Annotated in this window: 64 protein-coding genes, 4 tRNA genes and 2 pseudogenes (2 of these 70 running past the window's edge); 52 read left to right on the top strand and 18 right to left on the bottom strand. The window is 39.0% G+C overall.

Annotation, left to right across the window (positions count from 1 at the left end):
- From GVV22_RS03750 to GVV22_RS03685, 13 genes and pseudogenes are all read left to right on the top strand, one after another.
- On the top strand, window positions 1–11 hold the end of the coding sequence (locus tag GVV22_RS03750; RefSeq protein ID WP_159648825.1) for a PLP-dependent aminotransferase family protein. 1342 nt of this gene lie to the left of the window's left edge; 11 of the gene's 1353 nt are visible here — the last part of the coding sequence; its start codon lies beyond the left edge, outside the window; the stop codon is at window positions 9–11.
- Window positions 12–114: 103 nt separating this feature from the next.
- Complete coding sequence (locus GVV22_RS03745) at window positions 115–933, top strand: MerR family transcriptional regulator (RefSeq protein ID WP_159648824.1); 819 nt, start codon at window positions 115–117, stop codon at window positions 931–933.
- A gap of 76 nt (window positions 934–1009) precedes the next feature.
- Window positions 1010–2038 carry a PTS transporter subunit IIC gene (locus GVV22_RS03740; RefSeq protein ID WP_159648823.1) on the top strand — a complete coding sequence of 343 codons (1029 nt, stop codon included), beginning with the start codon at window positions 1010–1012 and terminating at the stop codon, window positions 2036–2038.
- A gap of 12 nt (window positions 2039–2050) precedes the next feature.
- Window positions 2051–3034: a D-isomer specific 2-hydroxyacid dehydrogenase family protein gene (locus tag GVV22_RS03735; RefSeq protein WP_159648822.1), complete on the top strand. Its 984-nt coding sequence runs from the start codon at window positions 2051–2053 to the stop codon at window positions 3032–3034.
- Between the two features lie 71 nt (window positions 3035–3105).
- Window positions 3106–3675, top strand: coding sequence for an Imm64 family immunity protein (locus GVV22_RS03730; RefSeq protein ID WP_159648821.1), 570 nt, complete (start codon window positions 3106–3108; stop codon window positions 3673–3675).
- A gap of 107 nt (window positions 3676–3782) precedes the next feature.
- A complete protein-coding gene (locus GVV22_RS03725; RefSeq protein ID WP_159648820.1) occupies window positions 3783–4541 on the top strand; it encodes a hypothetical protein in 759 nt (252 codons plus the stop codon).
- An 81-nt stretch (window positions 4542–4622) separates the two neighbouring features.
- A complete protein-coding gene (locus GVV22_RS03720) occupies window positions 4623–5486 on the top strand; it encodes an HAD family hydrolase (protein ID WP_159648819.1) in 864 nt (287 codons plus the stop codon).
- An 18-nt stretch (window positions 5487–5504) separates the two neighbouring features.
- Window positions 5505–6431, top strand: coding sequence for a DUF3137 domain-containing protein (locus tag GVV22_RS03715; protein ID WP_159648818.1), 927 nt, complete (start codon window positions 5505–5507; stop codon window positions 6429–6431).
- A complete protein-coding gene (locus GVV22_RS03710) occupies window positions 6431–6958 on the top strand; it encodes a LemA family protein (RefSeq protein WP_159648817.1) in 528 nt (175 codons plus the stop codon). The genes GVV22_RS03715 and GVV22_RS03710 overlap by 1 nt, the downstream gene beginning before the upstream one ends.
- Window positions 6959–7091: 133 nt before the next feature.
- Window positions 7092–7753 (top strand): annotated as a pseudogene (locus GVV22_RS03700) (thiamine pyrophosphate-binding protein).
- Window positions 7704–8126: pseudogene (locus tag GVV22_RS03695) on the top strand (thiamine pyrophosphate-dependent enzyme). Before GVV22_RS03700 ends, GVV22_RS03695 begins: the two co-directional pseudogenes overlap by 50 nt.
- Before the next feature lie 91 nt (window positions 8127–8217).
- Window positions 8218–8718: an FUSC family protein gene (locus GVV22_RS03690; protein ID WP_159648814.1), complete on the top strand. Its 501-nt coding sequence runs from the start codon at window positions 8218–8220 to the stop codon at window positions 8716–8718.
- 143 nt (window positions 8719–8861) lie between these two features.
- A complete protein-coding gene (locus GVV22_RS03685; protein WP_159648813.1) occupies window positions 8862–9695 on the top strand; it encodes an undecaprenyl-diphosphate phosphatase in 834 nt (277 codons plus the stop codon).
- Between the two features lie 26 nt (window positions 9696–9721).
- On the opposite strand, the gene GVV22_RS03680 is transcribed toward GVV22_RS03685, so the two are convergent.
- Window positions 9722–10282 carry a CueP family metal-binding protein gene (locus GVV22_RS03680; protein ID WP_159648812.1) on the bottom strand — a complete coding sequence of 187 codons (561 nt, stop codon included), beginning with the start codon at window positions 10280–10282 and terminating at the stop codon, window positions 9722–9724.
- Window positions 10283–10484: 202 nt separating this feature from the next.
- Between GVV22_RS03680 and GVV22_RS03675 the strand changes: the two genes are divergently transcribed.
- Window positions 10485–11798, top strand: coding sequence for a uracil-xanthine permease family protein (locus GVV22_RS03675; protein ID WP_159648811.1), 1314 nt, complete (start codon window positions 10485–10487; stop codon window positions 11796–11798).
- Here GVV22_RS03675 and GVV22_RS03670 read toward each other — a convergent pair.
- Window positions 11795–12136, bottom strand: coding sequence for a hypothetical protein (locus GVV22_RS03670; protein WP_159648810.1), 342 nt, complete (start codon window positions 12134–12136; stop codon window positions 11795–11797). The two genes, GVV22_RS03675 and GVV22_RS03670, sit on opposite strands and share 4 nt — an antisense overlap.
- 132 nt (window positions 12137–12268) lie before the next feature.
- On the opposite strand from GVV22_RS03670, the gene GVV22_RS03665 reads away from it, so the two are divergent.
- The 3 genes from GVV22_RS03665 to hflX are packed head-to-tail and all read left to right on the top strand — an operon-like array spanning window position 12269 to window position 15684.
- Window positions 12269–12958: a response regulator transcription factor gene (locus tag GVV22_RS03665; protein WP_159648809.1), complete on the top strand. Its 690-nt coding sequence runs from the start codon at window positions 12269–12271 to the stop codon at window positions 12956–12958.
- Window positions 12948–14426: a sensor histidine kinase gene (locus GVV22_RS03660; RefSeq protein WP_159648808.1), complete on the top strand. Its 1479-nt coding sequence runs from the start codon at window positions 12948–12950 to the stop codon at window positions 14424–14426. The genes GVV22_RS03665 and GVV22_RS03660 overlap by 11 nt, the downstream gene beginning before the upstream one ends.
- Window positions 14416–15684 carry a GTPase HflX gene (hflX, locus tag GVV22_RS03655; RefSeq protein ID WP_236261918.1) on the top strand — a complete coding sequence of 423 codons (1269 nt, stop codon included), beginning with the start codon at window positions 14416–14418 and terminating at the stop codon, window positions 15682–15684. Before GVV22_RS03660 ends, hflX begins: the two co-directional genes overlap by 11 nt.
- A 29-nt stretch (window positions 15685–15713) precedes the next feature.
- Here hflX and GVV22_RS03650 read toward each other — a convergent pair whose 3' ends face one another.
- Window positions 15714–16499: a pseudouridine synthase gene (locus GVV22_RS03650; RefSeq protein ID WP_159648807.1), complete on the bottom strand. Its 786-nt coding sequence runs from the start codon at window positions 16497–16499 to the stop codon at window positions 15714–15716.
- Window position 16500: 1 nt separating this feature from the next.
- On the bottom strand, window positions 16501–17448 hold the full coding sequence (locus GVV22_RS03645; protein WP_159648806.1) for a TIGR01212 family radical SAM protein: 948 nt from the start codon (window positions 17446–17448) through the stop codon (window positions 16501–16503).
- Window positions 17449–17539: 91 nt separating this feature from the next.
- On the opposite strand from GVV22_RS03645, the gene GVV22_RS03640 reads away from it, so the two are divergent.
- Both GVV22_RS03640 and GVV22_RS03635 read left to right on the top strand, forming a co-directional pair.
- On the top strand, window positions 17540–18235 hold the full coding sequence (locus GVV22_RS03640) for an MgtC/SapB family protein (RefSeq protein ID WP_159648805.1): 696 nt from the start codon (window positions 17540–17542) through the stop codon (window positions 18233–18235).
- Window positions 18236–18244: 9 nt separating this feature from the next.
- Window positions 18245–18688, top strand: a complete 444-nt coding sequence (locus GVV22_RS03635; RefSeq protein WP_159648804.1) for a GNAT family N-acetyltransferase — start codon at window positions 18245–18247, stop codon at window positions 18686–18688.
- A gap of 10 nt (window positions 18689–18698) precedes the next feature.
- Here GVV22_RS03635 and GVV22_RS03630 read toward each other — a convergent pair whose 3' ends face one another.
- From GVV22_RS03630 to GVV22_RS03620, 3 genes are all read right to left on the bottom strand, one after another.
- Window positions 18699–20588 (bottom strand): alpha-glucosidase, encoded by a 1890-nt coding sequence (locus tag GVV22_RS03630; protein WP_159648803.1) that lies wholly within the window; start codon window positions 20586–20588, stop codon window positions 18699–18701.
- 80 nt (window positions 20589–20668) lie between these two features.
- On the bottom strand, window positions 20669–20944 hold the full coding sequence (locus tag GVV22_RS03625; RefSeq protein ID WP_159648802.1) for a GNAT family N-acetyltransferase: 276 nt from the start codon (window positions 20942–20944) through the stop codon (window positions 20669–20671).
- 1 nt (window position 20945) lies between these two features.
- The gene (locus GVV22_RS03620; protein ID WP_159648801.1) at window positions 20946–21185 is read right to left on the bottom strand and encodes a (4Fe-4S)-binding protein; all 240 of its coding nucleotides are present in this window, start codon (window positions 21183–21185) and stop codon (window positions 20946–20948) included.
- Between the two features lie 173 nt (window positions 21186–21358).
- On the opposite strand from GVV22_RS03620, the gene GVV22_RS03615 reads away from it, so the two are divergent.
- The 4 genes from GVV22_RS03615 (at window position 21359) to GVV22_RS03600 (ending at window position 23804) form a co-directional block, all read left to right on the top strand.
- Window positions 21359–22720: an FAD-binding oxidoreductase gene (locus GVV22_RS03615; RefSeq protein WP_159648800.1), complete on the top strand. Its 1362-nt coding sequence runs from the start codon at window positions 21359–21361 to the stop codon at window positions 22718–22720.
- Window positions 22721–22793: 73 nt separating this feature from the next.
- A complete protein-coding gene (locus tag GVV22_RS03610; RefSeq protein ID WP_159648799.1) occupies window positions 22794–23150 on the top strand; it encodes a TM2 domain-containing protein in 357 nt (118 codons plus the stop codon).
- A gap of 1 nt (window position 23151) precedes the next feature.
- A complete protein-coding gene (locus GVV22_RS03605; RefSeq protein ID WP_159648798.1) occupies window positions 23152–23505 on the top strand; it encodes a DUF2752 domain-containing protein in 354 nt (117 codons plus the stop codon).
- A 53-nt stretch (window positions 23506–23558) separates the two neighbouring features.
- Window positions 23559–23804, top strand: a complete 246-nt coding sequence (locus GVV22_RS03600; protein ID WP_159648797.1) for a hypothetical protein — start codon at window positions 23559–23561, stop codon at window positions 23802–23804.
- Between the two features lie 28 nt (window positions 23805–23832).
- Here the strand turns inward: GVV22_RS03600 and GVV22_RS03595 are convergent, their stop codons facing one another.
- The 3 genes from GVV22_RS03595 to GVV22_RS03585 form a co-directional block, all read right to left on the bottom strand.
- Window positions 23833–24855, bottom strand: coding sequence for a M42 family metallopeptidase (locus GVV22_RS03595; protein ID WP_159648796.1), 1023 nt, complete (start codon window positions 24853–24855; stop codon window positions 23833–23835).
- A gap of 74 nt (window positions 24856–24929) precedes the next feature.
- Window positions 24930–25340, bottom strand: coding sequence for a peptide-methionine (R)-S-oxide reductase MsrB (msrB, locus tag GVV22_RS03590; RefSeq protein WP_159648795.1), 411 nt, complete (start codon window positions 25338–25340; stop codon window positions 24930–24932).
- A complete protein-coding gene (locus tag GVV22_RS03585) occupies window positions 25324–25815 on the bottom strand; it encodes a methylated-DNA--[protein]-cysteine S-methyltransferase (RefSeq protein WP_159648794.1) in 492 nt (163 codons plus the stop codon). Before GVV22_RS03585 ends, msrB begins: the two co-directional genes overlap by 17 nt.
- Window positions 25816–25926: 111 nt before the next feature.
- Here GVV22_RS03585 and GVV22_RS03580 point away from each other — a divergent pair, with 111 nt between their 5' ends.
- Window positions 25927–26364: a Dps family protein gene (locus GVV22_RS03580; RefSeq protein ID WP_159648793.1), complete on the top strand. Its 438-nt coding sequence runs from the start codon at window positions 25927–25929 to the stop codon at window positions 26362–26364.
- 72 nt (window positions 26365–26436) lie between these two features.
- Here the strand turns inward: GVV22_RS03580 and GVV22_RS03575 are convergent, their stop codons facing one another.
- On the bottom strand, window positions 26437–27258 hold the full coding sequence (locus GVV22_RS03575) for a purine-nucleoside phosphorylase (RefSeq protein ID WP_159648792.1): 822 nt from the start codon (window positions 27256–27258) through the stop codon (window positions 26437–26439).
- 357 nt (window positions 27259–27615) lie between these two features.
- Here GVV22_RS03575 and GVV22_RS03570 point away from each other — a divergent pair, with 357 nt between their 5' ends.
- The 5 genes from GVV22_RS03570 (at window position 27616) to GVV22_RS03550 (ending at window position 31090) form a co-directional block, all read left to right on the top strand.
- Window positions 27616–28206, top strand: a complete 591-nt coding sequence (locus GVV22_RS03570; RefSeq protein ID WP_159648791.1) for a hypothetical protein — start codon at window positions 27616–27618, stop codon at window positions 28204–28206.
- Between the two features lie 10 nt (window positions 28207–28216).
- On the top strand, window positions 28217–29083 hold the full coding sequence (locus GVV22_RS03565) for a hypothetical protein (RefSeq protein ID WP_159648790.1): 867 nt from the start codon (window positions 28217–28219) through the stop codon (window positions 29081–29083).
- Window positions 29061–29618, top strand: a complete 558-nt coding sequence (locus GVV22_RS03560; RefSeq protein ID WP_159648789.1) for a signal peptidase I — start codon at window positions 29061–29063, stop codon at window positions 29616–29618. The genes GVV22_RS03565 and GVV22_RS03560 overlap by 23 nt, the downstream gene beginning before the upstream one ends.
- A 62-nt stretch (window positions 29619–29680) precedes the next feature.
- The gene (locus GVV22_RS03555; protein WP_159648788.1) at window positions 29681–30319 is read left to right on the top strand and encodes a hypothetical protein; all 639 of its coding nucleotides are present in this window, start codon (window positions 29681–29683) and stop codon (window positions 30317–30319) included.
- 12 nt (window positions 30320–30331) lie between these two features.
- A complete protein-coding gene (locus GVV22_RS03550; RefSeq protein ID WP_159648787.1) occupies window positions 30332–31090 on the top strand; it encodes a hypothetical protein in 759 nt (252 codons plus the stop codon).
- A gap of 38 nt (window positions 31091–31128) precedes the next feature.
- On the opposite strand, the gene GVV22_RS03545 is transcribed toward GVV22_RS03550, so the two are convergent.
- Window positions 31129–32004 carry an RluA family pseudouridine synthase gene (locus GVV22_RS03545; RefSeq protein WP_159648786.1) on the bottom strand — a complete coding sequence of 292 codons (876 nt, stop codon included), beginning with the start codon at window positions 32002–32004 and terminating at the stop codon, window positions 31129–31131.
- Window positions 32005–32547: 543 nt separating this feature from the next.
- Between GVV22_RS03545 and GVV22_RS03540 the strand changes: the two genes are divergently transcribed.
- The 3 genes from GVV22_RS03540 (at window position 32548) to GVV22_RS03530 (ending at window position 34023) form a co-directional block, all read left to right on the top strand.
- The gene (locus GVV22_RS03540) at window positions 32548–32748 is read left to right on the top strand and encodes a cold-shock protein (protein WP_159635679.1); all 201 of its coding nucleotides are present in this window, start codon (window positions 32548–32550) and stop codon (window positions 32746–32748) included.
- Window positions 32749–32857: 109 nt separating this feature from the next.
- Window positions 32858–33613, top strand: a complete 756-nt coding sequence (locus tag GVV22_RS03535; protein ID WP_159648785.1) for a hypothetical protein — start codon at window positions 32858–32860, stop codon at window positions 33611–33613.
- A complete protein-coding gene (locus GVV22_RS03530; protein WP_159648784.1) occupies window positions 33613–34023 on the top strand; it encodes a GNAT family N-acetyltransferase in 411 nt (136 codons plus the stop codon). Before GVV22_RS03535 ends, GVV22_RS03530 begins: the two co-directional genes overlap by 1 nt.
- Here the strand turns inward: GVV22_RS03530 and GVV22_RS03525 are convergent.
- Window positions 34013–34717, bottom strand: a complete 705-nt coding sequence (locus tag GVV22_RS03525) for a coenzyme F420-0:L-glutamate ligase (protein WP_159635670.1) — start codon at window positions 34715–34717, stop codon at window positions 34013–34015. The genes GVV22_RS03530 and GVV22_RS03525 overlap by 11 nt on opposite strands.
- A gap of 113 nt (window positions 34718–34830) precedes the next feature.
- On the opposite strand from GVV22_RS03525, the gene cls reads away from it, so the two are divergent.
- Both cls and GVV22_RS03515 read left to right on the top strand, forming a co-directional pair.
- Window positions 34831–36357, top strand: a complete 1527-nt coding sequence (gene cls / locus GVV22_RS03520; RefSeq protein ID WP_159648783.1) for a cardiolipin synthase — start codon at window positions 34831–34833, stop codon at window positions 36355–36357.
- A gap of 17 nt (window positions 36358–36374) precedes the next feature.
- Window positions 36375–37241, top strand: coding sequence for a patatin-like phospholipase family protein (locus GVV22_RS03515; RefSeq protein WP_159635664.1), 867 nt, complete (start codon window positions 36375–36377; stop codon window positions 37239–37241).
- On the opposite strand, the gene GVV22_RS03510 is transcribed toward GVV22_RS03515, so the two are convergent.
- The 3 genes from GVV22_RS03510 to GVV22_RS03500 are packed head-to-tail and all read right to left on the bottom strand — an operon-like array spanning window position 37223 to window position 39090.
- Complete coding sequence (locus GVV22_RS03510; protein WP_236261917.1) at window positions 37223–37882, bottom strand: RluA family pseudouridine synthase; 660 nt, start codon at window positions 37880–37882, stop codon at window positions 37223–37225. The two genes, GVV22_RS03515 and GVV22_RS03510, sit on opposite strands and share 19 nt — an antisense overlap.
- Entirely contained in the window at window positions 37863–38723 is an 861-nt protein-coding gene (locus tag GVV22_RS03505; RefSeq protein WP_159648782.1) for a class I SAM-dependent methyltransferase, read from the bottom strand. Before GVV22_RS03505 ends, GVV22_RS03510 begins: the two co-directional genes overlap by 20 nt.
- Window positions 38710–39090, bottom strand: a complete 381-nt coding sequence (locus GVV22_RS03500) for a hypothetical protein (protein ID WP_159648781.1) — start codon at window positions 39088–39090, stop codon at window positions 38710–38712. Before GVV22_RS03500 ends, GVV22_RS03505 begins: the two co-directional genes overlap by 14 nt.
- A 126-nt stretch (window positions 39091–39216) precedes the next feature.
- Between GVV22_RS03500 and GVV22_RS03495 the strand changes: the two genes are divergently transcribed.
- From GVV22_RS03495 to GVV22_RS03420, 16 genes are all read left to right on the top strand, one after another.
- Window positions 39217–41352, top strand: coding sequence for an ATP-dependent helicase (locus tag GVV22_RS03495; protein ID WP_159648780.1), 2136 nt, complete (start codon window positions 39217–39219; stop codon window positions 41350–41352).
- Window positions 41349–43331, top strand: coding sequence for an NAD-dependent DNA ligase LigA (gene ligA / locus GVV22_RS03490; RefSeq protein ID WP_159648779.1), 1983 nt, complete (start codon window positions 41349–41351; stop codon window positions 43329–43331). The genes GVV22_RS03495 and ligA overlap by 4 nt, the downstream gene beginning before the upstream one ends.
- Window positions 43328–44467 (top strand): CamS family sex pheromone protein, encoded by a 1140-nt coding sequence (locus GVV22_RS03485; RefSeq protein ID WP_159648778.1) that lies wholly within the window; start codon window positions 43328–43330, stop codon window positions 44465–44467. Before ligA ends, GVV22_RS03485 begins: the two co-directional genes overlap by 4 nt.
- An 8-nt stretch (window positions 44468–44475) precedes the next feature.
- Complete coding sequence (locus GVV22_RS03480; RefSeq protein WP_159648777.1) at window positions 44476–44772, top strand: Asp-tRNA(Asn)/Glu-tRNA(Gln) amidotransferase subunit GatC; 297 nt, start codon at window positions 44476–44478, stop codon at window positions 44770–44772.
- Window positions 44772–46106: an amidase family protein gene (locus GVV22_RS03475; RefSeq protein ID WP_159648776.1), complete on the top strand. Its 1335-nt coding sequence runs from the start codon at window positions 44772–44774 to the stop codon at window positions 46104–46106. The genes GVV22_RS03480 and GVV22_RS03475 overlap by 1 nt, the downstream gene beginning before the upstream one ends.
- A complete protein-coding gene (gatB, locus tag GVV22_RS03470) occupies window positions 46106–47524 on the top strand; it encodes an Asp-tRNA(Asn)/Glu-tRNA(Gln) amidotransferase subunit GatB (protein WP_159648775.1) in 1419 nt (472 codons plus the stop codon). Before GVV22_RS03475 ends, gatB begins: the two co-directional genes overlap by 1 nt.
- Window positions 47525–47563: 39 nt before the next feature.
- The gene (locus tag GVV22_RS03465) at window positions 47564–48241 is read left to right on the top strand and encodes a hypothetical protein (RefSeq protein ID WP_159648774.1); all 678 of its coding nucleotides are present in this window, start codon (window positions 47564–47566) and stop codon (window positions 48239–48241) included.
- A gap of 61 nt (window positions 48242–48302) precedes the next feature.
- The gene (locus tag GVV22_RS03460) at window positions 48303–49481 is read left to right on the top strand and encodes an O-antigen ligase family protein (protein ID WP_159648773.1); all 1179 of its coding nucleotides are present in this window, start codon (window positions 48303–48305) and stop codon (window positions 49479–49481) included.
- A 114-nt stretch (window positions 49482–49595) separates the two neighbouring features.
- A tRNA-Asn gene (locus tag GVV22_RS03455) sits at window positions 49596–49671 on the top strand.
- 6 nt (window positions 49672–49677) lie between these two features.
- Window positions 49678–49753 (top strand) — tRNA-Glu (locus GVV22_RS03450).
- Between the two features lie 266 nt (window positions 49754–50019).
- Window positions 50020–50095 (top strand) — tRNA-Asn (locus GVV22_RS03445).
- Window positions 50096–50211: 116 nt separating this feature from the next.
- Window positions 50212–50287 (top strand) — tRNA-Glu (locus tag GVV22_RS03440).
- 136 nt (window positions 50288–50423) lie between these two features.
- Window positions 50424–52223: an oligoendopeptidase F gene (pepF, locus tag GVV22_RS03435; RefSeq protein ID WP_159648772.1), complete on the top strand. Its 1800-nt coding sequence runs from the start codon at window positions 50424–50426 to the stop codon at window positions 52221–52223.
- Between the two features lie 117 nt (window positions 52224–52340).
- Window positions 52341–52739, top strand: coding sequence for a helix-turn-helix transcriptional regulator (locus GVV22_RS03430; RefSeq protein ID WP_159648771.1), 399 nt, complete (start codon window positions 52341–52343; stop codon window positions 52737–52739).
- Between the two features lie 2 nt (window positions 52740–52741).
- Entirely contained in the window at window positions 52742–53089 is a 348-nt protein-coding gene (locus GVV22_RS03425) for a hypothetical protein (RefSeq protein ID WP_159648770.1), read from the top strand.
- 133 nt (window positions 53090–53222) lie between these two features.
- Window positions 53223–53726 (top strand): hypothetical protein, encoded by a 504-nt coding sequence (locus GVV22_RS03420; protein WP_159648769.1) that lies wholly within the window; start codon window positions 53223–53225, stop codon window positions 53724–53726.
- Between the two features lie 35 nt (window positions 53727–53761).
- Here GVV22_RS03420 and GVV22_RS03415 read toward each other — a convergent pair whose 3' ends face one another.
- Together GVV22_RS03415 and GVV22_RS03410 are read right to left on the bottom strand one after the other, a co-directional pair.
- Window positions 53762–54157: a CoA-binding protein gene (locus GVV22_RS03415; protein WP_159648768.1), complete on the bottom strand. Its 396-nt coding sequence runs from the start codon at window positions 54155–54157 to the stop codon at window positions 53762–53764.
- Window positions 54158–54229: 72 nt separating this feature from the next.
- Window positions 54230–55195, bottom strand: coding sequence for a ring-cleaving dioxygenase (locus tag GVV22_RS03410; RefSeq protein WP_159648767.1), 966 nt, complete (start codon window positions 55193–55195; stop codon window positions 54230–54232).
- Window positions 55196–55488: 293 nt separating this feature from the next.
- Here GVV22_RS03410 and nrdI point away from each other — a divergent pair, with 293 nt between their 5' ends.
- The gene (nrdI, locus tag GVV22_RS03405) at window positions 55489–55854 is read left to right on the top strand and encodes a class Ib ribonucleoside-diphosphate reductase assembly flavoprotein NrdI (protein WP_159648766.1); all 366 of its coding nucleotides are present in this window, start codon (window positions 55489–55491) and stop codon (window positions 55852–55854) included.
- A protein-coding gene (gene nrdE, locus GVV22_RS03400) for a class 1b ribonucleoside-diphosphate reductase subunit alpha (protein ID WP_159648765.1) crosses the window boundary here: on the top strand, window positions 55851–56173 show its start. 1792 nt of this gene lie beyond the right edge of the window; the window shows 323 of its 2115 coding nt (coding positions 1–323); the start codon lies at window positions 55851–55853; its stop codon lies beyond the right edge, outside the window. Before nrdI ends, nrdE begins: the two co-directional genes overlap by 4 nt.

Genomic DNA, 56173 nt, shown 5'->3' with positions numbered 1-56173 from the left:
CCCCCAAATAGAAAGAAACGAAGCCATACCTATAAAAAAATTCAATCAGTGATTTTCACTGCCTACCGGCATGACCTGTTAAAATTAAGGTGTGAGCTCGATGAGGTATCGACTATGGAACGACTCTTTATGATTACCGAAGTTGCTCAACTTCACAGCATCAGTAAAAAAACATTGCTTTACTATGATCGTATTGGTTTGTTTGTCCCCAAACAAATTGACGAAGATACAGGATATCGCTACTATGTCCGCGAACAATTTCCGTATCTAAAACAAATAATTTACTTAAAAGACTTAGGATTTACGCTCATAGAGATTGGTGAGCTGCTTGAAAATCGAAATATGACAATGCTGATTACAGAACTGGAACGTCGATTACAAGAGGTTACCCTAGAAATGGAAGCATTACGCCGCAAAAAGGATGACCTTAGGTACCTCCTCGATTTCTATAAGCAGGCTGATTTAGTGGATGAAAGAGACTTGTATCGCCCCAATATTAAGTTTTTCAAAGATCGTGAGTTTGCAGTGGAGTATGCCAACCCTGAAGAAAAATCACTGGGAGTCATGCTAGCATACCGTCGAATTTTGAAAACTTTGAATACTTTGAATAAATTTTCACAAATGCCATATGGTACCGTTTCAGTACAGGATGATAATAATAAATCAGAAATGTACGCTAAAATTGGAGCGTTTATTGAGCTACCTGAAAGCATTGAGAATATTGATAAAATATACGCAGAAGGCGGTAAATATGCGTGTATGTACAAAAAAGGCGGCTACTTTGACGAAAAATCAGTTCAAATGTTATCCGACTGGTGTCTTGAAAATGGGTATCAACCGATCGGCAATTTCTATGATTTTAGCCTCATCGATTACACATTTGTGAATGCTGACGCAGAAATGATTCAAGAAATTCAAGTTCGAATTGTTTAAGAACGATTGTCCATGCCCTTAGGGAATGCCTTAACATTGTTTGTGAAGACAATAACAATTGTCGCCAGGAGGGCATATGGAAAAGGAAAGTTTTAAATCGTTTATCAATAAAGTATTGACAGGAATGAGCGTCGGGATCGTCGTTGCATTAATTCCTGGTGCGCTATTAGGGGAAGTAGCAAAAGCACTAAACTGGACTGAAGTTGTTAATATAACAACCATCGCAACACGTTTACTTGCTGTCATAATGGGACTCACGATTGCAATGCAATTCAAACTAACACCAATTCAATCAGCAACACTTGCAATTACAACGGCCATCGGATCAGGGGCCTTTGTATTCAAAGACGGCATGCTCGCATTAGTAGGAATCGGGGATGTCATTAACGCAGGAATCGTTGCAGGAATTGCTGTTTACGTTATGCAATTAATTGGAAGTCGCTTCAAGGCATATTCAATTCTCTTAATTCCTACAATCGTAACTGTAGGTGTTGGTGGACTTGGTTTATTTATGTTACCTTATGTTGCATCAGTTACAGGATTTGTAGGAGCAATGGTTAATAGCTTTACAAGCTTCACACCAATCGTTGCAGGAATTCTTATTTCAATTACATTCGCTGTTATGATTGTGTCACCACTCTCAACAGCAGGTGTTGCAATGGCAATTTCATTAACAGGTGTTGCCTCAGGAGCTGCAAACTTAGGAATTTGTGCTGCTGGATTTGGCCTTGCTGTTGCAGGCTTTAGTGTTAATGGATTTGGAACCAGCATTGCACACTTCTTAGGATCACCAAAAATGCAAATGGCAAACATGATTAAGAAACCAAAAATGATGTTACCTATTATTCTCAATGCCGCAGTCACAGGAGCTGTCGCGGGCTTATTGATGATTCAAGGTACACCTGCAAGTGCTGGATTTGGTATTAGTGGATTAATTGGGCCAATTAATCACTTAAATATTGTTGGCTATGGTATGGATCAATTATTGATTGCAGTTGTTGCATTCGTTGTTGTACCAGTTGCCATGAGCTATGTCTCGACCTATATTTTTGAAAAGAAACTAAAAATGGTTGAACCACAAGATTACTTTGTAGATTTCAAATAAGGAGATAAAAACATGAAAATTTTAGCCTACGCAGTCCGTCCCGATGAGATTGCTGCATTTCACCAATTTGAGGCATCGATGGGACTCGAAATAACATATATTAATGAACAATTAGGCATGAGTAATGTCGCACAAAGTGAAGGCTTTGAAGCAGTCACATTCTTAGGAAACTGTGATGCAAGCCGCCCTGTACTTGAAGCTTTAAAAGCAAATGGTGTTAAATTCTTAGCATCACGCAGCGCAGGATTCAACAATGTCGATATGGAAGCGCTCAAAGAACTCGGACTTCGCTTCTCAAATGCAACCTATTCGCCATACTGTGTTGCGGACTTTACCGTGATGCTTATCTTGATGTCGATTCGCAACATGAAAGCGATGATGCTTCGCGGTGCTGCACACGACCATTCCTTAGCAGGACTTCAAGGAAAAGAAATGCACAACTTAACATTTGGTGTTGTCGGAACAGGACGCATTGGTGCAGCAGTTGTTGAAAACTTAAGTGGCTTTAACGGCCGAATTTTGGCGTATGATGTCTATGAAAATGCATCAATTAAAGACAAAGTAAACTATGTACCATTAGAAACATTACTTCAAGAAGCAGATGTGATTACACTTCATACACCGCTACTCGACAGTACATACCATCTCATCAATAAAGAAACATTAGCAATGACAAAACCAGGTGTTGCAATTATTAACTGTGCACGTGCTGAACTCATTGATACGGATGCTTTAATTGAAAGTATTGAATCGGGTCATGTTGGTGCTTGTGGATTGGATGTCTTCCCAAATGAAATTGGAATAGTCCATACAGACTTACGAAATAAAACATACGCAAACCACCATCTTGCTATTCTTAACAGTCACAAGAATGTCATTGTAACACCGCACTCAGCATTCTATACAGATCAAGCGGTGTCTGATATGGTCGAAGTGGCGCTTGCATCTCTAAAATCATTCAATACAACAAACGAAAGTCCAAACGAAATTCGTTAAACTCCAAGTATTTTAATTGGGGATAAACTTAAAGCGTGATATAATGCTTTGAGTAGAAATGAGGATTGATGATGGATACATTTATTGGATTAGGAATTGTAATTGAAAATGATGATAACCTCATGATTGAAGTGGAAAATACGTTGGACCTATTAAATGAGTATGCCGACAATATTATGCTAACTTACCCGCACGATGGCGATACAAATGATTGGCGTACAGATTCTTTTGAAGGAAAACTGAATGCGATGATTGAAGGCTTATCGTACCGTACCGCTTATGCAGATATGGAACTTATTATGGGAAATGAGGTCTATGAGGCACGGCTATCAATGGCTAACGAAGGAACCGTGACGGTCTTGAAATTTGAAATAAACGATCGTGATGTGTTTCGTGATCGAACATTTGAAGACTTAGAGCGCGTCACGAAAATCTTTACAGAGTTTATCCGTACCATTGATCGCAATGTCCATCACAGTTATATTTTCTGTGACAACGAAGCTGATTTTTTGTACAAAAAAGAACGCCTAATCGAAGTTGGATACAATCCATATGCAATCATAAAAATGGGGGATCGAGATGTTGCTTATGCAGCGTGGTATCTCGATGGCTTCACAGAACGCAATCAATCGATACATTAACCCTTGAGTTATCAAGGGTTTTTTTATGGTGTCGTTAAGTGACATTTTTGTTCGCGTACGTCAACGCCAAGAAGCGTATACTAGTCATACAGGAGGTAATGTTCAATATGAAAAAAATAATGGCATTATTATTAGTCGGACTTGCACTTGCAGGATGCAGCGCAAAACCCGCAGACTTCAACAAAGTCGAAGTCTTCAACAAAGCTCTCGAGAATCATCGCTCCCACGAATTAATTGACGTAACAGCATCTACAGATTTTCAAATAAATCTTGGTGATGTCAAAGAAACGCTAACCGGATCTGCAACGTATGCAGGAAATAAAAATTTCAAAGGTGCTCAAGATTTACAATTCATTGCATCCTTTAAAATCGGTAAAAACGACATTAATATGGAATCAAAAATGTACGCTAAAGATGGGATTGGGTATATCGAAAGCCCAATGTCAGACGCTGTGAAGTTTAAGATTAACGATGTCGCTTCAAATGATGAGTTTGGTCAAATATCCAAACTGATGAACTTAACGGATTTGAACGAATTTAAGTTCACTGAAGCATCTCTCAATGGAATGATTGCAACTAAGACAGCTGATGGGTATGCCTTTACAGTAACAGGCATGGAAGCCGAAGTTGTGAAAGCAATGGAAGAAGCAATGAACACACCTGAAACAGAAGCGGTTAAAATCAAAGATGTTAAATTTGATATGACAATTTCTGATACATTTGAATTTAAAACATTAGATGTTGCGGTGACCGTCGAGTCTGAAGGCGAAACAGTGACCACAAATGTCAAGGTTGTTTATAACGGTTATGATGACGCTGTAAAATTAGATTTCCCAGACTTCGGAAAATTTAAACCAGTAGCATAAAGTAGACTCGCGAAAGCGAGTCTTTTTCAACAGTATCGAAAAATGTGAAAAAGTGATAAAATAAACCTAGAGAGGTGAACTATGAAACGAAAACCTGAAGATAGACCAGTTGTAGCCATTTGTTATGACTTTGATAAGACATTAACCCCTGATGATATGCAAGCCCAAGGCTTCATCCAGTCGATTGGGTATGATGTTAAGGATTTCTGGACTGAAGTGAACGAGATGGCCAAAACGTTCGAAATGGACACCAACTTGTCCTACATGTACAAAATGATGGAGGCATCACGAGGCAAACATATCTTTAATCGTGAGAGTCTGCTCGATTATGGGTCAAAAATTGAATTGTTTCCGGGAGTAGAACAATGGTTTGAACGTATAGATCAATACGGTGATCTTATGGGTATCGACGTTGAGCACTACATTATTTCTTCTGGATTAAAAGAAATGATTGAAGGTACAGTATTAGGCGAAAGAGGTGTGTTCAAACGCATCTATGCAAGTTCATTTTTTTACGATGAGAATGGAATCGCAGTATGGCCAGCCCAAGCAATAAATTATACGAATAAAACCCAGTTTTTATTTCGAATTGAAAAAGGCGTTTTGGATGTTAATGATGCTGAAGTAAACAGTTATTACAAACCCGGAGAGCATCGTATTCCATTTACGAATATGATTTATATTGGAGATAGCGATACGGATATTCCATGCATGCGTCTTGTTAATATGAATGGTGGCCACTCCGTAGGTGTCTATAATCCAACCACTAAAGACAAAGAGAAAGTCTTTCGAATGATTAATGAGCACCGTATTCGTTACTTTACAGCAGCGGATTACCGCGGTGGTCGAGAGTTAGATCTTTTGGTCAAAAGCATTATTAATAAAATAAGTATGGATGCTGTCCTCAATGTGTTACATTATGAAGACCAAGAAGAAGCAAAATAACGAAGACGAGGTCCGACTATGAATATCGATGAAATCAACAAGAAGCTAAAACCACTTCGTGATGACGTCACGCGAACAATACTTGTGGTAGTGGGGATTATGCTTTGTGTCACTATTTTTCTTTTTGCAGCAGCAAGTACCCTAGGCAAAGGCCCATTTGGCCGAAGTATGTCTTCGTTTACGATTCTTTCATTCATGGTATGGATGTTTGTGCTATTTGTGGTAGCGACATTCTTAATTAAACCTAAAATTCGGACCTATAAAGAAAACGTCAAAACATTGGTAAACAAATCAATGTTCGAATCGGCATTCAACCATGTCGTCTATGACGCGTTGCGCGGTTTTGATCGGGATGCAATGCGGGAGTTAGGCGTTATGGAAACAGGTAATCAGTATCATTCTAACGACTTTGTTCGAGCAGATTATGCAGGTGTGACGTTCGAACGTGCTGATGTACTTTCTCAAAATGTGACGAGCACAGGCAAGACAACAATCACGACGACGTATTTTCATGGACAGGTTATCAAATTTGATTTTCATAAAGAGACGAGTGGATATGTTCGAATTCGTGATGCAGGCTGGTTCAACAGATTTAGCGATGGCCCCAAAACAGAACGGTCTCGTAAAATTAAGTTTGAGGATGACCGTTTTAACGATCAATGGGCGACTTTTACCAATGATGAGCAGGAAGCATATCGTATTTTTACACCCCATTTTATGGAGAAAATAAATGCATTTCGTGCGCGGCTTGGACATGAACTTAGTATGGTCTTAAAAGATGGGGTTGTTTATTTAGGTATCTATTCATCAAGGGATGCAATGGAACCCAATGTTTTTTCAGAAATTGACGAGAGCTATCTTCAAGAGATACGCCATGAAATCGAATCAATTCAGTATATTATTGATACATTAACAGAAAATAAAGATTATTTTAGGGGGGCGTGATGAACATCTTAGGATTTGTGATACTTGTATTGGTGGGAGTATTCTTTTATAGCTTTAATGCGATTGTTTCACGCTCAAATCAAGTCTTGGAAGCGTCATCGGGCATTGATGTCGCGTTAGCAAAACGCTATAGCCTCATCCCTAACTTGGTAGAAACGGTAAAAGGCTATGCTTCCCACGAGCGTGCTATTTTTGAACAGGTTGCTGCCTTAAGAACGATGCCTGTAACCAATCGTGCCACATATGATCAAGATGTGTTTGCGGTTCAGTCACAATTGCTGGCCCTTGCTGAAAGCTATCCCGAGCTTAAAGCGGACCAACAATTCCTTAATCTTCAACGTGGGTTGACTGATGCAGAGGAGCATATTCAAGCGGCCCGCCGTTTATATAATCATAAAGTTGAAGTGCTTAATTCAACGATAGATACTTTTCCAGGTAATCTTGTGAATCACCTTGCGAAGCGCGAACGTGCCGCATTCTATGAAGCAGAATCACAACAACGAAATAATCCACACATAAACTGGTAAGACGCAATTGCGTCTTTTTTTTGCACCTTATATGAAGGTGTTATGGACATGTGTCATTTAAAAACACTCTATTTTGATACCCTACTTTTATCAGGAGGAACAAACTTATGAAAAAATTCAAGCAGCAGAAGCAATGGTACGGATACTAACAGAATGGGATGTTGATCACATTTACGGTATTCCCGGAAGTTCAACAAATTCATTAATGCGTGCCTTAAAAGTTTACGAAGACAAATTACAATATATTCAAGTTCGACATGAAGAAGTGGGTGCCTTTCCGCAAGTGTTGATGCGAAACGAACAGGGAAATTTGGTGTATGTTTTGGGTCACGTGGTCCAGGTCATACACACTTAATTAATGGTATGTACGATGCTAAGCTCGATCGTGTTCAGATGTTGGTTATCACCGGTTCCATGCATACTCGTAATTTAGGGACGGATTATTTCCAAGAGATGGATCCCGTATCGCTCTATTCCGATGGCTCTGTCTTTAATCGATTTGTTACTGAGGCAGAACAATGGCCCTTTGTAATTGATAACGCGATTCGGACAGCATATCGCGAAAATGGCGTCGCAATCATCCATGTTCCCGTTGATGTCGGTTACACAGAAATTGACGATAACTATATTTCAAGTGCCAATGCATTTGAAAAAGCATATCCCCAACATCGCGCGGTTGATATTGATAAAGCAGAACACTTAATTCAAGAAGCGAAGTGCCCAGAACCTATTATGAAAGCTGTGAATGAAACTGCGAATGATGATGCAAGAATACATGACCCAGTTAAAATATAACTTACCGATGGTAAATATCGTAATTTGTAATGAGTCGTATGGCTTCATATAAGTTGCCCAAGAAATGGAAAATAACGATACCCTTGGTGTTGACTTAACACCAATGGATTATGCCCAATTTGCGGAAGCATGTGGTGGTGCGGGTTATCATGTCGAAACATACAATGAACTTATGGATGCACTCACGAAGTCAAAAGGTACTCCAGTTCCGGTGATGATAGACGTAAAGGTTGCTAATGTACGACACTTCACGGCGCATGCTATTGTTCTGGATGAGTCTCTGTATTCGAAAGAAGAAGTAGCGGCATTTAAGGGAAAATATGAAGTGTTTGGGATGCCAGTGTTATGTGAAATACTTAAAGATTTGGAGTAGGATAGGGAAAGCGGGGAAACCTGCTTTTTTTGTCCAAAGGGCATTAAGTCAAAAATAGGTTGTGGTATACTAGTATTAACGAGGTACATCTATGAAAAAGTATATTCCAGGGCTCCGGATTGTGAAAACAACCATTGCAGTTTTTATCTGTTTAATCATTGCTTACATGGTTGGTTATGATACGCCCTTTTATGCAGCGATAGCCGCTGTATTGATAATGAAGACAACACCTGAGCATTCCGTTACGCATGGAATAAACCGTGTGAAAGGAACCGTTTTTGGAGGAACTTTGGGGGGGATTTTTCTGGTAACAACGTTTTACTTTGGCATACGTCCCAATACAATGGCGTATATTCTACTTGTAACATTGGTGCTTTTTGTAGATATGACAATGGCGAAAGTGCTGAATTTTAGCGAATATGCAACCTCCATGTCAGCGATTTTGGTGTTGTCAGTCCTCATGTCACACAACCAAAGTCTCGATGGCATGTTGATTTACATGGTGTCTCGTGTTGTGGAGACCGTGATAGGGATTATAGTTTCTTTAATTGTTAATAGCAAGATTCAGCCCAAGCAAGTGACACACAAATAAAACCCAGAATATCCATGTTTCAGTAAAAACATGACGTTGATACGGCGTCATGTTTTAAGTTTCCACGAAATTTCAAGTGAAGCAAGGAACTGATTCTAAATATATGGTAAAATAACAAAGTATGGAAATTACCAGGAGGCAATATGGAATATATTATCGAAATTTTAAAAGCCATCTTCTTGGGAATTGTGGAAGGTGTTACTGAATGGTTGCCAATCAGTAGTACCGGTCATATGATTCTCGTTGATGAATTTTTAAAATTAAACGTATCACCTGAGTTTATGAGTTTATTCTTGGTGGTAATTCAGTTGGGGGCAGTATTGGCTGTTGTATTAATTTACTGGCATAAGCTGAATCCGTTTAAATCTCAAAATGGAAAACTACACGTTGAACCAGAAATTATGTCAATGTGGATGAAAATTGTCTTTGCATGTTTACCTGCAGCAATTATTGGTATTTTATTTGATGATGTGTTTGAAGCACTCTTCTACAATCCTGTAATGGTTGCAATCATGCTCATTCTATTCGGAATTTTCTTCATTGTGGTGGAAAATCGCAATGTGGGTCGTAAACCTAAAGTTACGAAGATTTCACAGATTACGTACCAAACAGCAATGATTATTGGACTCTTCCAATTAATCGCAGCCGTCTTCCCAGGAACATCGCGTTCAGGGGCAACGATTGTTGGGGCATTGCTTATTGGCGTGTCACGTGTTGTCGCAGCTGAGTTTACATTCTTTATGTCAATTCCTGTCATGTTTGGTGCAAGTTTACTCAAGATTGTAAAAATAGGGTTTAACTTTACATTAATGGAGTACGTTATCCTCTTTACAGGTATGGCAACAGCTTTTATCGTCTCAGTGATCGTCATTAAACTTTTACTTGGATATATCAAAAAGAACGATTTCAAAGTCTTTGGATACTACCGCATTGTCTTGGGACTCATCGTACTCGCGTATTTCCTATTAATCAAATAAAAAGGCTCCTGATGGAGTCTTTTTTTTTATACTAACTTAAGTGTTGTGAGGCAGGTTCCGTCTGTATCTTGTGTTGTGAATGTGGTTGTAGCACTTTGGTCAAAATAGGTAACTGTGAGGGTTGCCTCAATATCACGAGGTAACCAGATACCGGCAAAACCGTTTGCCGCTGTCTCCACCGTATCATCGAAAAGCACCGTGCCATTATCTTGGGTTACTAGAACTTCGAATTCTCGTTTGGGAAGTTCACCTTGGCAACCTGTTGGAACATGGTTAAAGCAGGGATGTGTCTGCTCCACATAGGGCGCAAACGAGAGATAGAAGTCTTCGTTATCAAGATCAATATTGATGCCATCTTTATCGTTTTGGAGGCTTAAGGTTGAAGGAGAAATCTGTGCTTGTAAATCAGCAGGCTTATTGGGGTTGGATTCTAGGTAATTCACTAGTGATTGTGTATCCATAGATTCCAATTGATAGTTCGCTAAGAATTCAGCTTGGGTTGGTCTGTTTGATCCCCACAAGAACCACGCACCGACAAATACAAAAGTAAATGTCGTGATTGCAATAAGTATTTTTTTATATTTCATATCTAATTCCTCGTTTCAATTTAGTTAAGTGTATGGTATACTGACCATAGTATAGGTCCTTTAAGTCAAGACAGAGAGCTTGATAAGGTACGCAAATCTTCGCTTACAATTTTTTGTGAGGCTGGCTACCGATAACTTAAAGGCACTCTAGGGTGCCTTTTTATATGGAACCGTACACTACAAAGGAAAGAGGAAGATTTTTATGGAGAAGCAGTCATTGTTAATTGGAATCTCTGAGAAACCAAAAACAAAACTTGAGTGGTTTGTATTAAGTGTTCAACACGTCTTTGCAATGTTTGGAGCGACAATTTTAGTTCCAATTCTAACGGGGTTAGATGTAGGGGTGTCGCTTGTTGCAAGTGGAATAGGAACTTTAATCTACATTGTTTGTACAGGAGCTAAAGTTCCGGTTTATTTAGGAAGTAGCTTTGCATACATTTCAAGTATCGCAACTGCAATTGCCGTAACCGGTGGTCCAGAAAGCGCGTATGTAGGCTTAATGACCGTCGGTCTTATTTATGTGTTAATTGCATTTATTATTTCATTTACAGGCTCAGCATGGATTCGTAAATTATTGCCGCCAGTTGTTATTGGTCCAATGATCATGATCATTGGGTTGTCACTCGCACCAACCGCAGTTCAAGAAACAGGACTTATGGGTATCGATATCTTGCTCGAACAAGGAAAATACCTTGGTGTTGCAGGTGCATCGTGGAAAGTGCCGTTAGTGGCTTTCATTACATTCGCGACAGTTGTGGTCATCTCGATGCGTGGAAAAGGCTTCTTGCAAATTGTCCCATTCTTAATAGCCATCGTTGTTGGATACATATCAGCCGTGGTCTTAGGGTTGGTCGATCTGTCACAGGTCTTTACTGGATATTCGTTCTTCCAAATTCCAAACTTTAAATTTGTTGGTTCGTATCAACTCGATTTCTCATCAGTTGTTGCCTTTGCACCGCTTGCACTCGTAACAATTGCGGAACACATTGGTGATCACATCGTGTTAGGAGAAATTGTTGATGAAGATTTCCTTGAAACACCAGGTCTCAGTAAGACAATTCTCGGTGATGGTATCGCAACATTTGTATCCGCTGCAATTGGTGGACCGGCAAATACGACCTATGGTGAAAACACGGGTGTTATTGCGATGACACGTGTCGGTTCGGTTTGGGTTATCGGTTTAGCTGCTATCATTGCGATTTGCCTTGGCTTCCTTGGATACGTACAAGCATTTATTTCAAGTATTCCATGGGCAGTAATTGGTGGTATGACAATCATTCTTTATGGATTGATTGCATCCAATGGCGTCAAAGTACTCATCAAAGATCGAACAGATCTAGGAAATATGAAAAACTTAGTTATTGTCTCAACCATGCTAGTAATTGGCTTGGGTGGCGCAACATTAAAAATTACACCGCAGACAACTTTAAGTGGTATGAGCTTAGCAGCCATTTGTGGCATCGTGTTAAACCTTGTGCTAAGTGCACTCGAATCGAAAAAAGAAATCTTGGATTAACCAAGATTTTTTTGTTGATTCCAACCACGATGCGAGCCGTTGCCGCTTTGACGGTTGCCGTGGCATCGTTCGCCACGAGATTCATGCCACTGTTGTGCTTGTTCGGGTGTTCGCGTGGAATCATTGTTTCCATTGCGGTGCATACCGCGATGTCCATCATGATTCATGGGATGATCCTCGTTATGATGTCCCCACGATCTATCACGAACTTCTTGAGTTGGTGCTGTTGCTTCTGGAGTTGTTGTCAAATCGTCCGCGAAAATGGCGTTCATTGACAATGCACTACCAATAAAGAGTGCCCCCACTCCAGCAATAACTTTCAGTTTTGAATGTTTCATGTGCTTCATTCCTCCTTACACCATCATCCTAACAAGTAATTATGACGAAACCATGACAAATATGACGAAAATGAGGCTAAAAGTCACAGAGTTCAAAATGCAATATGATACGATAGTCATAAGGTGATAAACATGAAAAAAATATTGATTGCGGATGATTCCGATAAAATAAGACAGATACTCAATGAATATCTCGTTAAAGAAGGTTATGAAGTAATTCAAGCACGTGATGGAAATGAGGCTCTTGATGCCTTTGCCCAGAACAGTTTTGTGATGATTTTGCTTGATGTGATGATGCCTTTTAAAGATGGATTTGAAGTATGCAAAACGATTCGTGAAACATCGAATGTTCCCATCATCATGATTACAGCTCGTGGGGATGACTATGACCGTATCATGGGCTTGGATATGGGGGCAGATGACTATGTTGTGAAACCTTTTGTACCAGCTGAAGTTATGGCTCGTATCCGGGCAATTTTGCGCCGTATTGGACCAAGCGATACGCATAACCGAATTACCTATGATACCTTGTGTGTAAACTTGGATGATTTTGAGGTGAGCGTTGCGAACCAGCCGGTGTCACTAACCAAAAAAGAAATTGAAATATTGTGGACCATGATGCAGCATCCGAATCAAGTATTTTCGCGTGATCAATTGTTAGATAGTGTGTGGGGAATTGATTATTATGGCGATTTCCGCACTGTTGATGCCCATATTAAACGACTCCGTGCTAAACTTTCCCCGTATGAATCGGAAACATGGTCAATTGCGACGGTTTGGGGTGTTGGCTACAAATTTGAGGTTAACCACCATGCACTATAAAATGACACAAAAATTAGTGGGTTATTTTGCAATTACATTACTGGTCTTTGCAATTATCATCGGAGTGACCTTCTCCATGATGTTTCGGCAATCAACCCTTGATCAATCCCGTACAGACTTGGAATTTCGCGCAAAGACAATTGCGAATTCGGTATCGCCCTATCTTGAGAGTTCCAGTTCAAATAACAAACATGGCTCGATGATGCGAAATCGTGACTTGAGCACTTATTTAGAATCACTTGAAGCATCGACGGTTGGTGAAGTCTGGGTCGTTGATAAGGAAATGAAATCAATCAGTAGGGGGCAAGGCCATAATAATGGCACAACCCAACTTTCAGATTTACCAGAAGATAGTGAACGAATGATTAAGCAAGCTTTATCTGGGTTTACCGTTTATAGTGATGGCTTTAGTGAAATGCTAAATTCGGAGTCAGTGACTGTCGGTGTTCCAGTACAAAATGGTGATGGTCAAATTATAGGTGCAGTGCTTGTTCATTCTCCAATTGCTGGTATCGATGCAGTTATTCAACATGGGTACCATGTTTTAACCATTAACATTACTGTTGCATTGGTACTATCGGTTGTTGTTGCTTACTTCCTATCCATTCGGTTTGTAAGACCATTGAAACGGATGAGTGAAACATCAAAAGCATTAGCCATGGAAGACTACACTGTGCAAACCAATGTGCATCAACATGACGAAATTGGCGAGCTTGCGGCATCCATTGATACATTAGCCGTACGTTTGAACGAAGCATCACAAGCTCGAGACCGTCTCGACCACATGCGTCACGAATTTTTTGCAGACATCTCCCATGAATTAAAAACGCCAGTCACGATTTTACGAGGATCTCTCGAAACGATGCGTGATGGTCAAGTGGAAACACCTGAAAAACGTGAAGAGTATGAAGAAAACATGCTTCAAGAAGTGATACACTTACAGAAATTGATTAATGATTTGCTCGATTTTTCCAAGCTAAATACGACCGACTTTGTGTTAGAGAAAGACGTTGTAAATCTGCACGACATTGTGGGTGATGCAATACGATCACTGCGTCCTGTTGCAGTACAAAGAGCGATAGAAATAAGCTATGAAAAAGAAACAGTACCATTTGCCCTATATGGTGATTATGCACGATTACGGCAGATGATCACAATAATTCTTGATAATGCCATAAAGTTCTCGAATCCGCATGCGACCGTTACCCTTCAACAGAAAGGGGATATGTTAAGTATCACGGATACAGGTAAAGGGATTGCCTCGGAAGAAATTCCGCATATTTTCAATCGTTTCTATAAAGACCAAGGAACACAGAATGAGCTAGGCAATGGAATTGGACTTGCAATCGCACAACAGATTGCGAAACGTCATATGATTGATATAATAGTGGAAAGTGTTCCACACCAGGAAACCACATTTACATTTGTGTTGACACACAATAGACAGGACATTGATTATGGAAACTAAAGAAAGAAAAGAACGGGCAATACTTGTAGGGATTGACGTTGCGAAATCGGATTATCGTATTGAAGCATCAATGCAAGAACTTGCTAATCTTGTTGATGCAGCAGGTGCAGAGGTTATGGCCTTGACAACACAAGCACGGGAACGTCGCGACAGTGCCACGTATATTGGAAGTGGTAAAGTTGCAGAAGTAGCGGCATTGGTGGAAGCTTATGAAGCCGACATGGTTGTTTTTAATGGTGAACTCTCGGGATCGCAGACACGTAATCTCGAAGCATTGATTGGCGTTAAAATTGTCGACCGTACTAATCTCATTCTCGATATTTTTGCTGGTCGCGCCAATACTAGGGAAGGAATGCTACAAGTCCAATTGGCACAATTAAAGTACCGTTTACCACGTCTTGTTGGATATAGTGATTATTTATCCCGACAAGGTGGTGGAATTGGGACACGAGGACCTGGAGAACAAAAATTAGAAACTGACAAACGCCACATTCAACGCAATATTACCCATATCCAAAACGAACTGGAGAAGGTTGTAGGACATCGCGAAACAACACGAAAACAACGACTTAAATCAAGTCTTCCAATTATTGCTTTAGTCGGATATACCAATGCGGGTAAATCAACCATCATGAATGGCATTCTCACTCACAGTGGAGAAACCAAAACAGTTGAAGCCAAAGACATGCTCTTTGCTACTTTGGATACGACGCTGCGACGTGCACGCTTAAACAACAACCAATCGATTCTTCTGACAGATACGGTTGGATTTGTCTCCAACTTACCCCATGCGCTTGTCGCAGCCTTTAAGAGTACACTTGAAGAAATTCGTTTTGCGGATGTCATTCTCCATGTCGTAGATGCATCCAATCCAGATTTAGATATTCAAATGGATACCACCGAAGCAATCATGCGTGACTTGGAAGTTCTCAATAAACCGATCATCACTGTCTATAATAAGGTAGATCTTGCAACCGAGGTAGATTATCCTGTTGGGTATACGATGTCAAATCGTGTATATATGAGTGCTCATAACCCTGAAGATATCGATTTGTTGATTGACTTGATTGAAGATGCACTTGCTGATAAGTTTAAGAAAGCATCCGTATTTTTAGAATTTGAAGATCTGGGTATCTTAGATTATTTTGCATCCACATACGATATTGGAGACATTGAGTATGATGAGAAGGGTGCTCATTTCAAAGTGGTTCTGACCCAAGAGGACTATGAGCGCTACGCACAATACATCGTTAAATAAAAGAACACCGCGGAAGCGGTGTTTTAACTTTATTGAGAAATTCGGTGGTTCATTTCGATGAGTTCAGTCTCAGTAAGATAACGCCATTCTCCTGGTTTTAAGTTATCCAAAGAAATGTGCATAATCCGAATGCGTTTTAGGGATGTAACACGATATCCGAGGGCTTTTGTCATGCGACGAATCTGGCGGTTTAAGCCTTGTTTGAGAATAATTTTAAAAGTTTTGGGACCAATGCGTTCAACGTCACAAGCTTGAGTTATTTCATGGGTGTGTGCTGCTTGATTGTAAATCTCGACACCCGATTGCATTTGATTGATAAATTCTTGGTCGAAAGTCTTGTGAACAGACACTATATATTCTTTGTCGTGTCCGTACTCTTCCCGTAAAATTTTATTTACGATGTCACCATCGTTTGTCATCAGAATTAAACCATACGAATCTTTGTCAAGTCGACCAATTGGGAAGATGGTTGACTCATAGTTCATGAAATCAACAATGTTGCTAGGGTCTTTGGAGTCAGTTGTACTAGTTATCCCAACGGGTTTGTTGAGTGCAATGTAGACAAGATCATCCGTCTTCTTAATTGTTTCACCACGAACACTCACTGTATCCTGAGGAAAAACTTGTGAACCTACTTCAGCAACCTGCCCGTTTATCATGACAAGACCGTCTTGAATTAACCGATCAGCACCTCTTCGTGATGCATACCCGGATTCACTGATAAATTTATTGAGGCGCAGCGAGGCACTGGTTTCGTGACGAATAATACCTTGCTTTTGTTTGAGGGTGGTATCCTTTTGTACTGCGTGTTTCATGTTAATGCTCCTTATAATATTTGCCTTGCCACGTATTGCGAGCAAGCATGAGTTTATCGATTTCATTTAATACGATTGTTTTTCGTCGTGTCCACTCTGGTGCTAATAAGTCCGATCCAATACCGTCACCAGTTAGACGGGCAATAACCATCGTCTCAGGGAGACGCTCGAGTTGTTGAACGACTAAATCAACATAGGTTTCCATCGACATAATTTCAAAAGGATTCTTTGAATACTGATAACCAAGCTTGGTGTCTTTGATAATATGAAGCATATGAATTTTTAGCATATCTGGATTTAACTGGGCAACATAGTCGCAAGTTTCGAGCATCATATCTGTTGTTTCAACTGGAAACCCATTGATTATATGGATACAGGTCCGAATCCCAGCCGCTTTCAATTTTGTAATGCATGATGCCACGGAGTCTAAGTCATGGCCACGATTCATCCATACACCCGTTGTTGGATGCATACTTTGCAAACCAATTTCAATTGTCAGATCTTTCTGTTTTGCTTTGGATGCAAAATAAGCAATTTTGTCATCGTCAAGACAATCTGATCGTGTGGCGATATCAATACCAACAAAACGATCATCCTCAAAAAAAGGATCATACAATGTTTTTAATGCATCAAGGCTAGAGTGGGTATTGGAGTATGCTTGGAAATAAGCGATTCGCTTAGCATTAGGCCATTTCCGAAGCATAATTGCTTCGGAGTGATCGATTTGTGCTTCAAGATCTGGATCTTTGAGAATCATATCCCCAGAACCCCGAGCAGAACAAAAATTGCAGCCACCACTGCCACATGTTCCATCCCGATTAGGACATGTAAAACCAGCGTCGATACTGACTTTAAATGCTTTGGATCCGTATGTTTTTTGGGTGAAATAATTATAAGTGTAGTAACGCTTATTGTCGTTTGAATATTTGAATGGATTAAGAGTTTTCATGTATGTATTTTATCACGTATATTGTAAACTACAAAGGGTCAATATTTGGTATAATAAGATTACACTCGAAATATCTTGGAGGGAGATTACTATGGCTGTAGAACAAGTCTTATTACGACTTGCAATGGTTACATTATTTTCAGGTATTATCGGTTATGAGCGTGAGGTAAATAATGCCCATGCCGGCTTGAAAACACATATGATTGTTGGTGTTGGAGCAACAATCGTAGCTTTAATTCAACAAGAAATTGCTGCAACAGCACTTGCTGAAGCACTTGCCTATCCAGAATTAACTGGGGTTTTACGATCGGACCCTGCACGTCTTATTGCGCAGGTCGTAAGTGGTATTGGTTTTCTGGGAGCAGGAACCATCATCGTTACCAAGCGCAATATTTCGGGATTAACGACGGCAGCATCAATTTGGTCAGTCGCCTGTTTAGGGCTTTCCGTGGGGATGGGGTACTATGAAATCGCCGTATTGGGATTTGGTTTCCTCTTCTTAATTTTATTTGTAACCCGTCGCTTTCAAAACCTTTCGTTTTCAGAGCGCGTGCATGTCAAATATATTGGTGGACAAGAAACATTAGACGATATAGAGCGTGTTTTTGAATCGATGGATGTTCAATTCCAACAAGTCAACTATCGTGTTGATATGTTTGGTAATGAACGTGTTTATACAAGTATTTTTGAAGTGCAAGGTAACCGCCGTTTTTCATTCAGTGAATTCGTAAGTACGATGGCACTCAAGAGTACGGTTATTAGTGTTCATGCAACAAATTTAGAATAGAGGAATAAGATGACAATTCGTATTGCAGAACATAAAGATGCACCCCGTATCCATGAACTGTTGGTTCAAATTGTGAATCATCATCATGATTTATATCCTGAACGTTTTCCCAAAGACACGCCGAAATATTCAGTCACTGAAGTACAAGGTTTGATTCAAAATCCACAGATGAGTGTATGGGTCTATGAACATAATGAACAGGTAGAAGGATATTTGATTGGTTGGATGGATGGTGAGGTTTTCTTTGTCGATGATATTTGTGTCAATGAAGCAGCGCGTGGTCTAAAGATTGGACACCAGCTTATGGCTCATCTCGAAACTCAAACAGAAACTGCACCGTTTACTGAAGTTCGCTTAAATGTATGGACGAAAAATATAGCAGCAATTAACTTTTATGAGAAAGAGGGCTATGAGCCTCTTAAATACGTACTAACAAAAAAAATTGAGCGCTAAGCTCAATTTTTTATTTTACTTGAAATATATTGATTTCATAGGGTTGCATCACATCGAGATGATGGACATAATTTGATAGAAGCGCACTGTAGTTTCCAGTTCTTTGATGACGCGGAATCGTAGTTTCTGATAAATTCATTTGAACAAAATATCGTCGTCCCTCATAGACTCTAAAATATGCGAAATAATTTTTTGTTGCTTCGTATACAAATTCAACCTCACCATAAATAAATGCTGGGTGGTTTTTTCGTAATGCAATTAAAACTTTGTAGAAATGATAAATCGAATGCGGATCATGCATCGCATTCTCAACGTTGATGTGAGCATTGCGATTATCATTATGAATCCACGGCTCACCCGTACTGAAGCCACCATCTTTTGTCCACGCTACAGGAACTCGTGCGTGATCTCGTGAACCTGCAACGATATGACTGAAAGCCTCATAGGTCGCCATGCCCTCTTGAACGAGTTCATGGTATTTCTGGATGGACTCCACATCCCGAAAATCTTCAAGGGAGCGGAATTGTTGGTTAACCATTCCGATTTCTTGCCCTTGGAAGATGAATGGAGTACCCTTAAGTGTTAGCAATAAAGTCGCAATCAATTTTCCTAAAGCTTCGCGGAAAATAGGATTTTTATTTACTTTAGAGATCATACGCGGATTGTCATGGTTTTCAAAGAAAAGTGCCATCCAATAGTGATTTCCATAATGCTTCATATAATCCATGATGTAAGCTTTGTAGTAATTGAGGTCATACTTATATTTATCAAAACGAACATGTCCAGGTGTTTCGAGATGGTCAAAGTTGAATACCATATCCAATGCTTGGCGATAGTCGCCGCTCAAAAGCTTGGCCATTTCCATTCCAATACCAGGAGTTTCCCCAACTGAAAATGCATGGTAAGGTGCGAAAGCGTCTCGATTGAGTTGATTCAAGTAGCGGTAGAGGTCAGGACCAAAGACATAATGTTCAATACCAGTGAAGCCCATCATGTCGCCAATGATACCACTTCCGTCAGGAAGTCCGTCTCGTTTGGAAATGTAATTTATAACGTCCAAACGGAAGCCATCAATACCTTTGTCAAGCCACCATTTGACCATCTCGGTGATTTCTTGGCGCATTGCACCATTCGTCCAATTCAAATCCATTTGTTTCTTAGAAAAAAGATGAAGAGCCCAGACATCCTGTTCGGGATAGTAATTCCACGCGGGCCCACTAAAGAAGGAAGTCCAATTATTCGGTGGAGTACCATCACGATTTGGTCTAATAAAATAATAATCGCGTTTGGGGGAGTTGGGATCATGAAGTGCTTCTTGGAACCAAGCATGTTCGTCCGATGTATGATTCACAACAAGATCCATAATGATACGCATCCCACGTTGATGAACCCCCTCTAACAAGGCATCAAAGTCTGCCATTGTACCAAAATCTTGCATGATTTTATGATAATCGCGAATATCATATCCGTTATCATCATTTGGAGAATCATAGATTGGCGAAAGCCAAATGGCATCGATGCCAAGTGCTTTTAGATAATCAAGTTTTTCAATAATTCCTTGCAAGTCACCGATACCGTCACCATTGCTATCTTTAAACGATCGTGGATAAATCTGATAGAATACAGCTTCTTTCCACCATTTCGCTTCAGCATCCATGGCATCATTACGTGGCAATTCTGTCTCAGTGTTCAAAAGCTGCAGTGCGCTATCAAAGAAAGCTTGATCCAAGCGGTCTTTCGCTAAGCGTCGGATAGATCCTAGTGTAAGTTTACCAATCACTGGATTTTCAATGAGTTTACGAGAGATACCCAATTGGAGTAATAGCTTGTATACAATATCTTTTCCAATTGGATGTTCCAAAATATCGTGGATTGTTGATTGCATTGTGAATGTTTCCATAAGACACCGTCCTTTATAAAATTATAGCATAAGTGTCATGATAACGCGGTGAATCAAAAAAAACATTCTCATTGAGAATGTTAAGCATTATTTAATGTGTCACGGTACTCGGGTTTCCGTTCAAATTCACTGACAGCGAACGAGCAAAGGGGAATAATTTTCTTGCCAGTCGCACGGGCATCTTCAACAACACGTTCAATAAGTTGGGTAGCAAGGCCTTGTCCTTTATATGCGTCATCAACGTGGGTTGACGCAATGATGATGAGGGAATCACCAGCACTCGACAATTCTACTGCACCAACTTCGTGCTCTTTATCCATAATGTAAAATCGATCGTTTCCTTTTATAATTTTCATCTTATTTATCCTTTCTAATGTATTTTAAGGCACCACTTGGGCATGAATCAATGAGTGCGGCAACCTCATCAGCGGGTGCATTATCAGCAAGAATCCATGGTCGCCGGTTGGTGTCGAAAACGTCATGTAATCCACGAACACAGACTCCAGAGTGAATACAAACACTGCCATTAAAGAAAATATCAATAGTCTCACCTGAATATTTGCGATACCCCTGATCAATCAATTCTTTTTCTGTCATCTTAAGAGCCTCCTTTTCATTAATTATAGGGTCTTCCTTGACAATCTACAAATTTGTGAAAAACCGCTTGAAATCAAATTTCATTATTGCATGAAGGATGTTAAAATTTTCAGTCAAATTCGTGGGAATGCAAAGAAATTATCAGTACAATAAGGGTATAGTGGAGGTAAACTATGAAATTAGAAATAATCATCAACGACCCATCACGTATTAAGGTAAATGAAGCAGTTCCATTTGAAATCCTTAATGATGATTACGTTGGCAAAAGTGACGGTGTTCACGCAGTGCTTTATCCGATTACCCATGAGGAAGTAGTCGCTGCAGTAAAGTATGCAATTCACCATGATTTAAAAATAATTGCCCGCGGTTCCGGAACCGGACTTTCAGGTGCAACTGCTCCTGTAGCTCAGGAACTTGTCCTTGATTTATCGCGCATGAATCGCATTCATGGCTTAGATGAAAGCACCATGACACTCACAGTCGAACCGGGTGTTCAGCTTCATGAAATTCAAGAATATGTAGAATCCAAAGGATACTTTTATCCCCCTGATCCAGGATCAAAGAACTCATCAATTGGAGGGAATGTCGCAACCAACGCTGGTGGGATGCGTGCAGTTAAATATGGCGTCACACGTGATTACGTTAAAGCACTCCGGACCGTTCTAGCAACAGCAGAGACACTTGAACTTGGAAGTATTAATGTAAAATCCAGTTCGGGATATGATTTAAAAGATTTATTCATCGGATCCGAAGGAACACTTGGAATTACTACACGAATTGATTTAAAAGTAATTCCATTACCAAAATATAAGAAATCATATGTCGTTGCCTTTGAAGATTTGACGTTGGCGACACGTGCAGTTGCTGCAATTCTTCAAGAAGGTATTGACCCAACAGCATTGGAATTTTTTGAACGCGATATGATGGATTTAAGTGTTGCTCAAACAGGTATCACATTCCCTGTCGCAGTTGGGAAATCTTACTTACTTCTTACACTTGATGGCGATACTGAGACATCGATTGCAAGCCGTGAGATTGAACTGCAACGTGTAGTCACAGAACACCATGCGATGGCTTTTATGCCACTCAATTCCGAGGAGCTCGAGCACAATGTCTGGAAACTACGAGACAATTTACTTGCAGCAGTTGTTAACTATACCGAGCAAGTTACCATGGATGAAACGGTTCCGATCAACCACGTCGCAACATTATATGAATATACAAAAGACTTAGAAGCAGAATATGGTGTTCAACTCATGAGCTTTGGTCATGCTGGGGATGGAAATCTTCATACCTGTGTCATGCGTGGTGATTTGGATCAGACAGCGTGGACAGAAAAGAAAGCCATCGTACTGGAAAAACTTTACGATCGTATTGCAGAGTTGGGTGGACTTCCTTCAGCAGAACATGGCATTGGATTAATTAAAAAACCCTATTTCCATAAAATGACGCAACCTTTATATTTGGAGATGATGCGAAAGATTAAAATTGCATTTGATCCAGAAAATAGACTGAATCCAACAAAAGTAATCTAACCATCTTACAAAAATGTACGTTGTATTATTGAACTAATACAGATATAATGGTATTAGAAACGAGGTGTAAACTATGGAAACACATACACAAACAAATGAATTTATTGACATCTTTATGTTGAACAACGGGAAGTACTTTCCTAGTTCACAGCGTCACGAGATTGTACAACGGCTACGACTCATGCCTGAAGATCGCATGCGTTATGTCAGCACATTAGATTTTAAGGATCCGACCGTATCCTTGATTATTTCAGCAGTTGGGGGAACCTTAGGTATTGACCGATTCTTTATTGGCGATATTGGTATGGGGTTATTAAAGCTATTCACTGCAGGTGGCTGTGGCGTGTTATGGTTGATTGATCTGTTCTTAATTCAAGAACGTACGCGCGAAATCAACTATCAAAAAATGAACGAATTCCTTCGTTACTAGCATGTTTAGCGATTTTAAAAAAATACCACGACGACTGTATGTCGGCTTAGGGGTGACGGCGATTGCGTATGCTTTATTCTTTATGCTAACGCCCTATACCTGCCCAATTCGTGCGATAACGGGTGTACCGGATCCTTTTTGTGGGACGACCCGCGCATGGTTAGCTGCACTTCAAGGGAATTTTGGAGATGCATTTTGGTATCATCCGCTTTTTCTTTGGGCACCGTTACTGTTGCTGGTTATTATTTTATACATGTCGACACATAAAGAACGGTATCTATTTCTAAGTGTGGTAGGTGTCTCAGCCTTTTTGATTATCTATCTCATACGACTAACATTATTTGTCATTCCTTAAGGAGCATTGTGTATACAAGCTCCTTTTGCGTTCTAGTTACGGCCGGAGGTCTTATGAAAAAAATCTATCCAGTAATTGCTGTGTCACTACTTGTGGGGCTAATCACCTATTTTCCACCCTATGTGACGACGCAAAGTCCAACGGATGTTGCGGCCGGTGCGACACCACCGCTTGGTGTTGTACGGGATGGGAATGCTTATAAAGTATGGAATGTGCAACATATCGGCATAATATTGGTTGTTGAAGGTCTAGCGACCCTTGCAATGGTTGTGCATGGACAGAAAAAAACCACATCGTAGCAATGACGCGAAATGTGGTTTTTTACTATTATTTTAAGTAAGCAATTCCTAAATCAATAGTTGCTTGAATCGCATCTTCATGGGTGCGCTCAAAGCTATGCGAAGCATCGACGCCAGGACCCATTAACCCAACACGGATATCATGACCAGCCCGTAATGCTGCTGAGCCGTCTGATCCGTAAAATGGATAAATATCAATATTGAACGGAATTTTATTTTCTTGAGCCAGAGTAACAAGACGTTTCTTCAATTCGTAATCGTATGGGCCTGAGCTATCTTTGGCACAAATGGTGACAGAGTACTCATCAGATGTTTGCCCAGAACCAGGAGCTGCCATATCAACCGCTATAAACTCTACAGTTTTTTCAGGAATTGCGGCAGATGCACCATGACCGACTTCCTCATAGTTTGAAATAAAGAAATGGGTTGTGTGAGCAGGCTTGATATTATTTTCGATGAAATAAGCAGCCATTCCAAATAGAGAAACGACACACGCCTTGTCATCCAAGTGACGCGATTTAATAAAGCCTGAAGGGCTTACGACTGTTCGTGGGTCAAGGTGAACAAAATCACCGACACGAATGCCTAAATCTAAGACATCTTGTTTGGTAAAGACTTTTTCGTCAATGCGTACGATAAGTGTATTTTCGTTTCGTTCTGTTGCATTTGTTTTGGCACCATGAACATGTGATGATGCAACGGTTGTGATAATACTACCTGTATAAAAAGATGCATCCAAAGTCTCAATTGTAACATGTTCTCCTTCAATCGTCGTCCAGGCATAACCACCAATTTGTGTTAATTTTAGACTTCCATCCGCAGTAATTTCTTTTACTTGAGCACCCAATGTGTCAACGTGAGCGGATAGCGTGATATGCGCATCATCATCAATTCCAGGTAATGTAGCGATTAAAGCACCTTTATTTGTGCGTCGTGTCGTCAAACCCATTGTTTCAAATTTTGATGCAACAAATTGAATTGCAGCTTCTGTATGTCCAGTAGGGCTTTTAATGTTTAATAAAGTAACTAAATCTTCGATAATTGTGTTCATATATAATCTCCTTTACAACTTATTATAGGCTTGAATTGTTGCAGTAGCAAGCCACAAAAAAGGAGGTTACCCTCCTAAATAAATTTTAAGTAGTCGCCATATCCTTCGGCTTCCATGTCCTCTTTTGGGATGAATCGCAATGCTGCAGAGTTAATACAATATCGTAAACCACCCTGTTCACGTGGTCCATCGTTGAAAACGTGACCCAAATGCGAATCAGCATTGAGAGAACGCACTTCAATACGGTGCATGTTGTGCGTAAAGTCCTCTATTTCATGAACTTTCTGAATGGGTTTTGTGAATGATGGCCACCCACATCCAGCATCGTACTTATCTTTTGATGAGAAGAGTACTTCACCACTCACGATATCAACGTAAATTCCGCGTTCATAAAAATCATCATACTCTCCAGTAAATGGACGTTCTGTAGCACTGTTTTGTGTTACTTCAAACTGAATGGGAGTTAGTTTATCCTTGAGATCCATAGTCCCGTTCCTCCTTGGATTCAATATCCAATAATTTTACTTTTAGATCGAGTCCTCCTGTAAATCCGTGCAATCCTCCATCTTTTCCAATGACGCGATGGCATGGCGTAACAATCATGATTGGGTTCTTTCCAATAGCAGTTCCGACAGCACGAACTTTCTTAACATCACCCAATGCAATGGCAACGTCGGAATAGGACCATGTCACGCCGTAAGGGATGGTATTTAAAATTTGCCACACCGATTTTTGAAATTCCGTACCCTGTGGCGCAAGTTTCCACGAGAAAGTGTCTAAAGTACCTGCTTGATAACGAGATAATTCATCCACTTCAAGTTTGAATGCTTGAGAGTCCTCGACTGCTGTAGGAGCATACTTTTGGAAATCCGCATAACTATTTCCGAAATAGCGCACACCTAGATCATCTTTAACAATATAAAATGTAGTACCTAGACATTCAAATGATGTATATTTCATGGTTTCACCTCTAAAGAAATTATAGCATAAGTCGAAACTGAAGCGTTTAAAGTTACTTTCATTTTCTTATCACAAAGAAAGGCGTATACTTTAGGTATAGGAGGATTTGATATGAATAATTTATATGAAGCAGTTAGCACATTTTTGGCAGACCAAATTGTGGTCGGTATGAAGATTCACAATATCCACTGGTTTATGGTTGGTGAAGGATTTTTCCCAATGCATAAACAAATGGACGAATTCTATGATGAAGCAGAAGAAAGAATTGATACTGTAGCTGAGCGTTTACTGGTTATTGGGTCACGTCCACTAGGTAGCTATAAAGCAATTCTTGATCGTACAAGCATTAAAGAACTTGGAGATCATGATATTACGGCAATTGAAGGTATTAAACATTTGATTGTTGATTTTGAATCATTAAACAATCAAGCGCTTCGTGTCATCAAACTTGCAGAAGAAAATGAAGATCCAGGGACTGCAGATCATTTTACGGCGATTTCCCAAGATTTAGGAAAATCATTGTGGATGATGAAATCTTACATTAAGTAAGATCACAAATAATTATAAATAGTGACAAAAGGGCAATACCGACGATGGTATTGCCCTTTATAGTGAATAAAACTAAAAGTCCCAAGTGTTAAGCATCTGCGTGACCCATTTGCATAAATCAAGACTTGCTTTGTTAGCAATGGCAACAACCTCATCGTGAGAGTGTTTGCCAGTTCGAAGGCCAGTGGCCATATTAGTAATTACAGAGATTCCTAATACGTCTAAGCCAAGATAGTTTGCAACAATTGTCTCAGGAACGGTTGACATACCAATTGCATCACTCCCAAGTTTACCGTACATGCGGATTTCAGCTCGTGTTTCATAGTAAGGGCCTTGGAAGAATGTATAGATTCCTTCTTTATACTCTATATTAAGATCGTGCGCGGTATGACGTGCGTGATCACGCAGTTTTGAACTGTATGGTTCAGACATGTCAGGAAAGCGTGGTCCTAGACGATCATCGTTGGGTCCGACAAGTGGGTTTGTTGATACACCATTGATGAAATCATCAATAATCATCAAATCACTAGGCTTAAAAGTTGGATTAATGCCACCACATGCATTAGTGATAATGAGACTCTCGATTCCGAGTGCTTTCATAACATAAATTGGATAGGTTACTTCTTTCATTGGGAAACCTTCATAAGCGTGGAAACGTCCTTGCATGACGACAAGTTCTTGAGAACCGATGGTTCCGAAAACAAGGTTACCGGCATGACCGACTAGGTGAGACTGCGGAAAATGGGGGATGTCAGCATATGAAATAGTATGGTGAACCTCCATTTCATCGACTAGACTTCCAAGACCACTTCCAAGAATAATCCCAATTCGGGGTTTGGTCGCAGTAATCTGTTGAATAAATGCAGTAGATTCATTGATTTGATTATAGAACATAAGTGTCTCCTTTTTCTTTATTATAACCATATCACAAAGAAAAGACTATTTTTGTGAAAAAAGACAGTAAAAATAACGAAGACAGGGGAATTTTTCACAATCCAATATCGACCAAATAAGACAAATTGATTGCAATGAGCGAAGTTGACAGATATAATACGAAGTATCAGGACCAAAAAGGGGTAAGGTTTTTTCATCTTTATTTCACTTTGAGCAATATAATCTTTCGTTTTATACATAAACATGAAGATAATATTAAATATATGGCTAATGTTAGTGAAATTGTGAAAATAAGTTGAAATAAACAACTTACGGTGGTAGTATTGGTAGGTATGAAAAAAAGGAGACATTATTTTAATGAAGAATTCAAAGAAAGTAAGTATTAGCGTCTTAATCTTACTGGCACTGTTATTAACAGGATACACATGGTCATACTGGAATGCTGGTACGATCAAACCCCACCTAACTGAAAATGGCGAAAACACAGTTGTATTAGGAGCGGCTAAGAACCAAGAAGTCGAAACAACGTTAACGATTGCTCCCGGATCAACAACGAAACCATTGATTCCTGCTAATATTTATAACAAACTATCCGAAGGCGAACGCTCAACTTTTAGTTCCAAGGCTGCGCTAACAATTAATGCAACATGGACTGAAAATCAAATCGGTAAAGAAATTGCATCAGGTGCACAGGGAACAATCAAGGCTGAAATTCTCGGTGTTTCTATTGATGGAATCGACGTTAACCATACTGACAACAAGATTGCAACATCACTCATCAAACCAACATTTGACAAAACGATGCCAACAATTACTTTGAATGATTCAACAGCTACTCCAATTGGATTATCAGTAACTATGAATGAACCTAAAAATAAATCAGAATACGAAGCAATTGCAAACAAGACTATTAAAGTTAAAGTGCGCTTATCAGTAACTCCGTTATAGGTGCTATTGGATGATTGCACGAGTGTCGATAGTGATTCTAAGCATCTTAGGATGCTTGATTGTATCTACTAAAACGTATAGTTATTGGCAATCATATGGCGTTAACTCAACAAGTAATACTGTAGAATGCTCTGTTACAATTCATGATTACCTCGGTATCATGACACTAACGAAGGATTATGATCTCTTAAAAGATTACGATTTAAATCGTAAATACCGTATCGGTGAATTATTCGAATCACGAGGCGATATTTATGTGGTTGTTAATCCAGTCGAATCAGGAATTCACCGTGAACCATCACGGAACCCTGACGACGTATCCCCCTTCAGAATATTATCTGACTCGGTTCCCGATAACGTATCGAACAGATATTTACATGGTTTTTACACCTTCGATGACTACCATATCAGTCGATTTGAAGATGGAAAACGTATAATGCATGAAGATATTACAACCTACCTCTTTGATGCTACCAAACGCTATAGAACTGGATATGCAGCTGTTGCATTGAATCGCAACAATCCCCAGGCATATATAAATCCCAAATTTAAAGGGAAGAATCAAGTTGTGTGGTACAAAGATAAGCTTTACATCACGAATCAAGACTATGATGGCTCGAGTCGACCAGTTCCTGGTGAATCAAAAGGATGGACTTCATTAAATGATCCAGTTTTTAATGAAAACTATCTGTATGTAAAATACAAAGGATACCCCGTATCTGTTGTGATGAATGAAAACGGAAAAAATATTGTTTATCAACTGCGAGCGAAAAGCAACAAAGACCCTCAAACTGGTGAATACATCAAACCAGGTGAAAATGAAACAGTTTGGGCGTTACAAAGTGGAGAAACGTATGAACAAAAAAGAAACCACTAAACGACGTGAGGTAGGATCTATCGCATTCTACCTTATCATCGCTATTTTAGCGTTGTTAATTGGTGCAATACGCTTTTTTCCAAACGTAATGTCGCACGTCGTTAAACATAGTTCTTATGTGGTTATCAGCGACAGTATGACACCTGTGATCAATGTAAATGATTTAATTGTTGTTAAAAGAGTAGCTCCTGAGACCTTAAAGGTAGATGATATTATTACTTTTGATATCGATATTGATGGAGACGGCACACTCGAGCTGGTTACACATTATATTGCGGAAATTGATGGAAATAACTACAGAACAAAACCAAATGTAAGTGAAACGATGGATACCTGGACAATTCACGGTAATCAAATTCGTGGAAAAGTTGTTATGACCATACCTAAAGTAGGTCATCTGCTCATCCCACTTTACAACAATGCGGTGCCAATTCTCTTGGTTGCATTAACTGCAATTGTATTGACCATAGTACATGTCTACTATGAAAAAGATGAAGATTCCCCAAAAGATGATTTAGACACATTGCGTGTTTAAGTCGTTTTTTGGTATCTGAGTCGAGACTAATTAACAAATAGAAGAATCATTGAGGGGAAGTAATGAAACGCGAAAAGTTAATTGCTTTAATTTCACTATCTGTTTTAGCGTTATTGTTAACAGGTTTTACGTGGAGTTACTGGTTTGATGGAATTGTATCACCACCATCAGAAGTAACACAGACAAATACAATGAAAATTGGAAGCGGCGATACGGTAACCGTATCGACACAAATTGACGATTTAAATATATTTAAAAATACAGAGCTACCACTTGTTCCAAAAGGAAAAGCCGTTGAGGGAAAGTCGGTTGATACATTGGAAACAGGATACTCAGTATCCTGGGAAGAAGATGGAACAGATTTTGCGACGGGTCATCCAGGAACGCTACAAGTCATTTATAGTAATTTTCGGTTTGAAAAAAATATCGATGGAATCACAGAAAAGCGAGATGATGAGTCCTATCTCAATCTTATTCTCTTTTCGGGAACACCTATCACAGCAAATCGCGATACAGCAGACCCGAATTGGGTAAATGAAATTTCATTTGGTGCAACTCGTGACATTTACTTGGGCGATGGAAATTCCCAATCATTTAAGCATGATTTTCAGCTGGGGATGCCGCCAACGAAAGAGCATTATGACTTTATAAAGGAATCTACGATAGCGTTTGACATTACCATCACGGTAACGCCACAATAAGGAGTCCCAACTATGAATGTAAAAAAATACACGCCATTGTTCATGATCGTTATTTTGATCACAATGACGGTGGGTATCAAAGCCATGTGGGACACATTTGAAGTTGTACAAACCCAAAAAGAATTGAAAATTTCAATGCGCATTGGTGATTTTTCATCGCCTTTTGGAAATTCCATCCCCAAATATGTCCCGGGAAATAGATATGCCGCAGGTACTATCGTACAAGATGATCAGGGCTTTTACTATCTTATTAAGCAAGATATAGATGAAACGAAATCGTATGAACTAGCCTGGTATAATCACAAAGTCATGTCCGTTTATAACAGTAATTTGGGATCGTTTAATCCCCAAAATCATCCAAACGAAGGATATACAGTATCTGGAGACATAGCATATTTCTATAAAAATGGATTGTTCAATGCACAACAGGTTGCGTCGTACCTTACATTTTCGAATCGAAAGTATACTAAGACCCAAGTAATTCCTAAGAACCCGTTTGATGGACAATCTGTAGTGTATTTTGAGAACGTTGTGTACATTGCAAATCAGAAATACAAACAGGGTCATGTCCCTGGAATGGATGTTGGTTGGACACCGATGAATCATGTTGAGTATGTGGAAAATGCCTTGTATACGAAAGCCTTACTGGGGGAAGTGGTTTCCGTGCGTTATAGTGATGCTACATATACACTACTTACGGCTGATAACTATAAAAACAAGGGTGTTGTAGCACCTGGTGATGATGCCCGTATCTGGAAAAAAGTAACCTAAAAAAGTGTTGACCATATCTGAAGGTCAACACTTTTTTATTAGATGGATTCGATTTGTTGTTCCGTGACACGCGTAAGGCGTTTAAATTTCGGTGGTAAGGGTGAGATGAATTCCATGACTTTACCCGATTTTGGGTGTTTCAAAATCATTCGATAAGCATGCAATCCCATACGTTTGATAGGGTTGGTTTTCGCATCGTACTTACGATCGCCAATAATTGGGTGACCAATATCCAACATATGCACGCGAATTTGATTTTTACGGCCTGTATCGAGTTGGACTTTGAGAAGTGAAAATTTTTCGCTCCTACGGATGACACTGTAGTGTGTGATGGCTTCTTGCCCAGTAGTTGTTGAATACATGTGTGTTGTTTTGTTTTCACGAAGGAAAGATTTGATTGTATCGTGTTCTTTTTGAACACGACCTTCGACAATCGCGATATAAGTGCGGTCAAGAACCGCTCCATTCCAATCATCTTGGTACATTTTCTTGACACGCTCATTTTTTGCAAACATTAGAACGCCAGACGTATCCTGATCGAGGCGGTGGACAACAAAGATCCTGTTCTTAGAATTTTGTGTTTTGACATAATCACTTGCAAGCCGATAAGCGGTTAGTTCTTCATTCTTATTCGTTGCAACTGTTAAGAGTTTATAAGGTTTGTCGATGACAAGAATTTCATTATCTTCATACAAGATCTGTAGTGGCGTATCGCGTTGTTGATTATGTGAGACAATTGTGATCGTTTGTCCTACATAAACAGGGTCATCAAACTGTGTTGTGACCTCATTGTCGATTGATATACATTCGTGTTTTAGTAATGATTTAATTTTTGACCGGCTGTATGCTAGATCAGCGCTCAAAACTGTATCTAAAACTTCACCATCGCGGACTACTTTAATTGTATGTTTCATAAATTACCTCATTTCGTCTTTCATTATGACAGAAAACACCTTAAATAGATAGTATCCTTATTATATATAAAGTACTAAATACTCTTTTGGGAAGGATGATTTATTCAGGCTACAAATTTGATAGTGTTTGAACGGTACAATTATTTAAAAAAATTTTTTCTTGACTTTTCAAGATACACGGACTGGGGTGGTCATAATCTAACCGTTTGCTTGTGAAAAACACAGTAAAATTCATCAATGATGAAACAGGTTTTCAAAATGACGGTAAGTGGTATCAAGAGCTTTAAAAGTGCATATCTATGAAAAATACACCTAAATAAAAAGTATGTATTTTGATGATTAATGGATTGGATTTGAAAACGCTTCACAAATCTGAAAATGGATTGACACACTTCTATAATGATGATAATATCAAATTGTAATAAGAATATGATTGTAATTTGTAAGAATTATATCGTAGGAACTCAATGTGTGTTAAAAACTGTTTACCATAGTTTGAAATTTACGTTTGAGTACAACTTATTTCTGATAGGAGGTACTAGCATGAGTACAGGGAAAGTGAAATTCTTTAACGCTGAGAAGGGTTACGGATTCATTACTATCGAAGGTGGGCAAGACGTTTTCGTTCATTATTCAGCAATCGAAGCAGACGGATACAAATCTTTAGAAGAAGGTCAAGAAGTTAGCTTTGATGTCGTTGAAGGTCCACGCGGAGAGCAAGCAGCAAACGTTAGAGCTATCTAATTAGTTTAGCCAAAAACAGTAACTTCGGTTACTGTTTTTTAATGGACAGAAAGTCGCATTCTATCAGAATTTAGATTATAATATCTAGTAGTAAATATTGGAGGAAATTATGGTATCACCACTAAAATTTGTAATTCTAGGTTTCAGTATTCTTGCATTGTTAGGCTGGTTACTGGGATACTACATTAAAATGAGAAAAGAAGAAACAATAGTTAAAGGCGTTATGTGGGGAGTATTGAGTTACTTCCTTATGAACATTATTTTTGCGGTTGCTCAAATACCAGTTGGGGACATCACCAAAATGACATTTGGGCCGCAATATGGCATGATCTGGGGAATAATGAGTGCAGTTGCATTCACGCTTGCTTCCATTATTGTTGTCCCAATTGCATATAAGAAATTTAAATTTACCAAGTGGACAACAACCCATCTCTCTTTTGGATTGATGATTTTCTTTGTTGCATCTACTTTAAGTACACTTACAAATATCTTTATGTTTGGTTTTGCGATTAATAAAGGAACCGCTGCGACCGTCTTAAACCCATCATTTACACCAGAACAGGTTGCGAATCTGGTGAACGAAGTTGTTAATAATCCTAACTTCTATTACGCAAACATATTACTATCCCGAATTTATGAGTACATCATTTATACAGCAGGATTTGCATTAATCATTCGTGGGGTACGCGAAGATAAACTCTTGCCTAATGCAGCAATTGCCCTTGTACTCGTCTTTATTAACGTTGCAATTACTGGCTTGTTGTTTAATCTAAACATGCCAATCGTAACCGAAATCTTAAGATTCGCATTTGCGGCTTTCGTTGGATATAAACTGTACCAAGAGTTATTCGTCAAGAAGGCATGATGAAAATCGAGTTAATTGATATCACAGATGAATATGATCATCAAGGCGTCGAAACGTTCTTGTATGATATTTTCGTTCCTGAAATGTCACGCTTCGTTGGCCGATGTGAATTTCGGAATGAAACAGGGCGCGATCTTCGTTTCTACGGTAATATTGGATATGTGATTTACCCCCCTTACCGTGGAAAGAATCTTGCTTATCAGGCAACGCTCGCTCTCTTTGATATTTTGGCAATAAAAAAACCGGATGTACATGAAGTTATTCTTACATGCAATCCGGATAATATAGCATCGCAGAAAATTATTAGACGATTGAGTGGCACTTATGTGGAAACGGTGGATGTGGATACAGACCACGAGTTATACCACATGGGCGAAACACAAAAAGAAATATATACTGTTAAGCTTTAACTTTACGGATAATTCCTAAGGGTGTCGATTGCGACTGTTGCCCAAGGGGATTATCTTTTAATATTTTAACCATTTGGTCCAGGTCAATTGCAGAATTGCTTGATCCAAGAATATTTCCGCCTAAATCATTAATATCAACAACAATGACATCAATGTCCTTATCGAAAAGTGCTTTTAGTTCTTTGGCAACTTCGTTTGGACGTTCAGGTCCTAGGACAACATATTCATTGTATGGTGGAATTGTATGTGATGTGGGACCATCAATTGATCGCGCTTTGTAACCAGCAACGCGGTAGAAATCACCTTTACGTCCAAAAACTTTTGTAATTGCAGCAACACCAGCGGCAAAAATGATGCGTGGTGTTCCACATTCGCGCAATGCCATCTCCATGGTTTCAGGCATACCCAAACCAATTCCGTGCGGTGTTTTTGTTACATAGTTTGAAAGAGTGTATGCAAGTTTACGTGGTTTCACATCCTTAATAGGATACGCGCGACCTTGCGTAATAGCAACAATTTTCTCAGTTACAAATAAAATATCGCCATCTTGAAGGAATGGTGTTGCGAACTCACCCACAACAGCATCAATCTTATCATTTGGCATTACCAACTTGGTTTTAATTGGTAAACGCTCATATTCTTGTCCATTAACGCATACGGTTAATGCTTTATTTTCATTCGCTTTTATAGTCATACAAATGCTTCCCTTCTGTACTTTATAATCATAGCGACTCAAAGGGTCATAAGCAAGTGATAACTTGCAATAATCAAGCGCAATCAAGTATAATTTCCTCAAGTGAGGTGGATATGAAGACACTATTACGTATAATTACAAATAAAATATTTGTCGTGGGGATCATCGTTGTTGCGGAACTATGGTTACTCCTGTATTTAGTATGGAATTTATCGCTAAACTATGCAACGATTTACTCAATCTTAATGTTCTTGGCGGTTCTGTTGGTTATTTATGTTATTAATCGGAATGATAATCCAGTATATCGTTTGGCATGGACGATTGTGATTCTCGTCTTTCCACCAATTGGGGCAGTTCTTTACTTGTCGTTTGGAGGAAAGAAGGTACCGCGCAAACTACGAGAAAAGATTACAGATGCTTATTCTGAAAATTCGTTCTTAGATTTGGATTATGAAGTCATAATGAATAATGCAGAAGCAAAAAACCCGCACTGGAATCGAATGTTGCGCTACATTGTGAACACAACAAACTACCCACTTTATACGAATACAAAGTCCGTATATTTGGAGTCTGGTGAAGTGAAATTTGAAGCAATGAAAGAAGCGTTAAGAAGTGCTAAATCATACATCTTCTTAGAGTATTTTATTATTAAAGATGGTTTGATGTGGCAATCAATCTATGAAATACTGCGCGATAAGGTCGCAGAAGGCGTTGATGTACGGTTGATGTATGATGATTGGGGTTGTGCACTTTTTAAAGATTTGCAACAACAATGTGATGACGCAGGTATTCAAGCAATTGCCTTTAACCCGCTAATCGCGCAATTGGCAATTCAAATGAACAACCGAAATCACCGTAAAATATGCGTGGTGGATGGTCGTGTGGGGATTGTTGGTGGCATGAACCTTGCGGATGAATACATAAATATTGGTAGTAAATTTGGACATTGGAAAGATACTGCAGTTATGATTGAAGGTGATGCTGTTCACTCTTTGACAATGATGTTTCTCCAATTTTGGCGATACTATTCGGAGCGCATTGAAGATCCGTTGGATTTTCAATATACCTTCCCTCGACTTGAGGAAAATGTAGGGTATGTGCTACCATTTGGCGACGCACCAACAGATGATGTAGATATGGGCTTGGATGCTCATATGTATATGATCAATAATGCCCGTCGCTACATCTATATTCAGACACCATATCTTATTATTGGATATGAAATGGTTATGGCATTGAAGATGGCTGCACGATCAGGTGTTGACGTACGAATAGTTGTACCACATATTCCTGATAAAGTAGTCGTGAATCAAGTGACGAAATCAAATTATCAAGATTTACTTGAGCATGGGGTTCGTATTTTTGAATATGAACCAGGATTTGTTCACTCAAAAACAGTTGTTGTTGATGATGAGATTGCAATGATTGGAACAACAAATATGGATTATCGAAGTTACTATTTGCACTACGAATGTAGTATTCTATTTATGGATAGTGAAACAGTGACAAAATGTTATGAAGACTCAATTGATACAATCAATAATCACTGTATTGAAATTACACTAGAAGAAGCACTAGAAACACCATTCATTGTACGTGTTTTTAGGTCGGTTGTTCGCGTCTTTAGCGGACTTATGTAAAAGAAAAGGTTGAAAGTATGACAAAGGATAAAATTGGCTTAGTTCTTGAAGGAGGCGGCATGCGTGGTGCGTATACCGCTGGGGTTTTAAACTGGCTGTTGAAAAATGATTTGCATTTTGATTATGTAGTAGGGATATCGTCCGGAGCCTTGTATGCTGGGATGTATGTTTTGGATAAACCGGAAACCCTTAAGCAAGCTGCTATTGATGTTGCTGCAGATACACGAAATGTGGGGGTAAAACCCTTGATGAAAGAACGCACAATCGTTGGTTATGAGTTCTTGTATGATGCAGTTACACGAAAACTTGATTACCCATTGGAAAGTATTGACACGATTCCTGGTGATATTGAAATTGGTGTCTATGATATTGAAGGTGAGCAAACTGTTTGGAAAGACAAATATGAGATTGCGAAGCATCCTCGTTATATCCAAGCTGCGTGTACATTACCAATTGTTGGTCGTCGTGTATCTATTGAGGGTCGAGACTATATGGACGGAGGAATCACGACGATGATTCCTGTTCAACGAAGTATCGATGCAGGTTGTGTGAAACATATGATTGTAACGACAAAGTCGAAAGACTATGTCCGTAAGCCACAGGGTTTTGTGTCAAGTAGTATGTTAAAAATCATCTACCGTAAATATCCGAAATTAGTGAATGACTTTTCAGATCGTGTTGATGTATACTATCGCGAACGGAAGCTTATTGATTCACTTGTAGACGAAGAAAAAGCACTCTATATGTACCCAACAGAAGAGTTAGGAATAGGGCGCTTTAAGGGGTCAAAAGACCAATTTGAGAATCTATTTGAAATTGCACATCGTGACTGTGACGCGCGACGTGATGAAATAATCAGTTTTTATCAAAGTGTAAAAGGGTAACGATCGGGCGTATGACTTTCAAAAGTCATACGTTCTTTTGTTGTTGGATGGTCAAACGTTAACGTTGTTGCCCATAAGGCAATTTGTTGTCCAGCCTTTGCTTCGGGATTGTAGCGGGCGTCACCCCACAATGGATGGTTGCGCGATGAAAATTGTACGCGAATTTGATGTGATCGTCCCGTAATTAATGATACATTGACGGTTGATAAATTGTGTTCAGCATTGTAAAAACTATTTAGGATAACTAACTCAGCGTATTTTGCTTCGGGTGTATTTTTGGATACGACACGCGACATATTTGTTTTACGATTTTTTAGCATATAATCACGTAGTGTTTGTGGCTCAAGAGCGCCTTGAATGACGGCGGTATAGATTTTATCAAGTTTGTGTGTGCGAACTTGGTCACTTAAACGACTTGCGGCCTTGGATGTTTTGGCAAAAACCATGACCCCACCAACAGGGCGATCTAATCGGTGAACAAGGCCAACAAAAACATTTCCGGGTTTATTGTAGGTAACTTTGATATAGTCACGTACTTCAGAAAGAAGATCATAGTCGTTGGATGCATCTTCTTGTGTTGGTTGATTTGGTTTTTTCTCAACAACAATAATGTGATTATCCTCATAAAAGATTTTCATCATAACACCACCTTGTCGTTACACCTGCAAATAGCGTTTGGTCCATTGTTGTTATCGGTAATCCAATTTCATCGCTATGTGTTGTCGTTGGGAACCCAGCACTTTGTAAGACCGCATCGAGACTATGTCGCACGGTTTCTGGTTTTAGATCAGTTGTATAGGTATTAACACTTAGAAATAACGCTTCTTTATCTAAAAGTTCAACAGCAGATTGAAGTAAGGGCGCTAATTGATCTTTAATTTTCCAACGTTCACCTTTGGGGCCACGTCCAAAGCTTGGCGGATCCATGATAATTCCATGATAGGTACGACCGCGGCGTTTTTCTCGGTTTAAAAATTTCATGACATCTTCGGTAATTGTTCGAATCATTTTATGATCAAGTTGATTCAAACTAATATTCTCACGTGTCCATTCATTCAATGATTTGAGGGCGTCAATGTGGACGACTTCAGTGACGTTTGGTTCCATAGCACATGCAATGGTTGCCGCACCAGTGTAGCCAAATAAATTTAAGATACGAACTTCTTGAGAACTGGATTGAATAACGTTGCGCATCCAATCCCAATTAACAGCCTGTTCTGGAAAAACGCCGGTGTGTTTAAAAGAAGTGGGTCTTACTTTTAGACGCATGTCACCGTATGTAAGGGTCCATGACTCAGGGAGTGTTTTGTTGAAACGCCACTCAGTGTCGAAAAAGGCATCAACACCCATAGATGGAGCAACTGGTTTCCATATCGCAACCGGGTCAGGCCGACGGACAACGATGTCTTTATAGCGTTCTGTTTTCATACCGTTTCCGGCGTCGATTACTTCAAAGTCTTGCCATCGGTTACTGATGCGCATTTGGAACCTCCGTAGTGCTGTTTGGGAACGGGTAAAAAACAGCATTTTCCATCAAGAAAATTTCGTGATTTAATTCGTTTGCTTCAAAGTTTGGGTCAAAGTGTTCAAATGTCTCAAAAGATATTCTTGTACCATCAACATTAAAAGTATACGTCGATATATCGTTTAACATGTAACCCTGACGTTCCATCCATCCCGTTAACATCATGCTTTGAAAGCGGCGTGGGACAAGCAATGTTACGCTGTCCAATGTATTTAAAAAGTTCGAGTCAATGGATGTAGTGGGATCAACTAGCAAACCTGGAATCATCATTTCAGTTTCGTTCAATAAAGTTACTATATTTGTAATGGTTGTATAATTAGTCATAGGTCCTCGCTTATATACTAGACATTATAAGGCATGCGTAGTAACGACGCAATTTATTGCGCGAAAACTCGAATAAATCTCACAGAGTAAAGGGAGTGACTATGCTATAATAATAACGGTGATAAAATGGATTACATACAAGGATTAAACAATGAACAAAAACAAGCGGTTTTAACCCGCAATAAATACGTCCGCGTTATAGCTGGAGCAGGAAGTGGGAAGACTCGCGTCCTGACAACTCGAATCGTGCATCTTATCAAAGACCTTGGATACTATCCATCGAAGATTTGTGCAATTACTTTTACGAATAAAGCTGCGAATGAAATGAAAGAAAGAATGGAGCGAATGGACTCGGATGCAATCCGGGTGCATACATCAACCATTCACTCTTTGTGTGTTCGGATTTTAAGAGAAGATTACGAAGCTGTTGAGCTTGTCCGCAGTTTTACAATCATTGATACATCTGACCAACAATCGATTTTGCGTGAAGCATATCGTCTTTTTGATTATGATCGCAAGGAACTGAATCCTCGCGAAGTATTGTCATATATTTCAGCTAATAAGATTGCGAATGTCAGCGTCCATCAAGCGATGATGCTTGCAGGATCGAATTATCATGAGACTAAAAAAGCGAATGTCTATGATTTCTATGTTAAGCGTCTTAAAGCACTCTACGCATTAGATTTTGATGATCTCCTTTTAGTTGTTAATAAACTACTTAAAGAGAATGAAGTCGTACGTGATAAATGGCAACGCCGTTTCCGTGTCATTCTTGTGGATGAGTTCCAAGATGTGGATCATATTCAATATGGGATTATTGACAGTCTTGTTGGTGATGATAATGAATTATATGTTGTAGGAGACCCTGACCAGACCATTTATACGTGGCGGGGTGCAAATGTTGATTTTATCGTAAACTTTGAAAAGAAATATACCCAGAGTGAGACGATTGTCCTAAATCAAAACTACCGTTCGACGCAACATATTTTAAATAAAGCCAATCAGTTGATTGAAAACAACAAAGATCGACCAAAGAAAGATTTGTTTGCGAACAAAGAAAGTGAATTTGATGTTGAGTACCATAGTATGGATGATCCGGAATCAGAAGCATACTGGGTTGCACGCCAAATAGAAACACTTCACGATGAGAGCGGCAATTACCTAGATACTGCAGTTTTATATCGATCGAATTACCTATCTAGGTCACTTGAGAAAGCGTTAATGGCACGCCATATCCCCTATGTGATTTATGGTGGACTTCGCTTCTATGATCATGCAGAAGTTAAGGATATGATGAGCTATTTACGAATGATTACGCATGGTGATGATCTCGCATTACGTCGTAGTATTGCAATTCCACGCCGTGGTATTGGTGATAAGACGTTAGACGGCATTTTTGATCAAGCACAAGAGCGTGGGATGACGATGTACGAAAGTATGGAATATGATGTCCAAAACGGTCTCGCAAATCCCAAAATAAGAAAGTATGTTGCAATGATTCAAGATTTTAAACTTGTAGCATCTGAAAATTCAATTGAATATGTGCTGCAATATGTCTTAAAAGAAAGTGGTCTTGTGTCACATTTTGAAAAACTACAGGAAATGGAACGTATCGAGAACCTAAAGGAACTTGTGTCGGATGCGATGGCATTCGAAAAGAACCATGATGAAGGGTCACTTGAGGCCTACATCCAAATGGTTAGTCTTTATGGTGATCGTGAAACAGTAGTCGAAGGTGACTATGTTCGTTTGATGACTGTCCATGCCGCAAAAGGATTAGAGTTTGATAATGTCATCATTATGGGTGTTGCCGATAACATTTTTCCCAATAAAAATAGTATACAAGAAGGTAGTGGCGGAATTCAGGAAGAACGACGTTTGATGTATGTTGCGATTACGCGCGCTAAAGAACGACTTTATGTAACAAATAACATTGGCTATAGCTTTGTATCAGGTGGCTATGGTAAACCGTCGCGATTTATTCAAGAAATGGGATTGCTGGATCAACCTTCGAATCCATTCAATTCAAGTGTTATGCGGGAAGAGGCACAAACATCGCTTGCAACATTTGAAGAAGAAGTCCGTGCAACACGCACAAATAATTTTAAGAAAGCTGATGTCGTCATTCATGATGATTTTGGTGAAGGGATCGTGATTCGTGTGGAAGATGATACTATTCGCGTTGCGTTTAACTTCCCACATGGAACCAAAACATTATCACGTAAATTTAAAGGAATACGCCGGAAAGAGAGTATGTCATGATAAGAGAAGAAATCGAAACACTCCGTAAACAATTACATCAGTATAACTATGAATATCATGCACTCGATGCACCGACCATCTCGGACGTTGAATATGATCAATTGTTTCAAAAACTTCAGATTCTTGAACAAGAACATCCAGAGTTCTTTGATCCGAACTCTCCCACACAAAAAGTGGGTGGTGTAATTGCTCAAGGATTCAATAAGATTACACATCGTTTTCCGATGTATTCATTAGGAAATGCATTTTCGTTTGAAGATTTGGGAGTTTTTGATCAACGCATACGAACACAATTTCCAAATGTAGAATACATTGTAGAATTGAAAATTGATGGACTTGCGATGTCTATTGATTATGAAGATGGACAACTTGTTCAAGGTGTTACCCGCGGTGATGGTCGTGTTGGTGAAGATGTGACTGCTAATATTCGTGTCATTGACTCAATTCCGCTTCGACTTAATGAAGACGTTGATGTGACGGTTCGTGGCGAGGTGTTTATGCCGGTATCGTCATTTACCCGTGTTAATCAAAGCCGTCTCGAACAGGGGGAAGATGTTTTTGCCAATTGTCGTAACGCGGCTGCAGGAACCATTCGACAATTAAATCCGAAAACAGTTCGTGAACGGGGTCTTGATGGATTTTGGTATACCTTAGTCAATGCAGAAGAACTTGGGATTTTGAGCCAATCGGATGCGTTAGATTACTTGAAAAAAATAGGTTTCAAAGTTAATCCAGAAGTGAAAAAATTCGATACGATTGAATCAGTGTATGCACGCATTCAGGAAATTGAACAGAATCGTGATACCTTTGGATATGATATCGATGGTGTAGTTGTTAAAGTAAATCAGTTCGCAATTCAAGAAGCTCTTGGATTTACAGTTAGAACACCACGCTTTGCGACAGCCTACAAGTTTAAAGCAGAAGAAGTAAAAAGTACCGTTGAAGATATTTTTGTAACGGTTGGTCGAACAGGAAAAATAACCCCCAATGCGCAGCTCACACCAGTACAAATATCTGGGTCCCTTGTTAGCTATGCAACATTGCACAATGAAGACTATATCAAAAATAAAGATATTCGAATAAACGACACCGTTAGTGTTCGAAAGGCTGGTGAAATTATTCCTGAGATCGTCAGTGTGGATGTTTCTAATCGCAGTGTATCAGCAGTCCCTTATGAATTCCCCAAACATTGTCCAGTATGTGGCGAAGTTTTGGTTCGATTTGATGGAGAAGCTGATCATTACTGTGTGAATTCGGAGTGCCCAGCTAAAATTGCAGAAGCATTGGTACATTTCGCCTCACGTGAAGCAATGAATATTGATACCCTTGGGGAAAAAAGAGTCTATCAACTTCATGATGCAGGACTACTCCAAACAATTCCGGACATTTATACACTAAAAAATCATAAAGAAGCATTAGGTACCCTTGATAAAATGGGTGAGAAAAGTGTTGAAAAACTCTTAAAAGCAATTGAAGATAGTAAACAAAATTCGTTAGAAAAATGGCTCTTTGGATTAGGAATTCGTCATGTTGGAGCAAAAACATCAGCAGTACTAGCTGCACATTTTAAAACTATTGAAAATATAATCCAAGCAGACGTTGAAACATTGCAAAGTATTCCTGAGATTGGTGTGGTTATTGCACAATCTGTTGCAACATACTTTTCATTAGAAGAGAATCAGCAACTTGTTGCCAATTTATTGTCTTATGGCTTAAGAGCGGATTTCGCAAATACAGTCGTATCATCGAAATTTAGTGGAAAGAAATTCGTCTTAACCGGAACGCTCCAAACAATGGGACGAACAGATGCTAAAAAAATAATTGAATCACAAGGCGGTAGCGTCAGTGGCAGTGTAAGTGCGAAAACTGACGTGGTAGTCTACGGTGAAAGTGCAGGTTCAAAATTAGAGAAAGCCCAACAACTTAATGTGGAGACATGGGATGAAGCACGCTTTATAAGGGAGGTGGAAACATCATGAAAAAAATACTTACAATAATATTAGCACTATTGGTTCTTACTGGCTGTATTCAAGGTTCCAAAACACCAACGAATGAAACCACCGAGACAACGCAAATCGTAAGTGCTGGGAAAGGTGAGTACTCAATCATTACTCCGTACTCATCTTCGCCTTTACGTCAAGGCTATGCTACAGCGATGCGCGAAATTGATACGATAGAGATTGGATCACGTTTGCAAGAGTTGTCGAAAGAGTATTTTTCTCCAAGCACTTATTATATTGCTGAGGGAAGTATTATTACACAAGAGCACTATCAGCACCTCATTAATCGTCGAAGTGATGATTATCCATACTCTCTAAACTCGCCAAGTGATGGTTCCGAACCATACCTTGAAAAAGTGAAAGATGAAAAAGGAATCGTGACAAAAACTGTAACCATTCCTAATCCAATGTTTGTTCACAGTATTTATGAAATGAACTTTTATAAAAACAAAGACAAAGCGGAACTTAACGGTATTAGTCTCGGTGTTGTATTAGATCGTAACCAGATAGTTAATCGTGAAACGGGACTAACTCAAGCAATTACGGATGAGTCACTCTTCCAAATAGCAAATGACATTATCAGTCCTCGATTGGAGTCGTACATGCGTAAGATCCCAGGTATGGAGACAATGCCAATGATGATTGGGTTTTACGTTCAGGACAGTGTCGATGATACATTGAATGGACGATACTTACCAGGTCATTTTATTGGCCATGCATACTACGATAATGCGAAGACGATTCCAACATTGACCGCGAATAACGAACGTTGGATGTACATGGGTTCTACACTTGCAACTCAGCAACTCCCTCAATCAAGTAGTAACTTCCAAATCTTCAAACGACGTGTACAAGGTTTTATCGCTGATGAATCTGTAGGTGTGGTTGGTCAAGCATTTGTAGTTGATAATGAAGTAAAAAAATATGTCATTGAAATAACGATGGGTGCAAAAACACAGCTCGAATTTCATGGACTAACCCAATATGTTAGCACGTTAATTAGTAGCATTGAATCAAATCAAGTACCCGTTGTAGTTAATATAAAACTTTTTCAAAATACACGTGCAGTCATTAACTATCAACCGGGAAGTAATCCAGTCATAACTGTTATATAGGAGGTAACATGGAAAAACTAAACAAAGAGCTTATCGAAAAATTAGCATCCGATCTGATGCTTGAGCTCCAACCCCAAGAAATTACACATATCGAAGAAATATCAAAAACATTCTTGAATCAAATTTCAGTATTGCAAAACATCGATACATCAGGTGTGGAAGCAATGTCTTATCCATTTGAAATAGAAACAAGTTGGTTTCGTGAAGACGAGCCAACACATGTTATTTCGCAAGAATTAGCATTCGAAAATGCGCCACGAACAGCAGGCGATTATTTTGAAATAGTTAAGGTGGTTAATAAATAATGTCAATTGATACTCTAAAAAAAGCAAATGAATCACTAAATGCAATTGTAAGTTATGTCGAACACCAACCTGCATCAGAAGGAAAACTCGTAGGATGGGATATTGCTCTCAAAGACAACTTTAATATGATAGGAACGTTGACAACTGCAAGTTGCCAGCTGTTGAGCAATCATAAATCTATTTATAACGCACATGTTACGGACCTTCTGTTAGCCTCAGGGGCTAATATTGTCGCTAAAACATCAATGGATGAATTGGGAATGGGTGGTACAAATTTAAGTGCCATTACAGGACCCGTAAGTAACCCTTACGATACATCACGGATTTCTGGTGGATCATCTGGAGGGAGCGCAGCGCTTGTTGGAGCGAAAGCAGTCCGTGTTGCATTAGGGTCTGATACAGGAGATAGCATTCGTAAACCAGCGGCCTTCGTAGGAGCGGTTGGAGTCAAGCCAACTTACGGACGAATTTCTCGATATGGTGTCATTCCGTATGCCTCTTCATTGGATCATGTTGGTTATTTTACACAATCAGTAAAAGATGCAGCATTAATGCTTGAAGTTCTTGCTGGTCGTGATAATAAAGATATGACGAGTTCATTTGAACCAGTACCAGCATATTCAGAATTATTAGACATGAATCTTGAAGGCAAGCGAATTGGTATTTTCTCATCAATCCAGGATTACATGCCTGAAGGTGAAATTAAAAAGTCTTTCCAACAATTCACCAACCAGCTTGAAGCAAAAGGTGCTATCTTAGTTGACAAAAAAATGGATGAAACACTTTTACGCGCTGTACTTCCAGTCTACTCGATTATTTCAAACTCTGAAGCTGTTGCGAATCATGCTGACCTTGACGGTGTTCGTTATGGCGTCGCACAAGAAGGTGATTCTCTCGAAGAAATTATGAAACGTACGCGTACATTGGGGTTCAGTGAGACCATTAAACGACGCTTTGTTTTTGGTGCATATGCACTCGATGATAAAAATCAAGAAGAAGTGTTTAATCAAGCCAAACGTGTACGACGTGTTATCGTGGATGCTTATGCAAAATTCTTTGAAGATGTGGATGTAGTTGTTGCCCTTGCGTCAACACAAATTGCACCGAAAATTGAAGGTCCATTCCTTGATGAAAAATCAGAACAATCACTTATCTCAGAAAACCACATGGTCATCAACAACTTTAGTGGTTACCCAAGTATGACAATGCCATTGGCATTAGTTGATGCGATGCCAATTGGTATTAACATCAGCACCAAACCATTTGCAGAAGCAACGATGTTTGCTTATGCAAATGCATTTGAATCACTCATTAACTGGAAAGGGGCATTCTAATGAATTACGAAGCAGTTATCGGTATTGAGATTCACTGTGAACTCAAGACACAATCTAAAATGTTCTCAGGAGCTCCTTTAGGCTATGGTTTAAAACCAAATACAGCAATCAATGAAATTGATTTGAGCATGCCTGGAACGTTACCACAAGTTAATAAACGGGCGGTTGAATATGGCGTTAAGTTAGCTCAGGCGCTTAATTGCGAAATTGATGATTTGGTTCGCTTTGACCGCAAAAACTATTTTTATTCTGATTTGCCGAAAGGTTTCCAAATTACGCAACAATTCTACCCACTCGGACAAAACGGATTGTTTAATATTTTGGTAAACGAAGAGATTATGACGGTGCGAATTAATCGACTCCATATGGAAGAGGATACAGCTAAGCAATTCCATGAAGGTGAAAATACTCTAATTGACTTTAACCGTGCAGGGACACCGCTACTCGAAATCGTTACTGAGGCAGATTTCCGTACTGGAGAACAAGCAGCAGCCTATGTTGATGCACTACGCCTTTTAGTAATTTATTTAGGAATTTCGGATGGTCGTATGGATGAAGGATCACTTCGTTGTGATGTGAATATTTCAATCCGACCAGAAGGTCAAGAAGCGTTTGGAACTAAAGTTGAAATTAAGAACCTGAACTCTATCAGTAACGTTCAAAAATCCATAGAGTTTGAAATTGAACGTCAAAGAAATGTGATCGAAAGTGGTGACAAAGTCGTGACTGAGACACGTCGTTTTGATGAAAAACAACAAGCAACAGTCGGAATGCGTACCAAAGAAAGTGCTGTCGATTACCGTTACTTTACCGAACCGAATATCGCGCCAATCCGTATTCCAGAAGCTATGCTCAATCAAGAAAGTATTGAACTACCTGTTGCGCGTGTCATGCGATACCACAATGATTTAGGATTAAGTATGTATGATGCAACCGTTCTTGTTCGTAATCAAGAAGTTGCCGATTATTTTGATACAGTCAGTGCTTTAAATTCACAAGCAAAATTAATTGTTAACTGGTTAACACAAGATATCCTTGCCGTCTTTGATAAAAAAGGCGAACAAAGCTTAGAATCATGGATTAAACCTGCATACTTTAATGACTTTATAGAAGCGATTCATTCCAATACTATTTCATCAAAACAAGCAAAAGACGTCTTTGCAAAAATGGTTGAAGGAGAATCTCCAAAAGAAGTTATTAAGAAATCCGGAATGGTTCAAGTCAACGATGAAGGCGCTATTGAAGCTTGGATTGAATCTGTACTGGAAGCAAATCCACAAGTTATTGAAGACTTTAAAAATGGGCTTGATAAGTCAATTAAATTTGTCGTTGGCCAAGTTATGAAACTTTCTAAAGGACAAGCAAATCCACGCTTAACCAATGAACTTGTATTACGTGTGCTTGCGCAGAAAATATAAATCGTATACAATTTATATTAAATAATAAGGAGGATCATGATGTCTCAAAAACAAGATCCAAAAATTAAACAACCAAAAAATAAAACTAAAAAGAAACATGACTGGTCATTCTATGCAATCATAGTGTGCCTTGTGCTTATTGCAATTCCAACAGTATTTCTCGGATATACAATCCTATCAGCAACGGGAGTACGCGGGGAACCAATTATTGGAAATCGCTTTGATGGTGATTTAACGCCAGCTATTGAAACTACTGCCCTTGAAACGATACAGAAAAATGTTGAAGCATTAGGTGTCGCTGAAAGTGTAAAATATGAACTCGAGACTGCAACAGTACGTATCAACGTTAAAGTTGCGGAAAGTACTGACAAAGATGCTATTGCATCAATTGCAAATCAAGTCTATGAAACTACCGTAGCAACACTGCCTGTGGGAGACTATTTCACAGCTTCCGATTCCAAAAAAATGTATGATATTGAAATTAATGTCTACAATATGGTCAAACCAACAGAAGAACAAAGACCAAACTTTGTCTACTATATTTACTCAAAATCATCCCAACAAGAGTCACCGGTTGGAAAACTTGTAAGTGAAGCAACAGCGCCAGAATTTGTAGAAAAACTAAGAGAGTCTGAATCAAAAGAAGGCGAACAAAAAGAAGCTGCTACTGATATAGAATCTGGTAATGATGTACCTTCAGAAGAAGGAACAGAATAATTGAATAGCATGAAGTGACACTATTGTTATAGTTGTCACTTTTTCTTGTGGTAAAATAACTATGATGATAGACATAATGACAATTGGTAAAAGATTAAATCAACAATTTCAAGAGAATTTATTATTCCTCTTGATTTTTGTGTTGTTCTTACCGAACTATGTTATGTATCCAAGTCTCATTGTCTTGGGAGCATATGTTGCATATGAATGGGTGAAATTTAAAGACATTAGTTTTAAAAGTTTCATTTGGCCACTGGTTGCTTACCTAATCGTCGTAGCTTATGTTAACAACAACGTTTTGGGGCTTCTAGCAGCAATATTTATGCTTTACATAATTGCGTATGTCGGTGCGGTTAAACGGCGCATAACGCCGCGTAACTACATGAAGATGCAATACTATATTGTGTGGAGTTCACTGTTTAACTTTTTCTTTATATTTATTCAGTACCGTCCGCAATGGTTTTCGGACTTTGCGACGAAGGTAATGGCATGGTTTAATGTTGGCCATATGCCAGCGTGGCAACTTCCTCCTTATGGAGAGGGTTACTATCGTGCTTATTCAACATTTGATAATCCCAACTTCTATGCTTTCATTTTGCTAATTGTTCTATTAGTTTGCTTTAACCAAATTCAATTTCAACTTACATTTAAAAACTATAAGTTGCTCCTCTTTTATGCTGGAGCATTCCTGATCAATACATACGCATTATTCCTAACCGGAACTCGATCCATCCTCTTAGGTCTCGCAGTGGGGCTCGTAGGGGTTATTTTGGTACAAAGAAAATGGACACAACTCAAAATTCTGGTGTTTATTGGCTGCATCGTCGGGATCTTTATTATGAACAACCCTTCCATTTTTCCTCGGTTCATGGAAGTCGCTGACCATTCGTCCATTCGCTTCCATATTTGGGATAATGCAATGGATGCCATTATTAAAGAACCATGGTGGGGTCGCGGTCTATTTTCATATGCTTTGTTGTTTGACAATACTCATGCCCATAATATCTTTATCGAAAGCTTATTGAGTCTTGGTATTGTAGGAACGGGTATCTTAACGTTGTTTATTATAGAAAGAGCAGTTGATGTCTATAACAATGCATACTATTTAGACTATCCACTCGCAATCTCTTTACTCGTGGCATTTTTAGTTTACGGTGTCTTCGATATCCCGATATATTACATTCAAACAATCTTACTATTTGCGGTTGTTTTCTGCATTCCGAATCGCAATAAATTCTAAGAATACGGCTTTAAATAGCCGTATTTTCTATTCCAAAAGATAATAAATATTTATTTAAAGAAAAGGCTTGCGTTCCGATATCTTGTATGGTATATTTTATAAGCACTAAGCAGTGCTTGTTTAGCTCAGTCGGTAGAGCAACTGGCTGTTAACCAGTGGGTCGCAGGTTCGAGTCCTGCAACAAGCGCCATTTATTGGCCCGTTGGAGAAACGGTTAACTCACATGCCTTTCACGCATGCATTCACGGGTTCGAATCCCGTACGGGTCACCAAAGTGTGATTAACGCAACATTCCGAATGTTGCTTTTTTTTATATTTTGACACTTTCGAATTGATGGTCGAGACGTTAGCGTATGAAAAATCAGTCATAAAAAAATCGATATATACCACACAAATGCAGTAGTTAACAGCGACTATAATGTTAAAAAAGTGCAGAATACCTAATGATGATAATACGTTTAAAAATTTATCCTTAAAAAGTGGAAATTTGCTTGCTTACAGTAGGGATGTATGATATATTTTATGAGCGTTAAGCGATGCTTGTTTAGCTCAGTCGGTAGAGCAACTGGCTGTTAACCAGTGGGTCGCAGGTTCGAGTCCTGCAACAAGCGCCATTTTATTTTTTAGAAAAAGTAGTGTTGAAAATAAGTGTATAAAACACTTTACATCAATAATTAATCTTGCTATAATACAAAAGCGCTAAAAAGATATACATCAATAACGCACACTTGGCCCGTTGGAGAAACGGTTAACTCACATGCCTTTCACGCATGCATTCACGGGTTCGAATCCCGTACGGGTCACCAATTATAAATAACACTCACTTCAATGAAGTGAGTTTTTTTTATGTGAGTAATGAAAATGATTACATAAAGCATCTTAGTAAATTTATGATAAAATATAAGCATTGGGTCATTACCCACAATAGAATAGAGGTGCAATATGTCAGATCATTATGAATTACCACTTCGTTCAGAAGTCGCTGAAAAAGATACATGGAATTTAAAACCAATGTTTGAAAGCGATGCAGCGTGGAATGAAGAATACAGTGCTATCGAAAAGCAACTAGAAGAAGTTGCGTCATACCAAGGAACCTTAGGTAAAAGTGCTGAAGCACTCTTAGCAGGTCTAAAATTTAGAGATGAATTGAGTTTCCGTTTGGAAGTCCTCTATATTTATGCACATCTAAGTTTTGATGTTGATACAACCAATCCAACATATCAAGCAATGAATGGTCGTGTACAAACACTGGCTGCAAAATTCAGCTCAAGTTTCTCTTTTTACAATACTGAGATCCTTGCCGTGGATGAATCCACCATTCGTGGTTATATTGAATCAAACGACGCATTAAAACTATATACGCATGACTTTGAGAGATTGTTTAAATCGCGTGCTCATATTTTGAGTGATAAAGAGGAACGTGTGCTTGCTTCTGCAGGAGAGATTTTTAATGTTCCATCCACAACGTTTGGAATGATTAACAACGCGGATATTCAGTTCCCATCAATCAAAGATGAGAATGGTAATGAAGTTCAGTTGTCACATGGTCGCTATTCCTTGTTTATGGAAAATCCAAATCGTGAAGTTCGTGAGCGTGCGTTTAAAGCGATGCAAGAAACATATGGAAATCTTAAGAATACTCTTGCAAGTACCTTATCTGGAAATGTTAAAATTCATAACTTCAATGCAAATATTCGTGGATACAAATCAGCGCGTGAAGCAGCCCTTTTTGGCAATGATATTGATGAAAATGTTCATGAAAACCTAATTAATGGAATTCATAAAAACATTAGTATGCTTCATGATTATGTAACGCTACGTAATGATGCATTACAACTTGAAGATATCCAAATGTACGATATGTACGTGCCGATGGTTGAGGATGTTGATTTGAAGTTTACATATGAAGAGGCAAAAGAAATTATTCTGGAAGCTTTATCAGTACTTGGTGATGAGTATCGTTCCGTGTTGAAACGTGCTTTTGATGACCGATGGATTGATGTCGTCGAAAATAAAGGGAAGCGCTCGGGTGCATATTCATCCGGATCGTACGGAACTGATCCGTATATCCTTCTAAACTGGCAAGAAAATATAGATAACATGTTTACCTTGGCACACGAATTAGGCCACTCTGTTCACTCTTATATGACGCGTAAATACCAACCGTACATTTATGGAGACTATTCAATATTTGTGGCAGAAGTTGCTTCGACAACGAATGAGAATTTATTACTTAACTATCTTCTTGATCAATACGAAAATCCAAAAGTTCGTGCTTATTTATTAAACCATTACCTTGATACCGTCAAGGGTACGGTTTTCCGTCAAACTCAGTTTGCAGAGTTTGAGCATATGATTCACGTAGCGGACCAAGAAGGTACTGCATTAACAGCGGATTACCTAATTGATACTTACTACGCGCTTAATAAATTCTACTATGGCGAAGCGGTATCTACTCAAGAAATTGGGTATGAGTGGGCACGAATTCCACACTTCTACTACAATTATTATGTCTACCAATACGCAACAGGATTCAGCGCAGCAACGCTCTTTTCAGAAACCATTTATAATGGAGGTGACGTTGAGCCGTATCTAAACTTCTTGAAATCAGGAAGTAGCGACTATCCTATTAATGTCTTGAAAAAAGCTGGTGTTGATATGCATGAAACAACAGCAATTGATACAACACTCGAAATTTTTGGAAAACGTATGGAAGAGCTCCGTACTCTAATTATTAAGTAAAAAAAGTAACTCCATGTGCCAATTTAGTGCATGGAGTTTTCATTTGCGAAGGGTGCAAACGATATTTGATAGATAAACAATGATGAATTCGTTAAAGTTAGGGTGGAGGTAGTTGATATGAAACTAGGTGATCGACTGGCAAATTGTCGAAAAGAAAAAGGATTAACGCAAGAATATGTCGCTCAAGAAATGGAAGTAACCCGCCAGACTGTTTCAAATTGGGAGACAGGTCATGTAGCGCCGTCTCTGGATAAATTACATGCATTGGCGTTGTTGTATCAAACAAGTTTATACGACTTGATTGAGGGTGATACACAGACTGTCAGAAGTCGAAGTGTTGTATCACAATGGATTGAAAAACAAGTCGATGTTGAATATCTGAGTGGTGTGGTTTTAAGTGGAACTGTCACAGATATGGATCAACAGTGGCTTGTGCTTCAATTAGATAAGGGCAATGAATCAAAAGTTATTAATCTTGAAGGTGTTGGTGCAATTGTTGCTAAGGAGGGACGTTAAAGATGCTGGAGTATGTTGTTCTAATTATTTTAATCTATATCGCATATGCCCAAAGTGAATCGCTAAAAGAAAATCGAGCAGTTCGTACCATGCTTGCGCGACTTACAAATGAAAAAGATTATATTGAGAACCATCTGCGAAAGTATTTGGGTGAGACACTCGCTGTTGAATTGGAAGCATTATATGCGCTAAAAAAGAAGACAGTCGAGGGTGGGTTACAAGTGGTGCAATTTATGGATATTGATGATGAATGGGTCTCGTTGAGAATCTTGATGCACGATGACACATGGTGTGATGCATTGGTTAAACATGATAGAATTCTTAAAGTTCATCACAAAGTATCGGTGTGAATGTAACCACTTACGCTACATTTTGTGAAATCGTAAGAGAGTATCTTTAAAATAAAATAAAATATGATAAAATGGAAATGTTGAGTTAACACTATATTAAAGACAAGTTCCAGAAATGGTTGTGGGGGAAAGCATGCGTTTCTATATGTTTCGAAAAATAATGTTCGATTTTGTGTTTATGAATATACTCATAAATGGGTTCTTTTACTTTGTAGCATTCAGCACGCACAAAGGTGCACTGACGATGGTTAATGTCCAATCGGATTTGTTAGTGGGTCTAATTTGGTTAGGTGTTTTATGTTCAGGATTTGGTTTTTATAATACAAAACGGGACTTAGAGAATTGTAAATATGATATTGAATCGTACGACGTACGACCAGTATATCGAAAACTTCCTAAAACATTCCTTGGGCGTGTCGCATTCTTGACGGTTGTGGTGATAACATGCATTTATCCATTATTTATGCCGATACCTCAGGTTCTAGGGGCATTTGAGATTAATCATGCAATTGGACTCTTTATAAAAGCAGGAGCTTCTGCTGTTGCTGCAGGGGTCATTGGCCATGTGGTCATGAATTTGTGTATCATGGATTATCAAGACATGCAAAATGCCATCAATGCATACAGTTATAGTTAAAAAAAGCCGGTTCGATGAACTGGCTTTTTTTATGATTATTTCGATTCGTTTCGGGCATAGGTTGCAAGAACACAATCTTCAACAACGTTCAGTCCTAAATCATTTGCTTTGGCAACGAGCTCATCACTAACGGTTCCAGGTTGGAGCCAAATGGTCGAAATGCCTTTCGCTTTAATGGGTTCAAGATAGTTGATCCCAATCGTTGGATTAACAACAAAGACTGCAACATCAATTGGATCTTCAATCGCTTCAATTGAGTTATAAATACGTTCGCCTTCAACTTCGGTAAGACGGTGGTGAATGCCACGTGTAATTTTGCCTTTGTTTTTCAGTAAAGTGTAAATTCTATAGGAAAATTTTTTCTGATCATCGGTCATGCCAATTACTGCATAATTGCTGTTTGTTGATAAAATCTCATATGATTTGTCCATAAATATACTCCTTTTCATAAACTAAGTATAGCACACAGTTTTTGAAGACTGTATGTATTAACACAGAATCCCTTATTTGCGGTAGTTAATTCGTTTCGTATCAAATGGACGGACTTCAGCTTCAATGCGTTCGCGTTGTGGCTCGAGGAATGGTGGAAGGCTTAGTTTTTCTCCTAATGCTTCAATTGGTTCATCAACTGTGAATCCAGGGGTATCGGTAGCGAATTCATAAAGAATACGGCCAACTCGTGTGTAGAGAGATTCAAAGTAGTGACGGTTTACGAAACCAGAGTTTGGATACATGTTACGGGTCATTTGGTCAATACGCTCTTTGAGGTCTTCGGTTGTTTCAACACGAAGCGCAATGTGGTGAACTGCACCATAACCTTGGTACTCGTCTGCTGAAGATTGATCGACGCGAACATGAATGGATGATGAGTTTCCACCTGGACCCGTTTCAAATCGTGTTGCACCATCTTCAATACCAACTTTTGTGAAGCCTAGAGCATCAACTAAGAATTGTTCTTGGGTATCAATATGGCGGACCGTGATTTCAATAGTTCCGAGTCCAACAATTGCGAACTCGTTTGGTACATCACTCCATTGGTTTGGCTTTCCAGCTGGGAAACCGCCACCAGTTTGGTCTGAGACAAGACGTAAACGGAGGCCGTCAATATCTTCAAAACGAAGACCTTTAACACCAAAGAGTTCATCAATAGCATCGTGTTTAACGCCTTTTTCGTCAAAACGCTGCATCCAGTATTCAAGTGCTGCATCACTTGGGACACGGAGTCCAACAGAGGTTACAGCGTTGGTCCCTCGGACAGCTTTGCTAATTCCAGGGAAATCAAAGAACGTTAAATCATTTCCAGCTGATGCTTCTTCGTCTCCAAAGAATGTATGGTATGCAGAAATATCATCTTGGTTAACGGTTTTCTTTAATAAACGCATTCCGAGGACTTCTGTATAGAATTCGTAGTTTTTTTGTGCATCACTTGCGATATTGGTGATATGATGCCATCCTGATATAGTTTTCATAAATGTTGCTCCTTCTGGCATGTATTGCCTTGTTGATAATGCAATCATAACGAATTAAAAAAAAGAGTGCAAGAATAATGACCTAGCAAACTACTATGTTTAATATTGTGGATATATTTATGAAGAAAATTTATGTTGTTAAGTCGTTCACACACTCTGACATAACGACAATCATTAAATATTTTATGTTTCAGATTTTCATTTCTTAAAAACAGACGAAAATCTATGTCAAGGACTCACATGTAAAAAAAATCTGTGTTTTAATACTATTAGATTTGAAGGGTGGTGAATGTATGTTAGTCGTTTTTGATAGTTTGACGGGTCAGGGTGCACGATTTGCATCAAAACTCGAACAAAATACTGTAGATATCTTAGACTATGACGGTGAGGGTAGTGAATTATTCTTGATAACACGTTCATGGGACTTTGGGAAAGTTACCGATGAAACTGCAGAGTTTCTTGAAACATATGCAGATAAAGTGGTCGGCCTAGCGGTAAGCGGCAACCGTAATTGGGGTACAAACTTTGGAGCAGCAGGACAGAAAATTAGTGATCAATACAACATTGAACTCGTATTAAAATTTGAAGGTTCAGGCTTTAGTAAAGATGTTGAATATGTAAAAACATGGATTCAAGAATATAAGGAGGCACGTCTATGACAGCGCAAACAAAAACAAATCAAATTCCTGAATGGGTCATTCTCAATAATCAGATCCTTGATGGTGATGGCAATATTAAAGATCTTAATAAAGATAAAGAAGCGGTTCGTTCTTATTTTTTAAATTATGTGAATAAACATACACAGTTTTTCCACTCTTTACGTGAAAAACTCGATTACATGATTGAAAATGAGTATTACGAGAAAGAATTTTTGGATAAGTATACATTTGAAGAAATTGAATCTGTCTATGATATTGCTTATAATGCGAAGTTTAGATTCCCGACATATATGGGTGCATTCAAGTTCTATAACGATTA

The sequence above is a fragment of the Erysipelothrix aquatica genome, assembly GCF_009828825.1.
In the GTDB taxonomy this organism is placed as follows: domain Bacteria; phylum Bacillota_I; class Bacilli_A; order Erysipelotrichales; family Erysipelotrichaceae; genus Erysipelothrix; species Erysipelothrix aquatica_A.
Note: the sequence above shows the minus strand (reverse complement) of the source record. Positions and strands in the feature narration are given on the sequence as shown.

What these genes read in the sequence shown, in the direction of transcription:
- GVV22_RS03745 (WP_159648824.1), top strand. Translation starts at nt 115, where the DNA reads ATGGAACGACTCTTTATGATTACCGAAGTTGCTCAACTTCACAGCATC.
- GVV22_RS03740 (WP_159648823.1), top strand. Translation starts at nt 1,010, where the DNA reads ATGGAAAAGGAAAGTTTTAAATCGTTTATCAATAAAGTATTGACAGGA.
- GVV22_RS03735 (WP_159648822.1), top strand. Translation starts at nt 2,051, where the DNA reads ATGAAAATTTTAGCCTACGCAGTCCGTCCCGATGAGATTGCTGCATTT.
- GVV22_RS03730 (WP_159648821.1), top strand. Translation starts at nt 3,106, where the DNA reads ATGGATACATTTATTGGATTAGGAATTGTAATTGAAAATGATGATAAC.
- GVV22_RS03725 (WP_159648820.1), top strand. Translation starts at nt 3,783, where the DNA reads ATGAAAAAAATAATGGCATTATTATTAGTCGGACTTGCACTTGCAGGA.
- GVV22_RS03720 (WP_159648819.1), top strand. Translation starts at nt 4,623, where the DNA reads ATGAAACGAAAACCTGAAGATAGACCAGTTGTAGCCATTTGTTATGAC.
- GVV22_RS03715 (WP_159648818.1), top strand. Translation starts at nt 5,505, where the DNA reads ATGAATATCGATGAAATCAACAAGAAGCTAAAACCACTTCGTGATGAC.
- GVV22_RS03710 (WP_159648817.1), top strand. Translation starts at nt 6,431, where the DNA reads ATGAACATCTTAGGATTTGTGATACTTGTATTGGTGGGAGTATTCTTT.
- GVV22_RS03690 (WP_159648814.1), top strand. Translation starts at nt 8,218, where the DNA reads ATGAAAAAGTATATTCCAGGGCTCCGGATTGTGAAAACAACCATTGCA.
- GVV22_RS03685 (WP_159648813.1), top strand. Translation starts at nt 8,862, where the DNA reads ATGGAATATATTATCGAAATTTTAAAAGCCATCTTCTTGGGAATTGTG.
- GVV22_RS03680 (WP_159648812.1), bottom strand. Translation starts at nt 10,282, where the DNA reads ATGAAATATAAAAAAATACTTATTGCAATCACGACATTTACTTTTGTA.
- GVV22_RS03675 (WP_159648811.1), top strand. Translation starts at nt 10,485, where the DNA reads ATGGAGAAGCAGTCATTGTTAATTGGAATCTCTGAGAAACCAAAAACA.
- GVV22_RS03670 (WP_159648810.1), bottom strand. Translation starts at nt 12,136, where the DNA reads ATGAAACATTCAAAACTGAAAGTTATTGCTGGAGTGGGGGCACTCTTT.
- GVV22_RS03665 (WP_159648809.1), top strand. Translation starts at nt 12,269, where the DNA reads ATGAAAAAAATATTGATTGCGGATGATTCCGATAAAATAAGACAGATA.
- GVV22_RS03660 (WP_159648808.1), top strand. Translation starts at nt 12,948, where the DNA reads ATGCACTATAAAATGACACAAAAATTAGTGGGTTATTTTGCAATTACA.
- hflX (WP_236261918.1), top strand. Translation starts at nt 14,416, where the DNA reads ATGGAAACTAAAGAAAGAAAAGAACGGGCAATACTTGTAGGGATTGAC.
- GVV22_RS03650 (WP_159648807.1), bottom strand. Translation starts at nt 16,499, where the DNA reads ATGAAACACGCAGTACAAAAGGATACCACCCTCAAACAAAAGCAAGGT.
- GVV22_RS03645 (WP_159648806.1), bottom strand. Translation starts at nt 17,448, where the DNA reads ATGAAAACTCTTAATCCATTCAAATATTCAAACGACAATAAGCGTTAC.
- GVV22_RS03640 (WP_159648805.1), top strand. Translation starts at nt 17,540, where the DNA reads ATGGCTGTAGAACAAGTCTTATTACGACTTGCAATGGTTACATTATTT.
- GVV22_RS03635 (WP_159648804.1), top strand. Translation starts at nt 18,245, where the DNA reads ATGACAATTCGTATTGCAGAACATAAAGATGCACCCCGTATCCATGAA.
- GVV22_RS03630 (WP_159648803.1), bottom strand. Translation starts at nt 20,588, where the DNA reads ATGGAAACATTCACAATGCAATCAACAATCCACGATATTTTGGAACAT.
- GVV22_RS03625 (WP_159648802.1), bottom strand. Translation starts at nt 20,944, where the DNA reads ATGAAAATTATAAAAGGAAACGATCGATTTTACATTATGGATAAAGAG.
- GVV22_RS03620 (WP_159648801.1), bottom strand. Translation starts at nt 21,185, where the DNA reads ATGACAGAAAAAGAATTGATTGATCAGGGGTATCGCAAATATTCAGGT.
- GVV22_RS03615 (WP_159648800.1), top strand. Translation starts at nt 21,359, where the DNA reads ATGAAATTAGAAATAATCATCAACGACCCATCACGTATTAAGGTAAAT.
- GVV22_RS03610 (WP_159648799.1), top strand. Translation starts at nt 22,794, where the DNA reads ATGGAAACACATACACAAACAAATGAATTTATTGACATCTTTATGTTG.
- GVV22_RS03605 (WP_159648798.1), top strand. Translation starts at nt 23,152, where the DNA reads ATGTTTAGCGATTTTAAAAAAATACCACGACGACTGTATGTCGGCTTA.
- GVV22_RS03600 (WP_159648797.1), top strand. Translation starts at nt 23,559, where the DNA reads ATGAAAAAAATCTATCCAGTAATTGCTGTGTCACTACTTGTGGGGCTA.
- GVV22_RS03595 (WP_159648796.1), bottom strand. Translation starts at nt 24,855, where the DNA reads ATGAACACAATTATCGAAGATTTAGTTACTTTATTAAACATTAAAAGC.
- msrB (WP_159648795.1), bottom strand. Translation starts at nt 25,340, where the DNA reads ATGGATCTCAAGGATAAACTAACTCCCATTCAGTTTGAAGTAACACAA.
- GVV22_RS03585 (WP_159648794.1), bottom strand. Translation starts at nt 25,815, where the DNA reads ATGAAATATACATCATTTGAATGTCTAGGTACTACATTTTATATTGTT.
- GVV22_RS03580 (WP_159648793.1), top strand. Translation starts at nt 25,927, where the DNA reads ATGAATAATTTATATGAAGCAGTTAGCACATTTTTGGCAGACCAAATT.
- GVV22_RS03575 (WP_159648792.1), bottom strand. Translation starts at nt 27,258, where the DNA reads ATGTTCTATAATCAAATCAATGAATCTACTGCATTTATTCAACAGATT.
- GVV22_RS03570 (WP_159648791.1), top strand. Translation starts at nt 27,616, where the DNA reads ATGAAGAATTCAAAGAAAGTAAGTATTAGCGTCTTAATCTTACTGGCA.
- GVV22_RS03565 (WP_159648790.1), top strand. Translation starts at nt 28,217, where the DNA reads ATGATTGCACGAGTGTCGATAGTGATTCTAAGCATCTTAGGATGCTTG.
- GVV22_RS03560 (WP_159648789.1), top strand. Translation starts at nt 29,061, where the DNA reads ATGAACAAAAAAGAAACCACTAAACGACGTGAGGTAGGATCTATCGCA.
- GVV22_RS03555 (WP_159648788.1), top strand. Translation starts at nt 29,681, where the DNA reads ATGAAACGCGAAAAGTTAATTGCTTTAATTTCACTATCTGTTTTAGCG.
- GVV22_RS03550 (WP_159648787.1), top strand. Translation starts at nt 30,332, where the DNA reads ATGAATGTAAAAAAATACACGCCATTGTTCATGATCGTTATTTTGATC.
- GVV22_RS03545 (WP_159648786.1), bottom strand. Translation starts at nt 32,004, where the DNA reads ATGAAACATACAATTAAAGTAGTCCGCGATGGTGAAGTTTTAGATACA.
- GVV22_RS03540 (WP_159635679.1), top strand. Translation starts at nt 32,548, where the DNA reads ATGAGTACAGGGAAAGTGAAATTCTTTAACGCTGAGAAGGGTTACGGA.
- GVV22_RS03535 (WP_159648785.1), top strand. Translation starts at nt 32,858, where the DNA reads ATGGTATCACCACTAAAATTTGTAATTCTAGGTTTCAGTATTCTTGCA.
- GVV22_RS03530 (WP_159648784.1), top strand. Translation starts at nt 33,613, where the DNA reads ATGAAAATCGAGTTAATTGATATCACAGATGAATATGATCATCAAGGC.
- GVV22_RS03525 (WP_159635670.1), bottom strand. Translation starts at nt 34,717, where the DNA reads ATGACTATAAAAGCGAATGAAAATAAAGCATTAACCGTATGCGTTAAT.
- cls (WP_159648783.1), top strand. Translation starts at nt 34,831, where the DNA reads ATGAAGACACTATTACGTATAATTACAAATAAAATATTTGTCGTGGGG.
- GVV22_RS03515 (WP_159635664.1), top strand. Translation starts at nt 36,375, where the DNA reads ATGACAAAGGATAAAATTGGCTTAGTTCTTGAAGGAGGCGGCATGCGT.
- GVV22_RS03510 (WP_236261917.1), bottom strand. Translation starts at nt 37,882, where the DNA reads ATGATGAAAATCTTTTATGAGGATAATCACATTATTGTTGTTGAGAAA.
- GVV22_RS03505 (WP_159648782.1), bottom strand. Translation starts at nt 38,723, where the DNA reads ATGCGCATCAGTAACCGATGGCAAGACTTTGAAGTAATCGACGCCGGA.
- GVV22_RS03500 (WP_159648781.1), bottom strand. Translation starts at nt 39,090, where the DNA reads ATGACTAATTATACAACCATTACAAATATAGTAACTTTATTGAACGAA.
- GVV22_RS03495 (WP_159648780.1), top strand. Translation starts at nt 39,217, where the DNA reads ATGGATTACATACAAGGATTAAACAATGAACAAAAACAAGCGGTTTTA.
- ligA (WP_159648779.1), top strand. Translation starts at nt 41,349, where the DNA reads ATGATAAGAGAAGAAATCGAAACACTCCGTAAACAATTACATCAGTAT.
- GVV22_RS03485 (WP_159648778.1), top strand. Translation starts at nt 43,328, where the DNA reads ATGAAAAAAATACTTACAATAATATTAGCACTATTGGTTCTTACTGGC.
- GVV22_RS03480 (WP_159648777.1), top strand. Translation starts at nt 44,476, where the DNA reads ATGGAAAAACTAAACAAAGAGCTTATCGAAAAATTAGCATCCGATCTG.
- GVV22_RS03475 (WP_159648776.1), top strand. Translation starts at nt 44,772, where the DNA reads ATGTCAATTGATACTCTAAAAAAAGCAAATGAATCACTAAATGCAATT.
- gatB (WP_159648775.1), top strand. Translation starts at nt 46,106, where the DNA reads ATGAATTACGAAGCAGTTATCGGTATTGAGATTCACTGTGAACTCAAG.
- GVV22_RS03465 (WP_159648774.1), top strand. Translation starts at nt 47,564, where the DNA reads ATGTCTCAAAAACAAGATCCAAAAATTAAACAACCAAAAAATAAAACT.
- GVV22_RS03460 (WP_159648773.1), top strand. Translation starts at nt 48,303, where the DNA reads ATGATGATAGACATAATGACAATTGGTAAAAGATTAAATCAACAATTT.
- pepF (WP_159648772.1), top strand. Translation starts at nt 50,424, where the DNA reads ATGTCAGATCATTATGAATTACCACTTCGTTCAGAAGTCGCTGAAAAA.
- GVV22_RS03430 (WP_159648771.1), top strand. Translation starts at nt 52,341, where the DNA reads ATGAAACTAGGTGATCGACTGGCAAATTGTCGAAAAGAAAAAGGATTA.
- GVV22_RS03425 (WP_159648770.1), top strand. Translation starts at nt 52,742, where the DNA reads ATGCTGGAGTATGTTGTTCTAATTATTTTAATCTATATCGCATATGCC.
- GVV22_RS03420 (WP_159648769.1), top strand. Translation starts at nt 53,223, where the DNA reads ATGCGTTTCTATATGTTTCGAAAAATAATGTTCGATTTTGTGTTTATG.
- GVV22_RS03415 (WP_159648768.1), bottom strand. Translation starts at nt 54,157, where the DNA reads ATGGACAAATCATATGAGATTTTATCAACAAACAGCAATTATGCAGTA.
- GVV22_RS03410 (WP_159648767.1), bottom strand. Translation starts at nt 55,195, where the DNA reads ATGAAAACTATATCAGGATGGCATCATATCACCAATATCGCAAGTGAT.
- nrdI (WP_159648766.1), top strand. Translation starts at nt 55,489, where the DNA reads ATGTTAGTCGTTTTTGATAGTTTGACGGGTCAGGGTGCACGATTTGCA.